49 protein-coding genes (1 of these 49 running past the window's edge) are annotated in these 57,671 nt (G+C 36.9%); 40 read left to right on the forward strand and 9 right to left on the reverse strand.

Features of this window, described 5'->3' with window-relative positions; genetic code table 11:
• Positions 1 to 100: 100 nt before the first annotated feature.
• From dnaA to FJR45_RS00020, 4 genes are all read left to right on the forward strand, one after another.
• Positions 101 to 1,408 (forward strand): chromosomal replication initiator protein DnaA, encoded by a 1,308-nt coding sequence (gene dnaA / locus FJR45_RS00005; protein WP_193150788.1) that lies wholly within the window; start codon positions 101 to 103, stop codon positions 1,406 to 1,408.
• 182 nt (positions 1,409 to 1,590) lie between these two features.
• Entirely contained in the window at positions 1,591 to 2,658 is a 1,068-nt protein-coding gene (dnaN, locus tag FJR45_RS00010; RefSeq protein ID WP_193150789.1) for a DNA polymerase III subunit beta, read from the forward strand.
• A gap of 101 nt (positions 2,659 to 2,759) precedes the next feature.
• Positions 2,760 to 5,078 carry a DNA topoisomerase (ATP-hydrolyzing) subunit B gene (gene gyrB / locus FJR45_RS00015; protein WP_193150790.1) on the forward strand — a complete coding sequence of 773 codons (2,319 nt, stop codon included), beginning with the start codon at positions 2,760 to 2,762 and terminating at the stop codon, positions 5,076 to 5,078.
• Entirely contained in the window at positions 5,079 to 6,473 is a 1,395-nt protein-coding gene (locus FJR45_RS00020; RefSeq protein WP_193150791.1) for a bifunctional diguanylate cyclase/phosphodiesterase, read from the forward strand.
• Between the two features lie 10 nt (positions 6,474 to 6,483).
• Here FJR45_RS00020 and FJR45_RS00025 read toward each other — a convergent pair whose 3' ends face one another.
• A complete protein-coding gene (locus tag FJR45_RS00025; RefSeq protein ID WP_193150792.1) occupies positions 6,484 to 7,722 on the reverse strand; it encodes a CCA tRNA nucleotidyltransferase in 1,239 nt (412 codons plus the stop codon).
• Between the two features lie 128 nt (positions 7,723 to 7,850).
• Here FJR45_RS00025 and typA point away from each other — a divergent pair, with 128 nt between their 5' ends.
• Positions 7,851 to 9,653 carry a translational GTPase TypA gene (gene typA / locus FJR45_RS00030; RefSeq protein WP_193150793.1) on the forward strand — a complete coding sequence of 601 codons (1,803 nt, stop codon included), beginning with the start codon at positions 7,851 to 7,853 and terminating at the stop codon, positions 9,651 to 9,653.
• Here typA and FJR45_RS00035 read toward each other — a convergent pair.
• Positions 9,638 to 10,606 carry a hydrolase gene (locus tag FJR45_RS00035; RefSeq protein WP_193150794.1) on the reverse strand — a complete coding sequence of 323 codons (969 nt, stop codon included), beginning with the start codon at positions 10,604 to 10,606 and terminating at the stop codon, positions 9,638 to 9,640. The genes typA and FJR45_RS00035 overlap by 16 nt on opposite strands.
• 75 nt (positions 10,607 to 10,681) lie before the next feature.
• Here FJR45_RS00035 and FJR45_RS00040 point away from each other — a divergent pair, with 75 nt between their 5' ends.
• From FJR45_RS00040 to FJR45_RS00085, 10 genes are all read left to right on the forward strand, one after another.
• Positions 10,682 to 11,704, forward strand: a complete 1,023-nt coding sequence (locus FJR45_RS00040) for a ribonucleotide-diphosphate reductase subunit beta (protein ID WP_193150795.1) — start codon at positions 10,682 to 10,684, stop codon at positions 11,702 to 11,704.
• Between the two features lie 47 nt (positions 11,705 to 11,751).
• Positions 11,752 to 15,117: a type II CRISPR RNA-guided endonuclease Cas9 gene (cas9, locus tag FJR45_RS00045; protein ID WP_193150796.1), complete on the forward strand. Its 3,366-nt coding sequence runs from the start codon at positions 11,752 to 11,754 to the stop codon at positions 15,115 to 15,117.
• The gene (gene cas1 / locus FJR45_RS00050) at positions 15,117 to 16,052 is read left to right on the forward strand and encodes a type II CRISPR-associated endonuclease Cas1 (RefSeq protein ID WP_193150797.1); all 936 of its coding nucleotides are present in this window, start codon (positions 15,117 to 15,119) and stop codon (positions 16,050 to 16,052) included. Before cas9 ends, cas1 begins: the two co-directional genes overlap by 1 nt.
• Positions 16,039 to 16,371: a CRISPR-associated endonuclease Cas2 gene (gene cas2 / locus FJR45_RS00055; protein ID WP_193150798.1), complete on the forward strand. Its 333-nt coding sequence runs from the start codon at positions 16,039 to 16,041 to the stop codon at positions 16,369 to 16,371. The genes cas1 and cas2 overlap by 14 nt, the downstream gene beginning before the upstream one ends.
• A gap of 423 nt (positions 16,372 to 16,794) precedes the next feature.
• Positions 16,795 to 17,520, forward strand: coding sequence for a carbon-nitrogen hydrolase family protein (locus FJR45_RS00060; protein ID WP_193150799.1), 726 nt, complete (start codon positions 16,795 to 16,797; stop codon positions 17,518 to 17,520).
• A gap of 1 nt (position 17,521) precedes the next feature.
• Positions 17,522 to 18,160, forward strand: coding sequence for a protein-L-isoaspartate(D-aspartate) O-methyltransferase (locus FJR45_RS00065; protein WP_193150800.1), 639 nt, complete (start codon positions 17,522 to 17,524; stop codon positions 18,158 to 18,160).
• Between the two features lie 53 nt (positions 18,161 to 18,213).
• Positions 18,214 to 19,047 carry an FAD-dependent thymidylate synthase gene (locus FJR45_RS00070; RefSeq protein ID WP_193150801.1) on the forward strand — a complete coding sequence of 278 codons (834 nt, stop codon included), beginning with the start codon at positions 18,214 to 18,216 and terminating at the stop codon, positions 19,045 to 19,047.
• An 8-nt stretch (positions 19,048 to 19,055) separates the two neighbouring features.
• Positions 19,056 to 19,274: a hypothetical protein gene (locus FJR45_RS00075; RefSeq protein ID WP_193150802.1), complete on the forward strand. Its 219-nt coding sequence runs from the start codon at positions 19,056 to 19,058 to the stop codon at positions 19,272 to 19,274.
• Positions 19,275 to 19,307: 33 nt separating this feature from the next.
• The gene (locus tag FJR45_RS00080) at positions 19,308 to 19,838 is read left to right on the forward strand and encodes a PhnA domain-containing protein (protein ID WP_193150803.1); all 531 of its coding nucleotides are present in this window, start codon (positions 19,308 to 19,310) and stop codon (positions 19,836 to 19,838) included.
• Positions 19,839 to 19,849: 11 nt separating this feature from the next.
• A complete protein-coding gene (locus FJR45_RS00085) occupies positions 19,850 to 20,917 on the forward strand; it encodes a deoxyguanosinetriphosphate triphosphohydrolase family protein (protein ID WP_193150804.1) in 1,068 nt (355 codons plus the stop codon).
• 8 nt (positions 20,918 to 20,925) lie between these two features.
• On the opposite strand, the gene FJR45_RS12565 is transcribed toward FJR45_RS00085, so the two are convergent.
• The 3 genes from FJR45_RS12565 to FJR45_RS00100 form a co-directional block, all read right to left on the reverse strand.
• Positions 20,926 to 22,059, reverse strand: a complete 1,134-nt coding sequence (locus FJR45_RS12565) for a methyl-accepting chemotaxis protein (protein WP_193150805.1) — start codon at positions 22,057 to 22,059, stop codon at positions 20,926 to 20,928.
• Positions 22,060 to 22,183: 124 nt separating this feature from the next.
• The gene (gene rpsU, locus FJR45_RS00095) at positions 22,184 to 22,396 is read right to left on the reverse strand and encodes a 30S ribosomal protein S21 (protein WP_151901446.1); all 213 of its coding nucleotides are present in this window, start codon (positions 22,394 to 22,396) and stop codon (positions 22,184 to 22,186) included.
• An 82-nt stretch (positions 22,397 to 22,478) separates the two neighbouring features.
• Positions 22,479 to 22,781 (reverse strand): ArsR/SmtB family transcription factor, encoded by a 303-nt coding sequence (locus FJR45_RS00100; protein ID WP_193150806.1) that lies wholly within the window; start codon positions 22,779 to 22,781, stop codon positions 22,479 to 22,481.
• 72 nt (positions 22,782 to 22,853) lie between these two features.
• On the opposite strand from FJR45_RS00100, the gene FJR45_RS00105 reads away from it, so the two are divergent.
• The 12 genes from FJR45_RS00105 (at position 22,854) to FJR45_RS00170 (ending at position 36,677) form a co-directional block, all read left to right on the forward strand.
• Positions 22,854 to 23,405, forward strand: coding sequence for a c-type cytochrome (locus FJR45_RS00105; RefSeq protein ID WP_193150807.1), 552 nt, complete (start codon positions 22,854 to 22,856; stop codon positions 23,403 to 23,405).
• A 4-nt stretch (positions 23,406 to 23,409) separates the two neighbouring features.
• Positions 23,410 to 24,540: an SO_0444 family Cu/Zn efflux transporter gene (locus FJR45_RS00110; RefSeq protein WP_226966438.1), complete on the forward strand. Its 1,131-nt coding sequence runs from the start codon at positions 23,410 to 23,412 to the stop codon at positions 24,538 to 24,540.
• A gap of 14 nt (positions 24,541 to 24,554) precedes the next feature.
• The gene (locus FJR45_RS00115) at positions 24,555 to 24,866 is read left to right on the forward strand and encodes a hypothetical protein (protein ID WP_193150808.1); all 312 of its coding nucleotides are present in this window, start codon (positions 24,555 to 24,557) and stop codon (positions 24,864 to 24,866) included.
• Positions 24,867 to 24,911: 45 nt separating this feature from the next.
• Positions 24,912 to 26,093 (forward strand): TolC family protein, encoded by a 1,182-nt coding sequence (locus FJR45_RS00120; protein WP_193150809.1) that lies wholly within the window; start codon positions 24,912 to 24,914, stop codon positions 26,091 to 26,093.
• On the forward strand, positions 26,086 to 27,144 hold the full coding sequence (locus FJR45_RS00125; protein WP_193150810.1) for an efflux RND transporter periplasmic adaptor subunit: 1,059 nt from the start codon (positions 26,086 to 26,088) through the stop codon (positions 27,142 to 27,144). The genes FJR45_RS00120 and FJR45_RS00125 overlap by 8 nt, the downstream gene beginning before the upstream one ends.
• Positions 27,145 to 27,152: 8 nt before the next feature.
• Positions 27,153 to 30,209: an efflux RND transporter permease subunit gene (locus FJR45_RS00130; protein ID WP_193150811.1), complete on the forward strand. Its 3,057-nt coding sequence runs from the start codon at positions 27,153 to 27,155 to the stop codon at positions 30,207 to 30,209.
• A 104-nt stretch (positions 30,210 to 30,313) separates the two neighbouring features.
• Positions 30,314 to 30,841: a hypothetical protein gene (locus tag FJR45_RS00135; protein ID WP_193150812.1), complete on the forward strand. Its 528-nt coding sequence runs from the start codon at positions 30,314 to 30,316 to the stop codon at positions 30,839 to 30,841.
• A gap of 62 nt (positions 30,842 to 30,903) precedes the next feature.
• A complete protein-coding gene (locus tag FJR45_RS00140) occupies positions 30,904 to 31,719 on the forward strand; it encodes a porin family protein (RefSeq protein WP_193150813.1) in 816 nt (271 codons plus the stop codon).
• 10 nt (positions 31,720 to 31,729) lie between these two features.
• Positions 31,730 to 32,368, forward strand: a complete 639-nt coding sequence (locus tag FJR45_RS00145) for a response regulator transcription factor (RefSeq protein ID WP_193150814.1) — start codon at positions 31,730 to 31,732, stop codon at positions 32,366 to 32,368.
• Positions 32,355 to 33,401, forward strand: a complete 1,047-nt coding sequence (locus FJR45_RS00150) for a sensor histidine kinase (RefSeq protein ID WP_193150815.1) — start codon at positions 32,355 to 32,357, stop codon at positions 33,399 to 33,401. Before FJR45_RS00145 ends, FJR45_RS00150 begins: the two co-directional genes overlap by 14 nt.
• A 7-nt stretch (positions 33,402 to 33,408) precedes the next feature.
• Positions 33,409 to 36,207: a DNA primase gene (gene dnaG, locus FJR45_RS00165; protein WP_430739309.1), complete on the forward strand. Its 2,799-nt coding sequence runs from the start codon at positions 33,409 to 33,411 to the stop codon at positions 36,205 to 36,207.
• A 50-nt stretch (positions 36,208 to 36,257) separates the two neighbouring features.
• Entirely contained in the window at positions 36,258 to 36,677 is a 420-nt protein-coding gene (locus FJR45_RS00170; RefSeq protein WP_193150816.1) for a hypothetical protein, read from the forward strand.
• Here the strand turns inward: FJR45_RS00170 and FJR45_RS00175 are convergent.
• Complete coding sequence (locus tag FJR45_RS00175; protein WP_193150817.1) at positions 36,674 to 36,892, reverse strand: hypothetical protein; 219 nt, start codon at positions 36,890 to 36,892, stop codon at positions 36,674 to 36,676. The genes FJR45_RS00170 and FJR45_RS00175 overlap by 4 nt on opposite strands.
• A 119-nt stretch (positions 36,893 to 37,011) precedes the next feature.
• On the opposite strand from FJR45_RS00175, the gene FJR45_RS00180 reads away from it, so the two are divergent.
• The 9 genes from FJR45_RS00180 (at position 37,012) to FJR45_RS00220 (ending at position 48,089) form a co-directional block, all read left to right on the forward strand.
• Entirely contained in the window at positions 37,012 to 38,538 is a 1,527-nt protein-coding gene (locus FJR45_RS00180) for a flagellar hook-length control protein FliK (protein WP_193150818.1), read from the forward strand.
• 10 nt (positions 38,539 to 38,548) lie between these two features.
• Positions 38,549 to 39,205 carry a FlgD immunoglobulin-like domain containing protein gene (locus tag FJR45_RS00185; RefSeq protein ID WP_193150819.1) on the forward strand — a complete coding sequence of 219 codons (657 nt, stop codon included), beginning with the start codon at positions 38,549 to 38,551 and terminating at the stop codon, positions 39,203 to 39,205.
• Positions 39,206 to 39,219: 14 nt separating this feature from the next.
• A complete protein-coding gene (locus FJR45_RS00190; RefSeq protein ID WP_193150820.1) occupies positions 39,220 to 40,491 on the forward strand; it encodes a flagellar hook protein FlgE in 1,272 nt (423 codons plus the stop codon).
• Between the two features lie 202 nt (positions 40,492 to 40,693).
• A complete protein-coding gene (locus FJR45_RS00195; protein ID WP_193150821.1) occupies positions 40,694 to 42,433 on the forward strand; it encodes a flagellar hook-basal body complex protein in 1,740 nt (579 codons plus the stop codon).
• A 106-nt stretch (positions 42,434 to 42,539) separates the two neighbouring features.
• Complete coding sequence (gene purT / locus FJR45_RS00200) at positions 42,540 to 43,703, forward strand: formate-dependent phosphoribosylglycinamide formyltransferase (protein ID WP_193150822.1); 1,164 nt, start codon at positions 42,540 to 42,542, stop codon at positions 43,701 to 43,703.
• Positions 43,704 to 44,627, forward strand: coding sequence for a D-2-hydroxyacid dehydrogenase (locus tag FJR45_RS00205; protein ID WP_193150823.1), 924 nt, complete (start codon positions 43,704 to 43,706; stop codon positions 44,625 to 44,627). It abuts the gene before it with no gap.
• Positions 44,624 to 46,147 carry an FAD-binding protein gene (locus tag FJR45_RS00210; RefSeq protein WP_193150824.1) on the forward strand — a complete coding sequence of 508 codons (1,524 nt, stop codon included), beginning with the start codon at positions 44,624 to 44,626 and terminating at the stop codon, positions 46,145 to 46,147. The genes FJR45_RS00205 and FJR45_RS00210 overlap by 4 nt, the downstream gene beginning before the upstream one ends.
• A gap of 82 nt (positions 46,148 to 46,229) precedes the next feature.
• Positions 46,230 to 46,919, forward strand: a complete 690-nt coding sequence (locus FJR45_RS00215; RefSeq protein ID WP_193150825.1) for a succinate dehydrogenase/fumarate reductase iron-sulfur subunit — start codon at positions 46,230 to 46,232, stop codon at positions 46,917 to 46,919.
• Positions 46,920 to 46,970: 51 nt separating this feature from the next.
• Positions 46,971 to 48,089: a response regulator gene (locus tag FJR45_RS00220; RefSeq protein ID WP_193150826.1), complete on the forward strand. Its 1,119-nt coding sequence runs from the start codon at positions 46,971 to 46,973 to the stop codon at positions 48,087 to 48,089.
• Positions 48,090 to 48,097: 8 nt separating this feature from the next.
• On the opposite strand, the gene FJR45_RS00225 is transcribed toward FJR45_RS00220, so the two are convergent.
• From FJR45_RS00225 to FJR45_RS00235, 3 genes are read right to left on the reverse strand one after another with little or no spacing between them, the layout of a single operon-like run.
• Entirely contained in the window at positions 48,098 to 49,138 is a 1,041-nt protein-coding gene (locus tag FJR45_RS00225) for an HD domain-containing phosphohydrolase (RefSeq protein ID WP_193150827.1), read from the reverse strand.
• Positions 49,128 to 52,952, reverse strand: coding sequence for an FIST N-terminal domain-containing protein (locus FJR45_RS00230; RefSeq protein ID WP_193150828.1), 3,825 nt, complete (start codon positions 52,950 to 52,952; stop codon positions 49,128 to 49,130). Before FJR45_RS00230 ends, FJR45_RS00225 begins: the two co-directional genes overlap by 11 nt.
• Before the next feature lie 44 nt (positions 52,953 to 52,996).
• Positions 52,997 to 54,712, reverse strand: coding sequence for a nitrite/sulfite reductase (locus FJR45_RS00235; RefSeq protein ID WP_193150829.1), 1,716 nt, complete (start codon positions 54,710 to 54,712; stop codon positions 52,997 to 52,999).
• A 314-nt stretch (positions 54,713 to 55,026) separates the two neighbouring features.
• Between FJR45_RS00235 and FJR45_RS00240 the strand changes: the two genes are divergently transcribed.
• The 4 genes in view from FJR45_RS00240 to FJR45_RS00255 are tightly spaced (at most 21 nt apart) and all read left to right on the forward strand, a layout consistent with a single transcriptional unit that may run on beyond the window.
• Positions 55,027 to 55,524: a YajQ family cyclic di-GMP-binding protein gene (locus FJR45_RS00240; RefSeq protein WP_193150830.1), complete on the forward strand. Its 498-nt coding sequence runs from the start codon at positions 55,027 to 55,029 to the stop codon at positions 55,522 to 55,524.
• A gap of 13 nt (positions 55,525 to 55,537) precedes the next feature.
• Positions 55,538 to 56,176, forward strand: coding sequence for a DNA-binding protein (locus FJR45_RS00245; protein ID WP_193150831.1), 639 nt, complete (start codon positions 55,538 to 55,540; stop codon positions 56,174 to 56,176).
• A 21-nt stretch (positions 56,177 to 56,197) separates the two neighbouring features.
• The gene (locus FJR45_RS00250; protein WP_193150832.1) at positions 56,198 to 57,511 is read left to right on the forward strand and encodes an NAD-binding protein; all 1,314 of its coding nucleotides are present in this window, start codon (positions 56,198 to 56,200) and stop codon (positions 57,509 to 57,511) included.
• A protein-coding gene (locus FJR45_RS00255; RefSeq protein ID WP_193150833.1) for a TrkH family potassium uptake protein crosses the window boundary here: on the forward strand, positions 57,501 to 57,671 show its 5' end (the start). It continues 1,272 nt past the right edge of the window; only the first 171 of its 1,443 coding nucleotides appear in the window; the start codon lies at positions 57,501 to 57,503; the stop codon falls past the right edge of the window. The genes FJR45_RS00250 and FJR45_RS00255 overlap by 11 nt, the downstream gene beginning before the upstream one ends.

Raw genomic sequence — 57,671 nt, forward strand, 5'->3', positions numbered from 1 at the left:
ATATTCACATAAGAGAATTTGAGCTATTCACATCTGTTTAACCCTGTTTTATGGATAAAAAAAGTATTATTCACATATAAAAAAAGAAACAAGGTTTTATGTGAATATAGGTCAAGAAGTATTACAGGCACTCAAAGATGAAATAAGCGAACTCGAATATAACAGATATATAAGACATCTCTCTTACGATATAAAAAAATCTACTGCTGATTTGGCTATATTTTACGCACCTAATGCGTTGGTTGTCAACTGGATTAAAAATAAATACAGAGAAAAGATAGCCCACCTTTTTGAAGTAAAAAACGGTTCCAAAGTAAATGTAGAAATAACACTTAAAAACAGTATAGAAAAAAGAAAGACAAAAAAAGCCGTAGAAGTAAAACAAAGCAGCTCTTTGCTAAATCCTTCACACTCTTTTGACAACTTTATGGTCGGAGGATCCAACCAGTTTGCTTATGCTGCTGTAAAAAGTGTCAGTGAAAATGCAGGAAAAGTTTATAATCCTTTGTTTATTTACGGTGGGGTAGGACTAGGTAAAACTCACCTAATGCAGGCAGCCGGCAATGTTTTTCAAAATGAAGGCAAAGTTGTCATATATACAACAGTTGAACAGTTTTTAAATGATTTTATCCGACATGTACGGAACAAAACAATGGAGCGTTTTCAGGAAAAATACCGTAAATGTGATGTACTGCTTATAGATGATATACAGTTTTTAAGTAACAAAGAGGGAATCCAGGAGGAGTTTTTTCACACTTTTGAAGCATTAAAAGGTGCCGGAAAGCAGATTATTCTCACAGCTGACAAACATCCCAAAAAAATCGGAGGTCTTGAAGCCCGTCTGCAAAGCCGGTTTGAATGGGGGCTTGTGGCTGACATACAACCACCGGAATTAGAAACAAAAATAGCCATCATCAAGAAAAAATGTGAAATCAACAAAGTAAAACTCTCCGAAGACATAGTCAACTACATAGCAACCGTCATCGACAGCAATGTAAGAGAAATTGAGGGAATACTTTCCAAACTCCATGCCTATTCACAGCTGATGCATGTTGATATTGATCTGGATTTTACAAAAAATGTACTCAAAGACCAGATGAACGAGAACAGAGCAAACCTTACAATGGAAACCATTACCGAAGTTGTAGCCAAAGATCTCAACATAAAACCGAGTGAAATCCGTTCAAAAGGCAGAAGCAAAAATATTGTGTATGCACGTAGAATTGCCATATATATCTGTCGGGAACTCACACAAAACACAATGCCTCAACTTGCCCAGTATTTTGGCATGAAAGACCATACCGCCATCAGTCATACCATCAAGAAAATCAACAATCTGCTTAAAGATGATGAAGATTTTAAAGTAAAAATTGATGAACTTACAAACAAAATAACATCTATCTCCTGATTTTATTTTAAAAGCATTAAAAAAAAAGATATAATTGTAAAAGTGAATAGATGTGAAAGAAGCCTTAAGCTGTATTCACATCTCAAAAAGTAAGCCTGTGGGTGTTTGAGTTGATTTGTCACATATTCACTCCATACTACTACTACTTACTAAAATTATATAAATATATAGGGATTTAAAAAATGAAAATTACCGTCTCAAAATCTATATTGGAAAATATACTCATTCATGCTGCACCTTTTTTGGAAAAAAAAGATACATCACAGATAACTTCACATGTCTATATGAATGTTTCCGGCTCAAAATTAACACTGAAGGCAACTGATTATGAAATAGGTTTTTTAGTATCAACTGATAATCTAAAAATTGAAGATGAAGGCAGTATTACCGCTAACGGTAAAAAATTTCTCGATATTGTCAGAATATTGAAAGATGATGATATTAATTTGGAAGTAAAAAATGACACTCTTCTTATATCACAGGGACACTCTAATTTCAAACTGCCTACTTTTTCGTATAATGAGTTTCCGGAATTTCCTTCTTATGAAGGAAAACCAAGAATTTCCATCGAATCACACACTCTCATTGAATCTTTAAAAAAAATAACGCCTGCTATAGATACCAACAATCCGAAATTTGAACTTAACGGTGCTTTAATAGATATAAAAAAAGATTCTATAAACTTTGCAGCCACAGATACACGAAGATTGGCAGTTGTTACTCTTAACAACCAAAGTGAGAACGAATTGTCCATCATAATTCCTAAAAAAGCAATTGTTGAAATACAAAAACTCTTTTTTGACAATATCGAACTCTATTATGACGAAACAAATCTTATCATCCATTCAGAACAATATACTTTTTTTACAAAACTCATTAACGGAAAATTCCCTGAATATTCAAGAATCATTCCCAAAGAAACAAACTACAATTTGGTTTTGCCTAAAGCCATTATGATTAATTCTATCAAACAGATTACAACCATATCTACAGATGTAAAACTCACTTTTTTCAATGATACCATCAGTTTTGAAAGTTTGAGCGAAGACAACATCGAAGCAAAAACAGAAATTAGTTACAACACAGGCTTTGATGAACCTTTTTCAATAGCAATCAATTCAAAATATCTACTTGATTTTTTAAATTCTATAAACTCTTCAGAATTTACAATCGGACTCAATGAAGGAAACTTGCCTTTCGTCTTAAAAGATGAAAACTTCATAACAGTGGTCATGCCTATAGTTATCTAAACTGTAGGTTCTTCCTCTCTCCCCATAGCTATAAAACTTATCATAAGATTATTTTAGATAAAATGTCTTCAATTATGCCAAAAATGGCAATGGAGTATTAAATGCAACAAGAATATGGCGCTAGTAATATTAAAGTTCTTAAAGGCTTGGAAGCTGTTCGTAAACGTCCCGGTATGTATATCGGAGATACCGGACATCGCGGTCTGCATCACTTGGTCTATGAAGTTATTGATAACTCTATTGATGAAGCGATGGCAGGGTATTGTGACACTATAACAGTAACACTCACAAAAAACGGTACATGTAAAGTCAGTGACAACGGTCGTGGAATTCCGACAGAGATGCACCCTACCGAAAATATGAGTGCCGCTACTGTTGTTTTAACAGTACTGCATGCCGGTGGTAAATTTGACAAAGATACCTACAAAGTTTCCGGAGGACTGCACGGAGTCGGTGTTTCTGTTGTAAATGCACTCTCTTCTGATTTGCATATGACAATCTACCGTGACGGGAAAATTCATGAACAGGATTTTAAAATGGGGATTCCCCAAGGACCTCTTGAAGTTACCGGAACAACCCGCAAAACCGGTACAACTATTGAATTTGCAGCAGATCCAAGCATCTTTACAGAAACAATAACCTTCGAATACGAATATCTGGCAAAAAGATTTAAAGAACTTGCCTATCTCAATCCTTTTATCACTATAAAATTCAATGATGAAAGAAACGGTACAAAAGAAGTCTATCATTTTGAAGGCGGTATAGCCCAGTATGTAACTGATATGAATAAAAAAGAAATTGTTGCCAATGTCTACAGTTTCAGCGGAAAAGCCGAAGATATAGAGTTTGACATTGCCCTGATGTATAATGACTCCTATGAAGAAAAACTTGCCTCATTCGTCAATAATATTCGCACGCCAAACGGGGGAACACATGAAGCAGGTTTTCGTGCAGGACTTACGCGTGTTATATCAAACTATAATGCCAAAAACGGTGCCGCAAAAGAAAAAGATGTCAAAATTTCCGGAGATGATGTAAAAGAAGGACTGATTACAATTGTTTCTGTCCGTGTTCCGGAACCTCAGTTTGAAGGACAGACAAAAGGAAAACTCGGAAATACCTATGTACGTCCGCTTATTCAAAAAGCAACAGGTGAAGCTCTCAACAAATATTTTGAAGAAAATCCTATAGAGGCCAAAGCAATTGTCAGCAAAGCTCTAATGGCGGCACGCGGTCGTGAAGCGGCTAAAAAAGCAAGAGAATTAACACGTAGAAAAGATTCTATGAGTGTTGGCACGCTTCCGGGAAAGTTGGCTGATTGTCAAAGCAAAGATGCGAGTATCTGTGAACTCTACCTGGTGGAAGGAGATTCTGCAGGCGGTTCTGCAAAAATGGGACGTGACCGTGTTTTTCAGGCAATTTTACCACTTAAAGGTAAGATTTTAAATGTTGAAAAAGCACGGCTTGAAAAGATTTTAAAATCAGATGAAATTACAAACATGATAACAGCTATGGGTTGTGGAATCGGGGAAGAGTACAAAGAAGAAAAACTCCGTTACCATAAAATTATCATCATGACGGATGCTGATGTTGACGGTTCTCATATTCAAACACTTCTGCTAACTTTCTTTTTCAGATATTTTCGTGATATTATTGATAAAGGCTATTTGTACCTTGCGCAACCACCACTCTATCGTTACAAAAAAGGCAAAAAAGAGATCTATTTCAAAGATGATGCCGCTATGAATGAATATCTTATCAGCAACGGTATAGAATCTTTGGAAGTAGACGGAGTAGGAAATAATGATTTAATAGCCTATTTTAAAATGGTTGATCATTATGCTTCTTCGCTTGAAGCCCTCAATCGTCGTTATGCACTTGTAAAACTTATCCGTCATTTTATTGAAAATCCTGACCTAATTGCTTTGCCTGCAAAAGAGATGTTTGTTGAAATAGAGAAATTTTTAAGTTCAATAAATAACAATATTTTAACCTATACCATCAATGAAGAAACAAATGAAATTCATCTTTTTGTTCAGACAGAAACGGGAATGGAAGAGTTACTGATAAATGATGATCTCTTTTCTGCTCCGCATTTTAATGAAGCAAGTTTTGTTTACAAAAAAATAACAGAATGGGATATTCATTTTGACAAAGATATCATAGAAGTACTTGAAGAGATTAAAGACTATGCAAGAAAGGGTGCCTATATCCAACGCTACAAAGGTCTGGGTGAAATGAATCCTGATCAGTTATGGGAAACAACAATGACACCTGAAAACCGTGTGCTTTTACAAATTTCCATAGAAGATGCAGCCGTTGCATCAGATGCATTTACATTGTTTATGGGTGACGAAGTTGAACCTCGTCGTAACTATATCGAAACACATGCAAAAGATGTGAAGCATTTAGACGTATAAATGTTATTGTCCCAAACAAAAGAGAGGGAATACCGTTTTAAGCTTGCACTTAGAATGGCTTTACCTATCTTTGCTCTTATACTTGCTTTCATTTTTCATACACTTATCAGCAATTATACTACACTTGAAATATCATTTTATATAGAAGCTGTTTTACTTTTACTTGTCAGTATCTACTTTATTTTTTTTCTTATATACAAAGGATTTGATGTAAAAATAACAGACAGTGTTACAAAAACATTCAGCAGGGAATATTTATACCAGTTTTTGCAAAAAGAGATAAAACAGAAAAAAGAATATACTCTGATTCTTATAAGTATAGATAATTTAAACGATATAAATTCTCTTTACGGATTAAAAAACGGAGATAAAGTTTTAAAGTATGTTGTTGATTGGATAACAGAGTATTTAAAAAAAGAGGGGATTGAAAATTTTCCTATTGGTCACATTAAAGGCGGTGATTTTATCATAGGACTTGATGGGGCAAAAGACAAATACAGCACTTTGCTGGAACTTATATGTCTAAAATCGAATGATTTGAATGTGGATGATATAGAAATAAAAATATCAGGAGCTATTACAGATACGAGTTATTCAAAAGATTTAAATTACCTCATAGAAAACCTTTTTGATCTTCAAAACAAAAACAAAAATATGAAATACAAAGAAGAAGAGAGTATTAATCCAAATGAATTGGAATTATTGGTCATTGATGCTATTGAAAATAAAAATCTTCTTATTATGTCACAGGCAGTTTATGACAATAAAAACAATGTAGTCTTTAGAGAATGTTATATAAAACTCAAAGGACAAAACAGAAAAATAATTCATCCTAAAACATACTTGAAAGTTATTAACAAACTGGGACTCGGTGTGAGTTTTGATTTGATGGTTTTAGAAGAAATTTTAAAGAACTGCCAATACAGAGAAAATATTTATGCAATCAATGTTTTACCTACATCACTGAGAAATGACAAGTTTCTTTCAAAAACAAAAGAACTTTTAAAAGAATGTTCTGACAAAAAAATAATGTTTGTTTTAAGTGAAATGCAGTATTATTCTTATATAAGCAGATATAATAGTATAATAAAATCATTAAAAGCTTTGGGTGTCCTTATAGCCATAGACAGATTAGGTTCACTGCATACAAGTTTTTTATATTTAAGAGAATTAAATATTGATGTAGTCCGATTTGACACCTATTATTCAAATAAAGAAAAATTAGTTCACAATCGGAATATAATTGATGGTTTTATTGTTATGGCTCATGAAAAAGGTGTAAAAACCTGGATAAAAAACATAGAAGACAAAGAGGTTTACACTGTTGCCAAAGAGATGAAAATTGATTATCTCGAAGGAAAATATCTCTCAGAAATTGAAACTGTTCTAAACTAAAATAAATATTTTAGGAAAGTAGATTTTTTTTGAGCCAGATGAGAGCATCAGATTTAGTGTTAAAAATATTTTGGATTTGTGCCTGATATACTGATTGGAGTATTTTTGAAAACTCTTTTGATGGCTGTAGACCGAGTTCAATTAAATCTTTTCCCCTGATTAAAGGAGAGATTGGTTTATGAAGTACATTGAGTTTTTTTGCTTTTTTGAGTAAGTACTCTGTATCTTTTTTTTTCTTCTGCGTTACATGTAAGTAGTGTGCATAAAATGCAATATCTGTTTTTTGGGCAAGTTTGTATATATCATAATCATTAAAATTGTCTAAATCAAAATCAATTGTATGAAGCTGTAAAACTTTTTCAATTAATTTTTTTTCATTTGTGACTCTCTGTAAAAATGTCTGTGTCTGTATGGTCGAAAACTTTGATGTTATAACAGCCAAAGCAAGTATAACAAACTCTTTATCATTTGTTATTGGCAGCTGTTTTAACATGTCCAAAGAGTTGAAAACTTCTTTATACTCTTGTGTATTTAGAAATGCAAGTTCTTTAAAAAATGAAAATGCTCCTAAGTTTTTAAGAAGATTAAATCCAAGAGACGGTTTGTCTGATTTTAGAAGAAGCTTTTGTAATTCTTGAAAAACTCTTTCTTTTGGAAGCTCTTCAAGAAGTTTTTCTTTTATCATCTCTTTACATGTAAACATAAGAGTTTTATCAAGCTTCATATGGAAGCGGGATGCAAAGACAACGGCACGAAGAACCCGCAAAGGATCCTCTTTAAATTTTTGTTTATCCACAGAACGTAATATTTTTTTATCTAAATCTTCTCTGCCGTGATAAGGATCCAACATTTTTTTACTGACAACATCATAGCCTATGGCATTGATGGTAAAATCTCTTCTGAGTGCAGCTGTTTTAAAATCCAGATTTTTATCAATTTTGATTGTAAAACCCTGATGTCCCGAAGCAATTTTGTTATCTTCTCTTGGCAGAGAAAAATCCAAATCCAAATTTTTATAGTCCATCTTGCATACACCAAAACTCTTTCCTACACTGTTCACATTTCCAAATTCCTGCAAAATTTCTTCCACTTTATCAAGAGAACTGACGCCGTAGAGTTCGATATCAATATCATTTGAAGGAATTCCCAAAAGCGCATCGCGAATATAACCGCCTACAATGACAGGGAGTATATTGTGTCTGTATAATTTGTGAAAAATAGTATCGAGACTCTTTGGATAGGTAATCATACTCTAAGTATATCACTAATTTTACAAGGATATAATAATTATTTGGGTATAATTCGCGAAAAATAGCTGAAAGTAGTCTGAAATGCAGAATTTTCTTCAGCAAATTTTCCAAATAAAGGAAACCCCTAATGCAAAAAATTAGAAATATTGCCGTTATCGCTCACGTTGACCACGGTAAAACTACACTGGTTGATGGGCTCTTGGAGCAATCCGGTACATTCGGTTCTCACGAACAACATGATGAAAGAGCGATGGATAGTAATGACATCGAAAAAGAGCGTGGTATTACGATTCTTTCAAAAAATACAGCTATTCGTTATAAAGATTATAAAATCAATATTATAGATACTCCGGGCCACGCCGATTTTGGTGGGGAAGTTGAACGTGTTCTTAAAATGGTTGATGGTGTTTTGGTGCTTGTTGATGCCTATGAAGGTGTTATGCCTCAAACAAAATTTGTTGTGAAAAAAATGTTGGCACTCGGTAAAATGCCAATTGTTGTTATCAATAAAATTGACAAACCTTCTGCTGATCCTGAGCGTGTTGTAGATGAGATGTTTGACCTTTTTGCAGATATGGGTGCAACAGACGAACAGCAGGATTTTCCTATTATTTATGCAGCGGCTCGTGACGGGATGGCAAAAATGGATATGGATGATCCTGATGGAGATTTTGAGTGTATTTTTGAAACAATCATCAATAAAATTCCTGAACCTGAAGGGGATGCACAAAATCCTCTCCAGGCACAGGTATTTACACTTGATTATGACAACTATGTCGGTAAAATCGGTATCAGTCGTATCTTTAACGGTACTGTTCACAAAGGTGACAATGTTATGCTTGCAAAAGCTGACGGGGAAATGGTCAAAGGAAAGATATCCAAACTTATCGGTTTTCACGGACTCAACCGTATGGAAATAGATGAAGCTGAAGCCGGAGATATTGTTGCATTTGCAGGAATGGAAACTGTTGATGTGGGAGACACTATAGCAGACCCTGTCAATCCTGTTGCACTTGACCCTATGCATGTGGAAGAGCCAACACTTACGGTTGTATTTGCAGTAAATGATTCTCCTTTGGCAGGTAAAGAGGGGAAACACGTAACATCAAACAAGCTTCGTGAAAGACTTGAATTTGAGATGAATACCAATGTTGCTATGCGTCTTGAGGTTGTTGGTGAAGGTAAATTTAAAGTTTCCGGTCGCGGTGAGTTACAAATCACGGTACTTGCCGAAAATATGCGCCGTGAAGATTTTGAATTTTCGATTTCACGCCCGGAAGTTATCACTAAAGAGATTAACGGTGTAAAATGTGAACCGTATGAGCATTTGGTTATTGATGTTCCTGAAGATTTAAGCGGTACGGTAATTGAGCGCTTAGGAAAAAGAAAAGCGGAAATGAAATCAATGCTTCCGATGGGACAGGGTTTTCAGAGAATCGAATTTGAAATTCCGGCACGTGCCTTAATCGGTTTCCGTGGACAGTTTTTGACAGATACAAAAGGTGAGGGTGTGATGAATCACTCTTTCTTGGAATTCCGTCCGTTCTCAGGTGAAGTGGAGTCACGTTCATACGGTGCCCTTGTTTCTATGACATCGGGTTCTACGCTGGCTTTCTCACTTTTTGGTATTCAAGACCGTGGTGTTCTTTTTATCGGTGTGCAGACTGAAGTGTATGAGGGTATGATTATCGGTGAGCATTCTCGTTCAAATGACCTGGTGGTTAATCCTATTAAAGGAAAAGCACAGTCAAATGTCCGTTCAAGCGGTGCTGATGAAGCGATTAAACTTGTACCGCCACGCGATATGTCACTGGAACGTGCATTAGAGTGGATAGAAGATGATGAACTTCTTGAAGTAACACCTAAAAATATTCGTATTCGTAAGAAATTTTTAACAGAGAGTGAAAGAAAACGTCACGCTCGTAAATAAAAAAACTTTACAACTCTTTTTTCCATCCAGTACTCCGGATGGAAAATACTTCCTGATACAAACCCCACATGACCTCCAAATTCACTGACTTCCAGTTCAACAGCAGATGATATTTCATTGTATTTTGGCAATATATCAGGAGGCATAAAAGGGTCATCTTTTGCATGAATAATGAGTGTTGGCGTTGATATGAGTTTTAAAAATTGTCTGCTGCTGGATTTTGTATAATACTCCTGTGCAGAGGAAAAGCCGTGAACAGGTGCTGTGTAGGCATTGTCAAATTCCCAAAAATTTTTTAATTTTTTTATCTCATTTCGCTGCAAAGAAATAATCTGTTTCATATTAAAAGATTCATATTTTTTTTCCAAATCTCTTTTTAAATCTTTTAATAAAATTTTTTGATAAAATTTTGCAAAGCCTTTATTTATGTGTGTAGCACATTTGTCTAAAAGCATCGGTGCAGATACAGCAACAGCGGCAGTAAGTTTACATGTAGAGCCTTTTTCTCCTAAAAGTTTCAGGAGCATATTTGCACCGAGTGAAAATCCGACCGCAAATATCTTTGCCCGGGGATATCTTTTTGAAACAGCCTGTATAAATTCAAAAGCATCTTGCGTATCGCCACTGTGATATGATCTTGGTTTGAGATTTTGTTTACCCGAACAGCCTCTAAAATGCATAACCACACTGTTGAATCCCGCTTCTTTGAGTTCTTTTACTGTTCCTTGAATATAGGGAGATTTATAAGAACCTGCCAATCCGTGAAAGAGTATGACAACAGGAGTCGTTTTTGTATGATTATCAATCTTTTTCCAGTAACATTCGAGAAAATCTCCGTCACTGAGAGTGAATGTTTCTATCTCAAAATTTTTGACAAGAACCTTTCGAAAGAGGCTGGCATAGAGTGTTTGCAGGTGTCTGTTTTTTAATAAAAAAGATGGTTTGAAATTCATTCCCATATCTTATCAAAAATTTATCTACAGATGGATATAATCATACACTCAAATAATCACTTACAAGGGAATTCCATGAACAGAAAACAGATATATAACCCTGACTCAACTGAAAATGTTAATGACAGAAAAGTCTTTGGCGGAAATCCGACAGGTATTTTTGAACTCAACAACATTAAATACCAATGGGCATATAATCTGTGGGAGATGATGCTCAACAACACATGGTTTCCAAAAGAAGTTGATATGACACGGGATGTCAATGATTACAAACAACTCACTGATGCGGAAAAAACAGCCTATGACAAAGCACTTTCTCAGCTTATTTTTATGGATTCTCTACAGACAAACAATTTAATAGACAATGTAAATCCTTATGTGACTGCCCCTGAGATAAATCTTATTTTGGTGCGTCAGTCTTTTGAAGAGGCTCTGCATTCACAAAGTTATGCGGTGATGGTTGACAGCATCTCTACAAATTCGGAAGAGATATATGATCTGTGGCGCAGAGATATGATGCTCAAACACAAAAATGATACGATTGCCGCAGTCTATCAGGAACTGGCAAAAAATCCGACAGATACAAATTTTGTCAAAGCATGTTTTGCAAATCAGATACTTGAAGGCATCTATTTTTACAGTGGTTTTACCTACATCTATACACTGGCACGTTCGGGAAAAATGCTAGGTTCGGCACAGATGATTCGTTTTATTCAGCGGGATGAAGTGACACACCTGGTGCTTTTTCAAAACCTTATTAACACACTCAGAAAAGAGCGATCGGACCTTTTTACCGATGCCCTCAGAGCAGATGTTATAGAGATGTTTAAAGAAGCTGTCAAGCTTGAGACCGAGTGGGGCAAATATATCACGCAGGGACAGATTTTAGGTTTGACAGACGGGATTGTTGAGCAGTATATTCAGTATCTTGCCGATGACAGATTAAACTCTGTCGGTTTTGACAAGCTGTACAATGTCTCCAACCCTATCAAATGGGTAGATGACTTTGCAAAATTCAATGACCAGAAAACAAACTTCTTTGAAGGCACTGTAACAAATTACTCAAAAGGCAGCCTTTCGTTTGATGATGACTTCTAGTTAAATTATGATAAAATATGTCCATTCGCTTTAAATGGACATAAAAAATGAAACAAATACTCTCTCTTGATTTAGGAATTACATCTGTTGGTTACTCAGTTATACAAGAACATGAAACAGACAAATATTCTCTTGTAGATTATGGGGTTAGCATGTTTGATAAACCAACTGATAAAGATGGCAATTCAAAAAAACTTCTGCATTCTCAAGCACTGAGTGCAAAAAAACTCCATAAACTTAGAAAACAACGAAAACAAAAGTTAGCTTCTCTTTTTGAAAAATATAATCTTGGAAACAGACAAGAATTATTAGAACAAGAAAAAAATAATATTTATAAAAACAAATGGGAACTCCATGGAAAAACAGTATTTGAAAAAAAGTTGAGTATTGGTGAAATTTTTACTATTTTATATCATATAGCAAAACATCGAGGGTATAAGTCACTTGACAGCGGGGATTTACTTGAAGAGTTATGTGACTCTTTAGGCATAGAAACAGAGGCTAACAAATCAAAAAAAGATGATGAGCGAGGGCAAATAAAACAGGCACTAAAAAATATTGAAGCACTGCGTGAGAAACATTCACAAAAAACAGTAGCGCAAATTATTTATGAGTTAGAAAACAAAAAAGAGAATCCTATATTTCGCAATCACGACAATTATAATTATATGATACGCCGTGAGTATATAAATGATGAAATAAGAAAAATTATTAAAGTTCAGGATGCTTTTGGTGCGTTTGACAATAATTTGGATAGTGATGCTTTTGTAAATGATGTTGTAGCTGTAATAGATGACCAAAAAGAATCAACAAATGACCTGTCGTTGTTTGGAAAATGTGAATACTATTCAGAATATTATGTAGCGCATCAGTATTCTTTACTAAGTGATATTTTTAAGATGTATCAAGCTGTTGCAAACATTACATTTAACAAAGAAAAGATAAAAATTACCAAAGAACAGATTGCTCTTGTTGCCCAAGATTTTTTAGATAAAGTGAAAAATGCAAAGAGTGTCAAAGATATTAAATACAAAGATATTCGTAAGATTTTAAAATTAGATGATAATGTAAAAATTTTTAATAAAGATGATAGCTATCTAAGTAGAGGAAAAACACAGGAAAACAGTATAGTAAAATTTCATTTTGTAGATACTCTCTCTAAAATAGATAAAAGTTTTGTGAAAGATATTTTTTCCAGCGATGAAAGTTATGCGCTGATGCGTGAGATATTTGATGTGCTGCATTATGAAAAATCTCCTAAGTTAATTTATGAGCAACTAAAAAATAAAATTAGCAATGAACAGGTAATTATTGATTTGATTCGTAATAAAAAAGGAAATTCTTTAAATATTTCTTCTTTTGCTATGTTGCAACTGCTTCCTTATTTTGAAGAGGGGTTGACATTAGATGAGATTAAGCAAAAGCTTGGACTCCAAAGGCAAGAAGATTATGCTGAGTATAAAAAAGGAATAAAATATCTTCATATCACAAGTTATGAAAAAGATGATGATTTAGAAATAAATAATCATCCTGTCAAATATGCTGTTAGTGCAGCTTTACGTGTTGTCAAATATCTTCATGCAAAATATGGAGCTTTCGATGAGATAAAAGTAGAAAGCACAAGAGAATTGAGCTTGAATGAAAAGGCTAAAAAAGAGATAGAAAAAGCCAACAGAGCATTTGAAAAAGAGATACAACAGATAGTAGAAAATACCGAGTATCAAAAGATAGCGCAAAGCTACGGAAAAAATCTTCATAAATATGCCCGTAAAATATTGATGTGGGAAGAGCAAGAGCGATTCGATATTTACAGTGGTAAAAGTATAGGAATAACAGATATTTTTTCTAACAATGTAGATATTGACCATATAGTTCCAAGAAGTTTGGGTGGGCTTAGTGTCAAACATAATTTTGTATTAATACATCGTGATGAAAATCTTCAAAAATCCAATCAACTGCCAATGAATTATGTAGCAGATAAAGAAACATATAAAAACAGAGTAGAGCATCTTTTTCATGAACATAAAATTAATTGGAAAAAAAGAAAGAATCTTTTAGCCAACAATCTTGATGAGATATATAAAGATACATTTGAATCGAAATCTCTACGGGCAACAAGCTATATTGAAGCTTTGACGGCACAAGTTTTGAAGCGTTATTATCCCTTTCAAGATGTAAAAAAATTAAAAGATGGCTCTGCTGTAAGACATTTACAAGGGAGAGCAACTTCAAATATTCGCAAAGTATTGGGTGTAAAGACAAAAAATAGAGAGACAAACATACATCATGCAATAGATGCTATTTTAATTGGAGTAACAAATCATTCTTGGTTACAAAAACTCTCAAATACTTTCAGAGAAAATTTTGGACGTATTAATGATGAAGCACGTAAAAACATCAAAAAAGCACTGCCCTATATGGATGGTTTAGAGATAAAAGATTTGGTGAAGGAGATAGAATCGCAATATAACAGTTTTGGAGAGGATTCTATCTTTTACAAGGATATTTGGGGAAAAGTAAAAACAGTTAATTTTTGGGTTTCAAAAAAACCAATGAGTTCAAAAGTACATAAAGATACTATTTATGCAAAAAAAGATGATGGTATTTATACCGTCAGAGAAAATATTATTGCAAAATTTATAGGGCTTAAAGTCACACCAATGACATCACCAGAAGAGTTTATTAAAAAATTTCATAAAGATATATTACAAAAGATGTATAGTTTTAAAACAAACCCTCATGATATTATTTGTAAGATTGTAGAACAAAGAGCTGAAGAAATTAAAGAGTTGCTTTGGAATTTTGAATTTTTGGATGTTAAAAATAAAGAGCAGATGAGTGAAGCAAAAACAAAACTTGAGTTACTTATACATAAAGCTTTAGTGGACAATAATGGAAATATTATTCGTAAAGTAAAGTTTTATCAGACAAATCTCCCCGGTTTTAATATCCGTGGCGGACTTGCAACAAAAGAAAAAACTTTTATAGGTTTTAGAGCCTATAAAAATGGTGAAAAGTTAGAATATGATCGTATTGATGTAGCAAATTTTGCAAAGATACAAAAAAATAATGACGGAAGTTTTAAGGCGTATAAAAATGATGTTGTTTTCTTTGTTTACAAGAATGGAAGCTTTAGAGGTGGTCAAATAGTCAGTTATATTAAAAAGTCTTCAGGTAGTAAATTATGTGCATTTTTAAATCCAAGATTTCCAACTGCAAGTGAATATCAACCATCTTCATTTTGTAAAATTGAAAAAGGGAAACATTCAGGAGCAAAACAACAGAGTATTGGTTCTGCTATAGGAATTATAAAACTACATCTTGATATATTGGGAAATATAAAATCATATCAGATTTTAGGTAATGCTGAGAGTCAAATTTTGAACGAGATAAAGAGTATAGTGAGTCAATAATGGGTTTTAAAGTTTTACATCTCACACGACCATGTAAGATAAAAATTCAAAATGCTAATATGCATCTCTATTTTTATGATGACGCAAATGAAGTAAAAGTTACACTGCGTGATATAGATTTTCTTCTTTTCGATAATACACAGTTCTCTATAACTGGGGCAACCTTACAACTTTTAGCACAGTCAAATATTGCGACACTGTTTATAGACGAAGTGTATCATCCTTGTGCTATTCTTACACCATATCATCAACACTCAACGATGAGCGAAATAGCACATGCTCAAGTGTCGTTAGATGTTACATTTAAAAGTAAATCTTGGCAAAATATCATTATATCAAAAGTGAAAAATCAAGCAGAAGTTCTTGCTTTTATGTCTTTAGACACTGCTAATGAATTGCGAGAGTTTGCAAAAAAAGTGACTTTGTATGATGCAAATCAAGATGAAGCACAGGCTGCAAGACTCTATTGGAAATCACTTTTTAATATGCAAACTTTTAGACGTGAACAAGGCAGTGAAGATATTGTCAATGTGATGCTTAATTATGTTTATGCAATAGTACGTGCTTGTATTGCAAGAGATGTAAGTGTGAGTGGTATGCTACCGGTTTTTGGCATTTGGCATAAAAATAAGTATAATGCCTTTGCCTTAGTGGATGATTTGATGGAACCCTTTCGTCCTGTATGTGATTTATATGTTAAATTGTTACTCAATAAAAAATATCATGCTGCCAATAATCTTAGCACAAATATTAAACGAGATTTGATTGCTATTTTAAACAAAGAGTATTTAATTATAAATGATGGTGTTTCGACTGTGATAACAGCCATTGGCCTGTTTGTACGAGAGTATAAGAAATCTATGATGATGCAAAGTGCAGAAACACTTATTTTTCCAAGAATCAATACAGAGAAATTTTACAATGAGTTCTTTTAGAGTTATGTGGCTAATGATAATGTTTGATCTTCCGACAAAAAGTAAAAAAGATAAAAAACGGTACCATTGGTTTCACAAGGAATTGGAAAAAGAGGGATATATGATGTTGCAATATTCTGTATACGGAAAGATTTTTGCTTCTTCTGACTCTGCAAAGTATGGAAAAAAACGTATAAAAGATTTTATAGATAGAAATATAAAGCATGGAAACATACGCATACTGATGTTTACAGATAAACAGTTCTCAAGTATGGAGATAATTATTGGTGAGGAAAGTATTGAAGAAAAGAATGAGCCAAAGCAATTGCTACTCTTTTAAAATGGAGCATAGCCGAAGCTATGCTCTAAAGTCAGCTACCATTTGGTAGCCTTAGTTTAATACCCCTATTAAACTTGTGTGTCATACAACAGAAATATTGTATCTAAAATTATCAAAAAACGCAAAAAATGTGTAAAAAATGCAACTTTTTGTAAATATTTATCGGTTTTAATACCCCTACAAACTTGCGTGTGATACAATTTCATCAAATTTTTCTTTTAAGTCTGCATCGTTTTAATACCCCTACAAACTTGCGTGTGATACAATTAAGCGTTCTTTATAATCCATCTGATTCAGGTTTTAATACCCCTACAAACTTGCGTGTGATACAAATATGTTATAATTGCTTTTATGATAAAACCACAACAAAAAGTTATAAAATTTTTAGATGTTAAGTATATTGCTAAAAAGAAGAATTGATTAATGTTAGACTACACCCTTTGTTCTCTCTTGTTTGAAACGACACAGAGTTATGAAAATAATTTACAGACACTTTTGGCACTCATTACACAAACAGAAAAAAATACCATTATAGTTGCACCTGAAGTGTGTTTGACTTCTTATGATTATGAGCGTATGGATGCAATGCTTGCCTTTGCGCCACGAGCCACTGAGGCACTGAAAAAAGTTTCTCATAACAAAATTATTGTTTTGACAATGTTGGAAGAAAAAGAGGGGAAAGTCTATAACTTTGCCAAAGTTTTTTATAACGGAGAAGTGGTCTTTCAAAGAGCAAAAGCCAAACTTTTTAAATTTGGCGATGAAGACAAATACATGCATGCAGGCAGTGAAAAAGATTTTAAAATAGTGGAAGTTGCCGGCATTAAGTTAGCCGTGTTTGTTTGTTTTGAACTGCGTTTTAAAGAGCTGTGGTGCAAGAGCGAAGGTGCAGATGTGATTGCTGTGCCTTCTTGGTGGGGTGCTTTGCGACGCGAACATTTCAAAATCCTCACGCAGTCACTTGCTCTTATAAATCAGTGTTATGTTGTGGCAAGTGACAGTGCAAACGAAGAGTGCACGGCAATGAGTGGTATTATCACCCCGCAGGGTGAAGCGTTTAGAAACATAAGCAAGCCTTGTTTGAAAATGCAATACAAGAAAAAAGAGATAAGAGTGATGAGAAGATATATGGATGTGGGGATAGAATAATTTGGACAGAATAACAGCGACAAAAACAGCCCGTTTGGCACAAGAGTGCAGTGCACAGTTTCCTTTAAGTGAAGAAGTAAAAAAAGCGATTGCGGCTACAAACAGAGAAGCCTTTGTTCCAACTGGTTTTAAGCATAATGCCTATAAACTCGATGCTTTGCCTATAGGGGCCAATCAGTATATCAGCTCTCCTTTGACGGTTGCAAAGATGACGGAGTATCTCTTTCCCCGAGGAGCAGACAGAGTTTTAGAAGTTGGCTGTGGCAGTGGATACCAGGCTGCTGTACTTTCACATCTTTTTCGCGGTGTATTTACCATAGAACGCATAGAATCTTTGATACTTGAAGCAAAAAAAAGGTTTCGTGAGCTTGGTATAAACAATGTCCATGCCCGTACAGATGACGGACAAAACGGCTGGATTCAATATGCGCCTTATGACAGAATTCTTTTTTCTGCAACAGCGAAAGAGATTCCAAAAAAACTCTTTGAACAGTTGGCTGAGGGGGGAATTCTTGTTGCCCCTTTGCAAAAAGGGAACAAACAGGTTATTACCCGTTTTATAAAAAACGGGGAGCATATTGAAGAAGAAGAGCTTGAAGAGTGTGATTTTGTTCCTATACTTGACGGGGTACTCAAGTAGCTTTTTAAAGCTTTTTATAGTAGAATAGTAGTAATTTAATTGAGGGCATAATCATGGAAGAGATGTATGGCATAAAGTATACGAAGCCAGAAGTTGTTTTGCTGCAAGATACCGGTATTGGTGTAGCAGAAACAGCTGCGCGTACATGTTATGACAGTTTTGGCAACAGTGAAAATGAGATTGTTCAAGAGATTGAAAAGGTACTTCCTGATACGAAAATGTGTGAATCTTTGAACAATATAGAAGAGTCACAGCTGCTTGATGATTTGGCATGGACCTATTTTCACCACTCTATTTTGGAACATGCCAATTTGAGTTATCTTATCCGTGGGACAAGCCGAGGGGTTTTACAAGAACATGCAAGACACCGTATACAGGCAATCAGTGTAAGAAGTACACGCTATACTATGAGTTCTTTGATTAATGCTTTTGTTGCTGCAAAACACTCAGGAGAGAGAGAATTTTTTATAGAAAAGGTTTTGGGTTTTGATATGTTTGTCACTGCCGATGAAGCCTATAACAGACTTGAAATCAGCGCAATGTATGAGAAACTTGATTTTCAGTCAAAAAAAGTAGATAATTTTTACGAACTTGCTGTTGCAAAAAGTTCTCTTCCTCTTTTGAAAGAATTTCAAGGCAAGCCTCAAAAACTTTATGATGCTTTGCAGACCGGAAAAAAGAAGAGAAATGTAGGTGATGCTTTTAAACACATCATTACAGATAATGTCAAAGTTGACATGGTAGTGACATTTAATCTCAGAAGTTTGAAAAACTATCTTACATTGCGCGACAGCGGTGCTGCCTATTTTCAAATACGCTGGCTGGCTCAGGAGATGATGAAAGTCACTCCAAAAAAATATCTTGATTTGATTATCAAGAAAAAATAGGATTTTTTATGATTAAGATTTCAATACTTACAATACTTTTTTTGACAGGATGTTCCAACATTACTATAACAGCGGCCATGTGTGACAAAATTCAAAGTGATCCCACTGCCACAATTCCCCAAGAGTGCCGAGACTATAGTGAAAAAGAGGCAGATAAGGCATTTAATAAAGTCGTGAACGAGAAAAAAGTTTCTGACTCAGATTTAGAATTTCATAAAGAAAAGTAGTATAATTCCAAAAAATTAATGAAGGAATAAAATATGCCAAGAAGTGAAGTATGTGAATTATGTGCCAGCAGTGAAGATGTGACTCTTTTAGAACTGCCTGTAAGTGATGGCAGTGAAGAACAAAGTGTGTATGTTTGCCGTACATGTAAAGAGCAGATAGAAAATGATGAGCTTGATGAAACTCATTTTAACTGTCTCAATGATGCTATGTGGAGTGAAGTGCCGGCTGTAAAAATACTTTCGTATATATTATGGAACAGGCTTGGTCGCGGGGATATGACAGATATGATGTATCTTGAAGAAGAAGAGAAAAAACTTGCAGATGCAGCTATCAATGCAGAAGCAAACAAAGTAGTTTTTCGAGATGCAAACGGCGTTGAACTCAAGGCGGGTGATTCCATCGTTATATTAAAAGATTTAGATGTCAAGGGTGCCGGATTTACTGCAAAACGCGGAACAACTGTGACAAGAATTGCATTGCCGCATGATATGGATGACCATGTTGAAGGTCGCGTCAACGGAACAAAGATTTATCTGAAAACCGAATTTATTAAAAAAGCATAAAAGAAAAAATATTGAAACCATACGAGCGATTTTATAAAATAGAAAAAGATTTTCGCAATCCTTATGCCCGTGATCGGGACAGAATTATTCACTCCGGGTCATTTAGAAAACTTGAGTACAAAACACAGGTTTTTCTAAACCATGAGGGTGATTTTTTTCGTACACGTTTAACACACTCTATAGAAGTATCTCAGATTGCACGCTCGATAGCATCACAGCTTGAACTGAATGAATCACTGGCCGAAGCAATTGCTCTTGCGCATGATCTCGGGCATACACCTTTTGGACATGTAGGCGGAGATACTCTGGATGAATGCTTGAAAGCTGACGGATTTTCCAACGGATTTGAGCACAATTTCCAATCATTTCGGGTTGTGACCAAACTTGAAAAACGGTATAAAAATTTTGACGGACTCAATCTTACTTTTGCAACACTTGAAGGAATTTTGAAGCACTCTTATCCCTACAAAAAACCCTTTCTCCCAGAAATAATAGACAAACAGTTTGATTTAAACAAGCATCCTACTTACGAGGCTATGGTTGTAGACCGTGCCGATGAAATTGCGTATATGAGCCATGACATAGATGACGGGGTGAACTCCGGACTGCTTACTTTTGAGGATCTCAAAGAGAGCGAACTTGCCTGTGAAATTCTTGAAAAGGTTGCGTTGGAAGGTGTAGGAGAAGAGAATGATGAAATGTTCCGCTACAGATTCAGTTCACATCTCATAAACCATCTGGTCTATTCCCTCCTTGAATACTCAAAGCAAAAAGTTGCGCATTGTGAAGAAACGCCTATAGGTTTTGAAAAAGAGCTTGAAACAAAAATAAAAAAACTCAAAAAGCTTCTATTTGTCAAGATGTATCAGCATAAAAATATAGTTCGAAAAATGTATGCCGGAAAACAGGCTGTCAAAGGACTCTATAAAGGTCTGATGGAAGAAGAAAAAATGCTTCCGCAGTTTTATTACAAGCAGTTGGATGTGCGAAGCAAACACAGGGTTATTGCAGATTATATTGCAAGCATGAGCGACAGGTATGCACTCAATTTTCATAATGAAATGTATGGAAATATTTAAAGTATCTCTTATATATGAGATACTTTTGTTACAAGCTCATGGACAGATTTTTCAATCGTTTCGGCTTTTTCTTTCATAGTTTGGATTGCTGATTTTGTAATACTCATTGTTTGCTGCTGTTCTTGTGTCAGGTTTTTTGATTCATAGGCTTCATTTTTTATAATTTTAGAATTTTCTGTATCATCCAGGCTTTTTTGATGGGTATCTGCTACTTCATCTCTGGCTTGGGCTAAGCCTTCTTGCAGTTGTTTTGATATGTCGACAAGTTCCAATGTATATTGTGCATTTTTTTCTACATTATTACTTGAATCCAAAATGCTTTGTACAATGACATTGACACTTGCATTTATTTCTGTGAGTGATTTTTGAGTACTTTCTGCAAGTTTTCTTACTTCATCGGCGACAACAGCAAATCCACGCCCATGTTCACCCGCTCGGGCTGCTTCGATAGCGGCATTGAGAGCCAAAAGATTTGTTTTATCTGATATGTCCGAAATAATCGTGAGTATATTTTTAATATCTTCTGCATTTTCTGTGAGTGATTTCAGATTTTCATTCACAAGCATTTCTCCTTCATGTGTTTGGATAATTTGGTTTTCAAGTGTAGACATTTGTATAACAGATTCGTTTATTTTTACAGCTACCTTGTCCAAACTTTCTAAAACTTCTTGAGAAAATTCTAAATTACTGTCTGATTCCACTGTAATGATATCAAGCCTATCTAAAACTTTTTTACCAAGATTCTCAGAGTCGAGAAAATCTTTTTCAACTAGAGAAATGTTTGTCTTTAAATAGTTGAGTTCTTTATCGAGTTCCTGTGATGAAGAGGCTAAATGTTTTGTTTCATAGACTTTTGCAGTAAATATGTTTATAAGTTCAATCATCTCTTTATACTCTTTTGAGTATTTTAATTGCATAGTGATAGGTTCGTCAACTTTAAAATTAGAGAGGGAATGAATAATTTTTTTAGCAACATCAACACCGTTTATTTTTTCGTCTAAATCATGTATCAAAATAACAAAAGCAATAACTACCTGTATAATTTGAGAAAGAATATTATCGGTAAAAACAAAAGTATTTACAAGAAGCAGAACAATACCAACCCAGTGGACAAGTCTCATGCGAAGGAAAAGTGATGTCATAGCAGTACCTTAATGTAGGATAATACAATTATTATAGCATTGAAAATCAGTTTTTCTTATAAATTAGGGGGGGATTTTTATGAATTAAAAGTTGAAATGTAACGTTCTCCCGAAGGAGAAGCGTTTACAGGCGTGATTCGTAACGTCTCATCATATAAAGACGTTTAAGCATTTTCTTACGAGAAGCAATTTTGAACTTTTTACGTTTTTCAGTCTCTGTTTCATGGAAACGGCGAGCACGAGCTTCTGTAACGATTAAGTTACGGTCAACTTGTTTTTTGAAACGTCTGTAAGCAGCATCAAAGTTGTCATCTGGACGTAGTACAATACCAGGCATATCACATCACCCACTTTCTGTTTAAATTTGAAAGGGAATTATAGCATAATAAATTTTTCTTTCAAAGTCGATATTGTTTTTTCTATCGTGTGGCACATGAAATAATTTTTGGTAAATTTGCTATGTCTTCCTGTATTGTGTCTAAAAAGCAGTACAGAATTTTATTTTTACCAAGAGAATAAATAATCCACTTGCCGCTTTGTTTTGTTTGTACAAGTTGGGCTTCACGCATCTGTTTTAAATGGCGTGAAACCAATGGCTGTGAGAGCTCTAATGTGTCACAGATTTCACATACACAGAGCTCTTTTTCTCTGTAAAGCAATGCTATGATTTTTACTCTGTTACTGTCTGATAATATTTTTGCAAGCTGAACTAATTTTTCCATCTAATCTCTTTCGAAGTTTTATTATATAACAATATCGTTATATGAATTATATCATAAAAAGGAATATTGGTTATGAAAAAATTATTATTAGTTTTAATTTTAGGATTTGTCTCTTTTGGAGCAGATTCTGGAGAAGATATTTACAAAGCAAAATGTGCCTCATGTCACGCTATGAAAGGGATGATGGATCAGACACAGATGCAGGCAATGCGTCAAAAAATGCAAAATGCCACACAGGAAGAAAAAATGGCAATGCGTGAAAAAATGATGCTCAAAATGCAAAAAAGCAAAATGAAAGCACCGCCGATGCCGATGGTATCAAAACGTTTGAAAATGATGCTTAAAACCCGTGAAGATTTTATTGCTTTTGTAGCAGATTATATACAAAACCCTTCAATAAAGAAAGGTTTCTGTATGCCGATGGCATATAAACGCTTTGGCACAATGCCTCCGATAGGAAAAACGCTAAGCAAAGAAGAGAGAACGGTTGTTGCTTCCTGGCTGTATGACAATTTTAAAGAGTCATGGGGAAAATCCATGGGCGGTAAAATGTGTGAGATGAAAAACAAAAATATGAAATGCGGCGCAGGAAAATGCGGTGCCGTAAAAATCCAAACACACTAGGTTTATGATGGAAACTATTATGCTTTTTTTCTCTGCTTTGGTTGATTTAAGCAACGCCATGGCCCCTTATATTTTGTTTGGACTTGTTTTTGCCGGATTTTTGCATGAGCTTGTTCCTGAGAGTATTGTAAAAAACCATCTTGGAAAAGATTCTGTTATGTCGGTGATCAAAGCGACAGTTTTCGGTATTCCTCTTCCTGTATGTTCTTGCGGGGTGATTCCTTTGGCAACGGGTATCAAAAAAAGCGGTGCAAGTAACGGTGCCACACTCTCTTTTTTGATCTCTACACCGATTACAGGGGTTGATTCCATACTTGCGACTTATGGAATGTTTGGCTGGGTTTTTACCATATACAGGGTAGTAACTTCGATGATTATTTCGGTCATTGCCGGAATTTTATCCAATTTTTACCCTGAAGAGGAGAGCAAAAAAGAGCAAAAATCTGCAGCGGTATTTAGTATGAAGGCTCCGACAAACCAGCCTTCTGTAATGACTTTTTCAGCAGTAAAAACATCTGATGATGCAAGCTGTTGCAGCACGCAGACAAGCAGTGGCGAGAAAAAAAACAATATTGTCAAAAATGCCTTCACATATGCTTTTGGAACACTTTTAAAAGACATTGCGTCGCCATTGCTCATAGGTCTGCTTCTGGGTGCTTTAATAACTGTGGCGGTTCCTGACAATCTGAGTGAAATACTGATAAAATACAACTGGCTTTCGTACATCATAGTGATAGCCATCGCCGTGCCTATGTATGTATGTGCAACCGCTTCTTTGCCAATTGCCGCAGGTTTGATGTTGGCCGGTGTGAGTCCCGGGGCGGCCTTTGTTTTTTTAAGCGCGGGTCCTGCGACAAATACGGTCACTATAGGTGTTGTAAAAAAGATGTTAGGAACAAGAACTCTTTATATTTATCTCGGGACCATCATAGCCGGTTCCCTTCTTTTCGGACTGGGACTTGACTATCTTTTTCGTGATGTCAATGTCAAAGAACTTGTGCATATGGATGAAGATGCCGGTTTGGCAGCATGGATCGCAAGTCTTGTTCTTTGGGGATTTGTGCTGTATTATGTAATAAAACCATATTTTTTCAAGGATAAAGAGTGTAATGACGGCAGTTGTTGCAGTGCTTAGGGTATAATAGGATTATGAAAAAGAGACTGCTTACATTTGTTTTATTGTTGTCAATGAGTTTTAACATACTCCATGCGTATGTAATAGAGGTTCTTGACACAGACCCGTGTCAGGTGAGTGAGTATGTCCATGAATTTAGCAACAACAGTGAGACAGCGGACAACTGTATTTGTCAGTTGCACCACTGTTTTCACATCGCTTTTATTCTTCCTGAAATTAATATCCCTTTTATGCGTGAAAATTTTTCTCAAAAACCCTATTCACATATCAAAATATATGAGTTTAATTCTTATGATAATTTTTTAAAACCTCCTATCTGCGCATAGTTTCCAACCTATATTTATAAATTAATAACGAACAAAAGGATAACTATGTTTAAAAAAAGCATACTTGCAATACTTGGATTGTGTGCAGTTGTATCTGCACAGAATTTTGATACATTTTTACATGAGGCTTTGCAGGCATCACCCTATCTCAAAGCAAATGCTTTGGAGATTGAGCGTGCTGATGTGCAGTCAAGTCTGATACAGAGATATAAAAACCCGAAACTCTCACTTGAGGCGTCAAAATTTACTCCCGACCTGGGAAAAAGTGAAGCAGGTTACAGGGTTGCACTGATGCAGCCTGTACGTCTGTGGGGTGTTGGCGATGACAAAACAGATTTGGCAGCAGCAACACAGGAAGAGGCAAAAGGACTCGTAACGCTTCAGCATGCAGAATTTGTGAAAGTTCTCTCTCTGCTTTATATTGATTATATGACACAATCAGCATTGCTGGAATTAGCACGAGAGGAGTTTTTAATCTCAAAAAATATTGCCAATATTTCAAGAGAGAGATATGAAGCGGGAACCATCGCAAAAGTAAAATATCTTCGTGCAAAAGTGGATTTGACAGGCAGTAAAAATCTGCTAAATGAGAAAAAAGCTATGCGGCTTGCAAGCTATTATAAACTTTTGGCATTTGCTGGTTTGCAAAATGAGAAAGAACTCGATGAAAATTATGTTTTTAAGCTTTCAGACAAAATGCAGACAGAACTGCAAAATAATTCGGCAGAGTTGCATTATCTTCAAACACAGCAAAACAGGGCAAAAGCAAAAGCAAAATTAAATGCAAATAAAATAGAGTGGATGAATCTGTATGCAGCCTATGAGGCTGAACCGGACCAAAGCATTGCCAGAGTCGGCATGAATATTCCTCTTGCTCTTTTTAATACAAAAAAAGAAGAAAGAAAAATTGCTTCACTGCAGGCTAAACAGAGTGAATTTTTACTGCAAAACCAAAAAACAGCGTTCTCTTTTACTCTTGAGCGTCTAACAAAAGAGTTGGCAATTTTAGGCGCTGTCGTAAATTCTACACAAGATCTTTACAATGCGCAAAAAGAGCTGTTAAAAATGTATGAAGATGGGTACAAAATAGCAAACATCAACCTTTTGGAGTTGCAAAATATCAAAAACCAGATGATACAGACAAAAGAAAAAAAGATAATGCTTGAAAATAAAATAAACAAAAATATAGTTATATATAACTATGAAGTAGGAGAATACAATGAATAAAATATTACTGTCACTGTTATTTGGGTTTGGATCACTTGTCCTGGCAGTTGAAGTTCCGCTGGCACAGACACAAATGCACAGTTTTAAGAAATCGGTAGCACTCAATGCCAAGATAATACAGCTTTCAAATGCGCAGCAGTCTATTACTTCGTTAGTGGGCGGACATTTGGAAAAGTACTTTGTAAAACCCGCACAGGATGTAAAAAAAGGCGATAAAATTGCTCTTATCAGGTCTATTGATGTGTCAAAAATGAGTGCGGATTATATTGCACTGAAAAAACAGTACAAGGCGGTACAAAAAAATTATGAGGCGGTTGAGAAACTTTATAAAAAAGGGATGACATCCATGCAGAATCTCAATGCACAGGCCATTAAGAGAAGCAAAATTGCGGCAAATCTTACAGCTTTGCAATCGCAGCTCAAAACATTGAATATAGATGTCAAAAATCTAAAAAAAGCAACTGCTGATTTTATTTTGTATGCGCATAGCTGCGGACGTGTTTCGGCTCTTTTAAAACCATTGCACTCTTCTGTGTCCTCAAATGAACCGATTGTTTCCATAGTTAAGAATCAGGCATATTATGTCAAGTCTTATTTGCCTCTTGAATATGCAACCAAGGCACGCATTGGAGATAAAATAGTCGTGAATTATGCAGATAAAGAGATTATTACGCATGCTACACAAATTATGCCCAAGGTAGATGAAACAACGCAAAGAGTTGTGGTTCTCTCAAGTGTGGATCAAAAAGTGGATGATCTGTTTATTGATGTATATGTAAAAGCAACCATATATTTCAGTGATGCAAAAAGTTATGTTGCTGTGAAAAAATCAGCACTCTCTTTTTTTAACAACGAATGGGTGGTATTTGTTCCAAACAAAGAAGCAAAAGAGGAGTCTTTGGCATATCTGCCGCGGGTCGTTGTAATAGTTGCACAGGATGATGAATATGTCGGTATAAAGGGCTTGGAGCTTGGAGAAGAATATGTAAGCGGTGAGAGTTACTATGTAAAATCGGCGCTGCTCAAATCATCTCTTGGCGACGGGGATTAGGGGTTGGCATGTTAGATAAACTTATAGAGCTTTCGCTCAAATACAAAATTTTAGTGCTTGTTTTTTTCCTTGGAATTATCGCTTTTGGTTACAAGGCATACCGGGATATTCCCATTGATGCCTTTCCTGATATTACGCCGAAGCAGGTTGTTATTTATACGGAAAGTCCGGGAAATTCTGCCGAAGATATAGAAAAGCTCATCACCTATCCCATAGAGTCAGTTGTCTCGGGGATGGCAGGGGTGAAGCTTATTATGTCAAACTCCATTTTTGGACTCTCCTATGTTTCAGTCTTTTTTGAAGACGATATGGACATCTATTTTTTACGCCAACTCGTTTCTGAACGCCTTGGCAATGTAGATATTCCAAAAGGATGGGGGAAGCCTGTTTTGGGACCAAATACAACAGGTTTGGGGCAGGTTTTTTGGTATCAGGTAGAAGATACAACAGGAAAGTACTCCCTGCAGGAACTCAAAGAGATGCAAAAGTATATTGTGACTCCTCTTTTTAAAAGTGTCAGCGGTGTTGAAGAGGTCATCGGCTGGGGCGGTTATGAGAAACAGTATAATGTTGTCATAGATACAAAAAAACTTCAGGATTTCGGTATTACCTATGATGATATTGTCAAAGCCCTGCAAAAGTCAAATCAGGCGGCAGGCGGACAGTATCTGGAGTTTAACCGCGAGCAGTATCTTATTCGCGGAGCAGGGCTGTACAAAACGCTTGACGACATCAGAAACAGTGTGATTAAACCGAGTCAGGGACAGGCTGTTACCATAGGTGATGTTGCCAGTGTTGTACCGGGTGTGAGTCCACGGTTTGGCGCAGTAACGATTGACGGAAAAGAAGCTGTTATGGGCATGGTGCTCCAACGGACAGCCACCAATGCGGCAAAAGTGGTGCAACGCTTAAAAGAAAAGATCAAGACAGTCAACAGTGCTTTGCCGGAAGGTGTGAAAATTACCACTTTATATGACAGAACAGATATAACGCATAAAGCGGTAAATACGATGACCTCAGCACTTTTAAGCGGTGTAGTTTTGGTTGCCATAGTACTGTTTTTATTTTTATTTGAACTGCGCAGTGCTTTTATTGTTATACTCTCTTTGCCCTTATCTTTATTGACTGCATTTTTGTTGATGGATTATTATAATCTCTCAGCAAATCTTATGAGTCTGAGTGGTCTGGCAATTGCTGTGGGAATGATAGTTGACGGGACCATTGTAATTGTAGAGAACAGTTTTAGAAAACTGCACGACAATCCTTATGAGCCAAAGTTGCAAATAGTCAGCGAAGCAGCAAAAGAGGTGGCAACTCCGGTGACTTTTGCAGTACTTATTATTGCAGCGGTTTTTATTCCTCTGCTCTCACTTGACGGTTTAGCCGGAAAACTCTATACGCCGATGGCACTCAATATTGTGTTTGTTATGCTCGGTTCACTGCTTGTAGCACTTATACTGGTTCCGGTACTTATCTTGATGTTTTTAAAACCGACGAACTCTCCTGAAAATATTGTTATGAGAGGTATCAAAAAAGTCTATACGCCTGTACTTCTGTTTGCGTTGGAAAATGCAAAAAAGATTTTGGCAATTGTCAGTATTGTGTTTATTGTTCTTGTCTATATGCTTTCTCAGCAGGGACGGGAATTTTTGCCAACACTCAATGAAGAGTCGATTATGTACAGGGTTATAGCAATTCCCGGCACGGCACTTACACAGTCTATAGAGGTTTCTGAGGATATAGAAAAGTATATACGAAAACATTATGCCAAAGATGTAAAGTCAGTGCTTACAATGATAGGCCGAAGCGAAAAAGGAGAAACGGCACAGGCAAATTATATGGAAGTGCTTTTGACGCTCAAACCCAACATTGAAGATTTGCCTGCTTTGACGAAAAAGATGAGTGAAGATTTAGGGCATCATTTCAATTTTGTGCAGTTTATTCCTACACAGCCGATTGCAATGCGTATAGAAGAGTTGCTTGAGGGTGTAAAAGCAGAACTTGCTATAAAAATTTACGGAGAGAATCAAAAAGAACTCGATAGAATTGCCAAAGATATTCAAAATTCCATTAAAGATGTGGACGGGCTTGAGCGGATGGAAGTGGAATCCCAACTCGGACAGGCACAGATTAAGATTACACCGGATTATCTTTCTCTTGCGAGGTATGGTATCAGTGTGGAAGATGTGATGCAGGTTATTCGCAACGGTATAGGAGAAGAAGGTATCACTCAAAAGATTGAAGGCATTAAAAGGTTTTCAATTGTTGCCAAAATAAAGGGTGCAAAAGAAGATATTGTCTCCATTGAAAATGTAACACTCCGCTCAAGAAACGGAAATATAGTACGATTGAAAGATGTGTGCGATATAAAAATAGTACAGGGTGCTTCTTTTATCAAAAGGGAGAATCTGAGTCGTTATATGGTTGTGTCAATGGATGTGGAAGGGCGTGATACAGCCTCTTTTGTAGCAGAAGCGGACAAACTCATAAAAGAGAAAGTGAAAATGCCTGCAGGATATTATATAGGCTGGGCAGGAGACTTTAAAAATATGCAAGAAGCAACGAAAAAGCTCATTATTATTATTCCGATAACACTTCTTTTGGTTATTTTACTGCTTTATATGGCATTTAATTCTTTGAAAAAGTCGATGATTATTCTTCTAAATGTTCCTTTTGGCTTTATCGGTGGTATTATTGCTCTGCTTATCGGCGGTATATATCTCTCGGTTTCGGCTATAGTCGGCTTTTTGGCTATTTTTGCCATTGCGATACTCAACGGTATTGTGTTGGTGAGTTTCATAGATGAACTGCGGGCTAAATATCCTGATGTAGATTTGAAGATACTTTTAAAAGATGCGACACTGTTGCGCCTGCGCCCTGTTCTTATGACAGCTTTTACAACATTGTTTGGAATTTTACCGCTTCTTTATGCGACAGGTGTGGGGAGTGAAATACAGTATCCTTTGGCAGTCGTTATAACCGGAGGGATTATAAGCTCGACACTGTTGACTCTGCTGATTCTTCCTTCAACATATTTACTTTTTTATAAGAAAGAGAAAAATTAGTGAAGTGCTAACACTTCGCTAACTTTGTTGTGTGATAATACCAACATCAAAACAAGGGAATCAAAAAATTTCCGGGTTTGAAAATTAAACACAAAGGATTTCAGATGAAATTAGTTAAGATTACATTATCAGTTGCTTTGCTTGGTCTTTTAAGCATAGCGTCGGCAGAGGATGTTGTCATTACAGACACAACGGTGAGCACTGCTCCAACAGAAGAGACTGTTTCAACGGATACTACGGTAGATATTGATGCACAGATAGAGGCAATTCAAAGCGCTCCTGAACAAGAGAGAGTAGAACTTATGAATGAGTTCAAACAAAGACTGATGCAGATGAACCAGGAAGAGAGAATGGCTGCAATACAAGAGATGCAGAGTAAAATGCAGGCAGAAGCGGGTACTATGAATGAATCTGGTACAAGAACTGCTGAAATGTCCAGAAATATGATGCAGACAAGAGATCAGGAACATGTACAGGAGATGCAGTTGCAGACAAATGAAAATATGAACCAGGTACAAAATATGATACAGCAGCAGGCTGGCAGTCAGTATATGCAAACTGTTGGAACGAGCGAAGTAACAGGTACGACTAGTATTCCAAGTATGAATGCCGGAATGATGCGACGCAGATAAAAAATCACATAGTCAATCATCTCTAGAGCTTAATGAGGTGATTGATTTATAAGGAGATATCTATGAAAAAAATGTTTATTTTAATGATGCTGGGCATGTTCTCTACCAGCCTTTTTGCCTACTCTGATTCAGATATGGACGGTGTAGATGACAGTAGAGATAAATGTCCCAATACCCCTTTGACCGATTTGGTTGATATAAACGGGTGTACTAAAAAAAGTCTTGTCTCCTCCCATCATTTTGATATTATAATCGGTGCAAACTATGCCGGATCCAATTATGCCTCTTTAAATCAGACAGACACCTATTCAAGTTCCCTTCAAGTTGACTATTATTATAAAAGTTTTTCACTTCAAGCATCTACATCCTATTATGCTACCAGAGGAGATGGATATAGTGAGAGTGGTTTAAATGATTCATTTTTAGGGGCATCGTACCAGCTTAAGCCACTGAAATCTCTCTCTTTGCGTGTAGGGATAGGTATTCTTTTACCTACATATAACACAGCGTTAAATAACAATAACACTGACTATACAGCTTCACTTAATGCAAGTTATGCTTTAGGTAAAGTAAATCTCTTTGGTGGTTATATTTACACGATGATTAATGATGATGATATAGCAGGAACAGTTGCCTATCAAAACACAAATGCATTGAGTGGCGGTTTAGGATATTATGTAACAAACAAACTCTACCTAAGTGGGGCATATAATACTTCAGACAGTATTTATGCAGATGTTCAAAAGATTAGAACAGTTTCGGCGTATGGATATTACAGTATCAATATGCACTGGTTTACTACCTTCTCTTATGCGTACGGACTCAGTGATAGTGCAAGTGATCATGCGACTTCTGTAAAACTAGGGTATTATTTTTAGGTTACATGTAATGAAAAAACATATACTCTTACTTGAAGATGACAAAGCTCTTGCACAAACTCTACAAGAGCTTTTGCAAAGTGCAAATTATAAGGTAGATATGGTACATAATGGGAATGATGCCATTGACGCTTCGTATGAAAACAAGTATGATTTATATGTTTTTGATATTAATGTCCCCGATATGAATGGCTTGGAACTTTTGGAGAGTCTGCGAAATGCTGATGATGAAACACCGGCAATTTTTATTAGTGCTTTAATAGACTTGAATTCTATATCCAAGGCGTTTTCCATTGGTGCAGATGATTACTTGAAAAAGCCTTTTTTCCCAGAAGAGTTACTGATTCGTGTCAATGCAAAATTATCTCAGACTAATAAAGATATAGTGTATAAAAATTTGAGATATATACCAGAAAAAAAAGAACTTTACAAAGATGGCAAAATAGTCTCTTTGGGAGAAGTTCAAGAGTGCCTGTGTGATCTGTTTATGCATAATATCGGCAAGGTTTTGGACAAAACTGTTTTAATGGACTGTCTTGTCAGCCCGTCAGATGCAGCTTTACGGGTTGCACTCAATAAATTTAAACATACCACAGGCTTGGATATAAAAAATATTCGTGGTATAGGATATATGCTTGAAAAAAGTTGAAAAAGAATCTTTATTAAAGAGTTTTTTACTCTTTTTTTTATCTCAAACACTTCTTGTTAGTGCTCTTTTTTTTCTCAACTATCAAAAAGAACTGCAAAGCCTTGATGAGACTGTTTTTTCAAAAATGAGACTTTGTAGTTTTTCTCTGCAGTGCAAAGAGTTTCAATACGATTTTGTCCCCAAAAAAGAGTATGAACTCTACAAACTTTATAAAAATGAAAACGAACTGAGTGCCTACTTTTCTATTCCTAATTCTACAAAAAATGCTCTAAAAATTTATCTTCCAAAAGAGAAGTATATACAGGGGACACGCACTCTGCAAAAAGAACTTTTATGGAATTTTTTTATCGTTGTGTTTGTTATTGCAATATTGTCTTTTTTCTTTGCTCTGTATGCACTCTCTCCTCTGCGAAAGGCATTACATGTAACAGAGGAGTTTATAAAAGATATTTTGCATGATTTCAATACACCTCTATCTATTTTACGCCTCAATGTTTCTATGCTCAAGAGTGAAACGGGAGAAAATACTAAAATTGATAGAATAGAAAATGCTGTGCAGAATATTTTGAATCTGCAGGCAAATTTGCGAGCCTATTTGCATTCACATGTAAGGCAAAAAGAGCAGTTTGTATTAAAAGAGTTTTTGAAAGAACGCATAAATCTTATAGAGAGTAATTATAAAGATATTCGCTTTTACATAGAAGTTCCGCAGGTTATGTTACATGTAAACAAAGATTCTTTTACGAGAATTATAGATAATCTGATCTCAAATGCTGCGAAGTATAATAAAAAAGAGGGAAAGGTGTTTATCCGATTTAGTGATGATATTTTAAGTATTGAAGATACAGGCAAAGGCATACAAAATCCTAAGCGTGTCTTTGAGAGATTTTATAAAGAGCAGGAGAGAGGTATAGGCATAGGACTGCATATCGTCAAAAAACTGTGTGAAGAATTAGATATTACTGTTCATGTGCAAAGTGAAGTTGGAAAGGGGACAGTTTTCACACTTAATCTTAAAAATATCATAGTATAATTTCTTTATGATTTCCCAAGACTCCATAGAAGCCCTCAAAGCCAGACTTGATATTGTTGATGTTGTCGGTAGCTATATAGAACTGAAAAAGGCAGGAGGTAATTTTAAAGCACCTTGCCCTTTTCATGAGGAAAAATCTCCCTCTTTTGTAGTGAGTCCGCAAAAACAGATCTTTCACTGTTTTGGATGTTTGCCACCCTATCAAAAAATTATTACACCCAATGGTTATAAAGAGATCAAAGATATAAGTGTCGGAGATAAAGTTTTTGCTGCTAATGGAGTAGAAACTGAGGTTATTGAGACAGTTCACCATACAAGTGAGTTTGATATTCTTTCGTTTGTAACTTCACTGAGCGTAAAGCCATCATGTTTCACGCAAAATCATGATATGTTAGTTGTAAAAAAAGAAGATGCTATTGCAAAACTTCCCTATTTGCGAATTGAAAAAAAGAGACCGTTAAAGTTTTACGGTCGCATAAAGAAAACGCAACGAGAGTATGATTTGGCAATTAAAAGAGAATTTGCAAATAATATAAAAATTGGAGATTATTTTTTATATCCAATAAGCAGAGAATTGCGCCAAGATAAGTTTATGGATGTGTCAAATTTATGGGATAAAAAGCAGTTTGGACCCAATGTAGAGAAAATTGAGACTATTGAAATATCTGAAGATTTTATGTGGTTGGCAGGCTTTTATGTAGCAGAAGGAAGTACTTATAGAGGGGGGATTAAATTTTCTCTTTCGATAAAAGAACAGAAGTATGCTGATAATATTGTAAGAATAATTCAAAATATTTTTAATAAAGAGGCTAAACTTTTTTTCAGACAGAGCAGAAAAAATTCTTTGGAAGTTACGATATCAAGCACAAATTTGGAGCATATATTTCAGGCTCTATTTGGAAAAGGTGCCGAGAATAAACACTACCCATATTGGTTTAATTATCTTAAAACATCTCTAAGAGAAGCACTTTTAAAAGGGTTAATGGATGGTGATGGTTGTTACAGTAGAAGAACATATGATACCATCAGTGAGAGTTTAGCTGACCAGATTTTAGATTTGGGATTAAGTCTTAAACTTATTCCAACTTGTCGTATAACTGAATCGAAGCAAGATAAAAATGGTGTAAATCATAGAAAAAGTTATACACTCTATTTTAAACAAAGAGAATCTATAGAGGGATTTTTTGAGTATATTGATGGTATAGAGTATTTTTTTACAAAAGTTAGAGCAATTGAAAATATTGGGCATGAAGAAATAGTTTATGATATAACAGTCAAAGATAAGACTCATACATTTTTGGCAAATCATTTCGCAGTAGGAAACTGTGGAGCCGGCGGGGATGCGGTGAAGTTTGTGATGGAGTATGAAAAGCTGAACTATCCCGAAGCTTTGGAGAAACTGGCGGATTCTTACAACTTTACACTTACTTATACCGATAACAAACATAACAAACCACGTTCACAGGTTATGGACAAGCTCAATGAGTGGTACCAGTCACTTTTGACGAAAAACAAAACAGCCTTTTCCTATCTTCAAGAGCGGGGCATTTATGAAAACAGTATAGAAAAATTTGGTATCGGCTATGCACCTGATTCGAATGCAACGCTGAACTTTATCCGCTCACAGCAGTTTAGTATCAAAGAGGCAGTGGATATGGGTGTTGTCGGTTACAATCAAGAACGCAACCAGACCTATGCCCGTTTTATAGAACGAATAACCTTTCCGATTTTCTCTGCTAATGGCAGTATTGTCGGTTTTGGAGGCAGAACCATAACAGGACATCAGGCAAAATATGTCAACTCTCCCGAGACTGCTTTTTTTAACAAATCCCGTCTTTTGTATGCCTATCATCTGGCAAAACAGAGCCTGCATAAAAAGCAGGAAATCATCATAACAGAAGGTTATCTTGATGTTATAATGCTGCACCAGGCAGGATTTGACAATGCTGTGGCAACGCTGGGAACAGCTTTGACACATGATCATCTGCCCTTGCTGAGAAAAGGTTCTCCTCGTGTTGTCATGGCATATGACGGTGACAAGGCAGGGCGTGCAGCAGCACTCAAGGCTTCAAAACTTTTAAGTGCTTCGGGATTTAACGGTGGTGTTGTGGTATTTGATGGAGGAGTTGACCCTGCCGATATGGTCAAAGAGGGACGGGTTGAAGAGTTGAGCAGTATGTTTCGCAAAGCAAAACCTTTTATAGAGTTTGTACTAGATGAAATCCTTTCGCTTTATAATCTCAAAGACCCAAAAGAAAGAGAAGCATGTAGAGAAGATTGTGTTGGATATTTGAAAACTTTGTCTCCAAGTTTGCAAGAAGCATATAAACCAATTTTGGCAGCAAAATTAGGTGGTTTTGTTATTAAACCTTCTCTAATTAAAGTTTCTAATACAAATAGTATGGATACTAATAATATTAGAAAAGACTCTCACAGAGATATGTGGGAACTCTCTTTGATTAAAACTATTTTGGAAAAACCTGAGTATATTGAACAGGTTCTGGATGTTATTGATCCGAGTTTTTTGCAGTTTCACTCCTTTGAATTTTCGCTGGTACTGCAGGGAAAACAAGATACTCCCGAGATAATGGCTATTCGGGTAGATGAGACTATCACTCCGCTTCAAGATGAAGAGGCTTTAAATGCGGAACTGATTACCTTTTTGACAAGATACTATGAAAGAGAGTTGAAAAAGGTCAATATTGCTTCAAATATCAGTTTTGAAGAGAAAGCCTTTTATATCCGAAAATTCCGGGGAAAAATTGCAAAACTCAAAAGAGGGGAACTGGTCACACCGAATGATTGAGTGGGATTAAAGATTTTTTGTTATACTAAAGAAAACAGAAGGAACCCAAGATGGCAGGCGTACATTTCTCATTTGACAATTTTAAGAATTTACTGGATTTAAACATTGGTATATCGAATAGACTGGATGAAAACCGTGCTGAGAGTTTTACTCTGTTCTATTGCGATTTTTCAGGGATTGAACAGAGTGTGGTGGATGCTTCTTTAACGGAAATCCTGCGCTCATCAGATTCGATAGCAAATGACGGCGCGGATTACTTTTTTGTCCTTCCCTACACTGACAAATACGGAGCTGAAATTGTCAAAAAGATGTTTGATGAGTTTTTTGCAAAGTATCTGGACTCTTTTTTACTGAGCTACCCTGTAGACGGGGAAACAACAAAGGATATTCTTGAAAACATGCAAAACAGTGTCAGTAGGTTTTTCAAAAAAGAGTTGCACTGTTTAGATAGAATTACAAGAGACTATTAGAAACCTTTTTTTGTAAATTTATAATATTTGGAGTTTTTGTAAAAAGAGATTGCTTCGGATATTTTTTGCTCTTTGTATATTTTTTTATCGCACACCCATCTGCATTTTATTTTTGGGTTGTGCATCGCTTCAATATTTGACTTGGAAACTTTTGTGGCATATATGGTCTCTGCAACCACCAATACCGGAAAAAGTATAAAAAATATAATTTTCATATTTCTAATATCGACACTTCTTTAAAAATATTAAGGGCACCTCCAAATAAATATCTGACTTCATGGAACACTAAATGCTTTATTCTTTAAAATTCTTTTGAGAAGCCGAGGAGCAACGTGTGATTTCAGTAGATATAAAAAAAGAGACTTCTTCCTTATCTCCTTTAAATACAGCACTTCCGGAACAAGAAGAACCAACGATCTCTTTTGCATCCTTACTCAAAGGAGAGAAAGAATCAAACAGTAAAATTATGCAAAAAGGTTCATTGATTCTTGCATTAAAGGATGAAAAAGTTTCTGTTGGATCTGTCATAGACGCAGAAAGTTCAGAACTTGCTTCGCAAATAACAGCCAAAATGTCACAAGAGGATGTTAAAGTTTTGATAAAAGAGGCAAAAGAGTTTCTAAAAAACAAAATTGTGCAGAGTGAAGGGTACAAGAAAGCCGAGATTGATGCCTTGCCAAAAACACTGGGCGGTCTTGTAGAGCTTGCAAAAAAAACAGGGATTGAACTTTCAAAAATCACCTTGGAAGAGGTAAAAGATTTTGCACAGACAAAAGTAAAAACAATAACACAACAGAAATCCTCTCCTTTACAGATAAAGCAAGAAGCTGTACAAAAGCCAGAAGAAACTTCTTTTTCCCGGATAAAACAAGAAGCAGCACAAAAACCAGCACAAACTTCTTTGTCACAGATAAAACAAGAGCCAAAAGAAGAGGCAGGCATTTTAAATGAAGAGATACCGGTTCGCACCAAAGTAAAAAAAACAAAAGCAGATGTTGCAAAAGCTCAAGAGACAGAGGTGGCAGACGAAAGTTTGGAACTTGTAAAAAAAGAGATTGTTAAAAACAGGCAAGAGGTTAAACAAGAACAGAAACAGACCCCATTGTTTAAAGCGCAGAGCAGTGTTGCTGAAATTACGACGCAGCAAATTGTAGATACAAAAGTAAATACACTGACAATTGACAAAACTCCAAAACAAAAAGTTGATGACACATTGAAGCTTCTTCTGCGGGGAGAAAAAATCACAAAGAATGAATCAGGTCTTACGGCAGATTTTTCAGTGGCAACAGCAAAGGTTATGGTAGCACCGCATACTTCAAAAGAGACAGAAAAATCATTAGCGTCTCTTTTGCAAAACGACAAGAGCGAAGATGGCGCTGTACAGGCAAAGACAGATGGATTGAATATTGCAAAGGCAGACAGTTTTGAGGTAAAACTCAATGAAGCGAAACAGATGGTCAAATATCTGTCTCATGATGTAAAATCTGCAATTGAAGATTATAAGTCGCCGTTTACGCGTATCAAAGTTCAGTTAAATCCACAAAGACTGGGTGAGGTTGATCTGACGATAGTACAACGCGGAAAAAATCTTCATATAAATATCAGTTCAAACAATACTGCCATCAATACTCTGGCTATGAATGTACAGGACTTAAAAGTGCAATTACAAAATAATGGAATACAAAATGCTTTTTTAAATTTTAACAGTAATGCTCAAAGCGAAAACTCTCAAGCCGGACAGCAGGAACAGCAAAGACAAAACCAGCAAAAGGCTGATGACGAGTACAACTATTTTGAAACTCTGCAGAGCAATGAAGAAGTTTTAAGCTCATTGGAAATTGTAGTTCCATACTACGCATAAAGGATATATTATGACAATAGATACAACAGCAAATAATTCGGCACTCTCAGCAGCTACATCGTCTGACAATCCAAAAGGAACACTCGGGAAGGATGATTTTATGAAGCTGCTTTTGGTACAGCTTCAATACCAGGATCCCACGGAACCGACGGATACGGAAACCATATTGACACAGACTTCCCAGTTGGCCAGTCTTGAGTCGGCAGATAATACAAATGCAGCTTTGGAGAAGCTAACAGCTTCTTTGGGAAGTTCGCAACAGTTTTCGACTATTGCAGCGATAGGAAAAACTGCTGACCTTGGCAGTGATGCAATTGCTCATGACAAGGGAACAGAGACTACTTTTGAAGTTTATTTTCCAAATGCAGTCGAACAGGGTACGGTTTCTATTACAGATGCAGACGGAAATACTGTACAGACTTTGGATGTCGGAACAAACCCTTCAGGTGTGTATCAGTTTACATGGGATGGTACAGACACTGCGGGCAATCAGGCTGAGAGTGCCATTTATCATGTGAATGCACAGTATGTAGATGCAAATGGTGATACACAGCAAACACGCTTGGGAGCTTATCCTATAGAGTCTGTGCGATTTGACAATGGAAATACACTTGTAAAAGTCGGTTCAAATTATGTGCCGTTAGAGAGCATAAAAGAAGTTTACTAAAAGAAGGATTTGTTATGATGACGCAAGCATTTTATACGGGAATATCCGGCTTAAAAACATCTTCTGGTGGTATTGATGTTGTTTCAGATAATCTTGCAAATATTTCTACTGTCGGATTTCGTGCATATAATGCTGAATATTCAACACTTTTTGAAGACAGTTTAGCCAGCGCATCAAATAATCTTGCTCTGAACAACAGTATAGGTACTGGTGTGCAGATGCAGTCAACTTCTCTCTCCCTGGCACAGGGAACTTTGTCACTTTCTGACAGAAGTACAGATTTGGCTATTTTGGGTGATGGCTGGTTTGGAATTGAACAAGGCGGGGCACCACTCTATACCCGAGCGGGAGACTTTACTTTTGATGCAAACAGTGACCTTGTCACTACTGATGGGTACTATGTTCTTGGAACAATGGGAAATAATATCAGTGAAGATAACATACTTACACAAACACTTAATGAAGTTCCCTTAGGTGGTGTAAATGAGCAAGAAAAACTGCGTTTTCCAAAAACCCTCACATATCCTCCTGAACCAACAACACAAGTGAAATTCTTAGGAAATGTAGGTGTGGGTGCAGAAGGTTCAGAAGTGGTTACAATGGGAGCAAGTGTTATTGATCCTCAAAATAATCGTAATGAGTTACGTTTAGAATTTACAAAATCAGCAGTGCAAACCCCACCGGGAACACAATGGGACGTTACAGCAACAACGAAATCACTTGACGGGCAAATAACTTATGATACACAAACCGGAACAGTTGCATTTGATGAAACAGGTGCCCTCGTCTCATCCACATTAACAACTATAGACAATAATGGTACACCTGTCACCATTGATCTTGGTACAGCATATGATGGGGTTGTTTCAATCGACATACCTGTAGTACCTGGCTCTTCTGTGGCTGACGGAACAATAGGGGGAGAACTTGACGGATATGCAATCAATAAAAACGGTGAAGTAATCGCAACGTTTACAAATGGAAGACAGAGTAGTGTCGGACGTATAGCTGTATATCATTTTGTCAATGATCAGGGACTGGAGAGGATAACTGGTACCCGATTTGGAGTAAGTTCCAACAGTGGTGAACCAATCTTTTTTCAAGATGCCAATGGGCAAAATATAATTGGAACAGATATTATAAATTTCAGATTAGAAGGCTCCAACGTTGCAATGAGCGGGGGACTTACAGAACTTATAATTTTGCAGCGGGCATATGATGCAAATTCGAAATCTATTACTACAGCAGATCAAATGATGCAAAAAGCGCTCAATATGGATGCCTAAGTTTGCTTTGGAATGGCAATATAAAACTGGAACACTTTATGCTAGATTTTCTTATTGAAATAATTAAAAAAACATAATTGTTTTTGAGCTTCGTGCTGAGCGAAACCAAGTGTTAGCGTAGTTGTCAGGAGTACTCCTGATAATGTCATAAATAAGTGGACGGGGTTCCCTTAAATTTATGAAATAAATCAAAGGATAAGATATGTTAAAATCACTTTTCTCCGGGGTATCCGGACTGCAGTCTCATCAGGTTGCGATGGATGTAGAATCAAATAATATCGCCAATGTCAATACAGTAGGCTTTAAATACTCCCGTGCAAACTTTTCAGATCTTTTGGCACAGACAAAAGCCATAGCAACGGCACCTCAGGGACAGCTTGGCGGAAAAAATCCTGTTCAGGTGGGGCTTGGTTCAACGGTCAGTTCAATGACACGTATTTTTTCACAGGGTTCTATCCAAAACTCTGATAAAAATACAGATGTTGCAATTCAGGGAGATGGTTTTTTCATTATATCACCTGATGCCGGGAACACATATAAATATACACGTGCTGGAGATTTTAAGTTTGATGCAGGTGGAAATTTTGTTGACAATAACGGCTTTATAGCACAGGGATGGCTGCGTGATCCGGTTACCGGAAAAGTAGATTCCACTGCACCGATTGAAAATATCAATATTCCACCAGGATTGACAACACCGGCAAGTCCAACCTCAGAAGTTGTTTTAAAAGCAAATCTCAATTCAGGACCTTTGGTTGAGAGTTACTCCCGTGCTTATCAAATTGATGATGCCGGAGTTGTGAGTGATTACAATGGAAATACAACTGGTGTAAATTCCGGGGATGTCGGTTCTATGTTTAACAGTAACGGAGAGGCTTTTTCTTTACAAAACGGGCAGGGTATAACAATTGATTACGGTGATGGAACTGTACAGACATACGAATACCAGTCAGACGGTACAGGGGACTTTCAGTCATTAAAAGACCTGAGGGACAAAATAAAAGCAGATGTGAATCTTGTGTCACCTAACGCAACAGTTGTTGTAGATGATCAGGGGAAAATAAAAATTGACAACTCAGCTGCCGGTGGTGCTGCTTTGAATATTACAGTAGAACCACTCCTGGCTGGTGGAGTAACTGAAAATACACGCTTTTTGACGACAATGAGTGCCTTGGAAGGGAGTCTGCCAAATGTTACAGGAGCCGTTGCTTTTTCTCAGGACTTTAATGCCGCTACGCATTCAAGTTCTATAGATATATTTGATTCACTGGGTACCAAGCATACCCTTCGAACCGAATTTAGAAAGGTTTCTGCAAGCAAATGGAATATGACAATCACAGTACCTGAACCTTCAACGATAAGTACATCAGCTCCTACAAATCAGGTAAATGGTTCGATAACATTTAATACAGACGGCTCTCTCAGTACCTATGATCCGACAAGCGTTTCTTTTACCGGAAACAATGGTTCTGCTCCAAATCAGACCGTGAAGCTCTCTTTCGGTACTCCTAATAATTTTGACGGGATGACATCATTTGACAGTAAAAGTGCTACATCCGGAATTTCCCAAGACGGTTTTACAGGAGGCGATTTGATTGGAATCAGAATTGATCAAAGCGGTACTCTGATTGGTTCATTTTCAAACGGTCGTTCTTTCGGTCTGGCACAAATTGCTATGGCGAAATTTACAAACAATGAAGGATTGGCTACAGAAGGTGGCAATGTTTATAATCAGACAGCCAACTCCGGTGATCCTATCATAGGAACGGCTGCGACTGCCGGGCGTGGATTTATTCAAAGTTCTGCATTGGAAGCATCAAATGTTGATCTTTCACGAGCACTTACACAGCTTATTATCATTCAGCGTGGTTTTCAGGCAAACGGAAAGACAATTACCACGTCTGATCAGCTTCTGCAAACGCTTATAGGACTGAAACAATAAGCAGTTTAAAAATTCAGTGAGAGCCTGGGTTCCAAAATAATGGAAGTTTTAACCTGGGCTAAAAATAGTGTATAATTCATTTAATAAAATTGAAGGAATTATAGATATGCAATTCTCAGCCCCACTCAAATCAAACTCAAAAAAAATCATGTTACTCGGTTCCGGTGAACTTGGCAAAGAAGTCATCATAGAAGCACAGCGTCTGGGACTTGAAACCATAGCCGTTGACAGATATGAAAATGCGCCTGCCCATCAGGTGGCACACCGTTCTCATGTTGTCAATATGCTTGATAAAGATGCCCTTTTGGAAATTATTTATCGTGAAAAACCCGATTATATTTTGCCGGAAATTGAAGCTATCAATATTGATGCGCTTTTTGCAGCAGAAGACAGAGGCTATAACGTCATTCCAAATGCCAATGCCGTCAGTAAAACGATGAACAGAAAAAATATTCGTACTTTTGCGGCAGAGGTTTTAGGGCTTAAAACCGGACCGTATAAGTTCGTAACTACACAGGAAGGTATGCTTGAAGCGGCACGTGAACTTGGATTTCCCTGTGTGATAAAACCGGTGATGAGCTCAAGCGGACATGGACAGAGTATAGCAAAAAGTGAAGCAGATATTCCTGCCTCATGGGAAGAAGCAAAAGAAGCGCGAGGTGACGCGAGTGAATTAATCGTTGAAGCTTTTGTTGATTTTGATTATGAGATTACAATGCTGACGGCTCGTAACGGCAAAGAGACTGTTTTTTGTGAGCCTATCGGGCATGAGCAGCGCGATGGAGATTATGTTTTTTCCTGGCAGCCGATGCAGATGAGCGAGACTGCCAAAGAGAAAGCGCAAAAAATGGCAAAAGAGATTACAGATGGTCTTGGCGGGCAGGGGCTTTTTGGTGTTGAACTTTTCATCAAAGGCGATGAGGTTTATTTCTCCGAAGTTTCTCCGCGTCCGCATGATACAGGGATGGTAACACTTATAACACAAAGCCAGAGTGAATTTGCCCTGCATCTGCGTGCTGTGTTGGGACTGCCGCTCGGATTTACTTTTTACGGTGAAGGCGCATCTGCGGCATTCAAAAGTGAAAAAGAGAGCTTTGCACCTGTTGTTGATGTGGATGAGAGCCTTTTTAGTGACAACTCTTATGTCAGAGTGTTTGGAAAGCCAGAAGCCCATAAAGGGCGCCGCTTGGCTGTAGCGCTTGTTTTTGACAAAGTAGACGCGGCACTTGAAAAAGCGCGTGAACTTATTACAAAAATAAGAGACATCTAAATGCAAAGCCGTACAATAGTTTTACTTGACACATTAACCTTTGGCGATACAGATCTGTCCTGTTTTGACAAGTTGGGAAGCGTAACAGCATACAAAACAACATCACCGCAGGAGACACTTGAACGTATTACGGATGCAGAAGTTATAGTAACAAACAAAGTTGTGATAACAAAAGAGCATATGCAGCATGCAAAAAACCTCAAACTGATTTGTGTTGCGGCAACAGGGATGAACAATGTTGACCTTGAGGCTGCAAAAGAGTTTGGCATTGCAGTAAAAAATGTGGCCGGATACTCTACCGACTCTGTTATCCAGCACACATTTTCCATGCTTTTTTATCTCATAGGCCATTCACGCTACTATGATGAAGTTGTCAAAAGCGGTGCCTACTCCAAGAGTGCTCTGTTTACCGATGTAAGCCATCCGTTTTTTGAGATAAAAGGAAAAAAATGGGGCATCATCGGTCTGGGTGAAATAGGCAGAGGTGTTGCTGATATTGCCAAATGTTTCGGTGCGGATGTCTGTTACTACTCGACAAGCGGGGTAAACCGCAGTGAAGATTTTCAAAGAACAAATCTTGACGAGCTTTTAAAAACCTGCGATATTATCACTGTGCACGCACCACTTAATGATAAAACAAAAAACCTTTTAGACTATGAAAAACTCCTTACATGTAAAGAGGGCGCAGTGGTACTGAACCTCGGACGTGGCGGAATCATTAACGAGTCCGCAGTTGCCAGACTTGTGGATGAAAAAAACATTTTCTTCGGACTCGATGTCTTTGAAAAAGAACCCCTGTCACAGGAAAATCCGCTTTTACATGTAAAGAACAAAGAGAGGCTCTATATGACACCACACATTGCCTGGACATCGGTTGAAGCCAGAGAAAAGCTCATACAGAGTGTATGTGAGAATATACAATGATTACAGATGTATTGATTATTGGAGCAGGTGGCGCAGGACTTACAGCGGCTCTTGCTGCCAAGGATGCCGGTGCAAGTGTACGTGTGCTTACAAAAGAGTACCCGACAAGAAGCCAGACCTGTATGGCGCAGGGCGGCATGAACGCAGCTTTGGGGAATGTGAGTCCGGACTCTGTAGAAGAGCATATTCAAAACACGCTGAAATCTGCACACGGACAAGCAAACGAAGAAGCTGTGCGTTACATGTGCAGCGAAGCGCCCAATGCAATAGAGTGGCTTGATGAAATCGGTGTCTGTTTTTCCCGTACACCCGATGGAAAAATTGCACAAAGAAAGCTTGGAGGGGCATCCGCTCCGAGAGCCTGTTATGCGCAGGATTATACAGGATTAAAAATACTCCATACGCTGTATGAGCGCTGTTTGAAAGAAGATATCGAAATACATAATGAACGTTATTTACTTGATTTACTTACAAAAGAAGACGGCAGCATCTGTGGAGCATTAATTTTAAACATCAGAAGCGGAGAATTGGAACACCATTTTGCAAAAAGTGTTGTTTTGGCATCAGGAGGCTACTCCCGCATATATGACAAATACTCTACAAACTCAACAGCTTCTACAGGAGACGGTATTGCGGCAGCTGCAAGAATCGGTGCAAAACTTCTGGGTATGGAGTTTGTGCAGTTTCATCCGACAGGATTGAAAAACTCTTCTATCCTTATCAGTGAGAGTGCCAGAGGAGAAGGCGGATATCTGCTTAATTCCAAGGGAGAGCGTTTTGTAAACGAGCTTGCACCAAGAGATGAAGTCAGTCGTGCCATCAACGAGCAAATCTTAGCAGGTGAAGAGGTCTTTTTGGATATTCGGCACTTGGGAGAAGCGTTTATAGACGAAAATCTGCCACAGGAGAGAAAGCTGGCACTTTTGTATGAAAAGGTAGACCCTGTCAAAGATTTGATTCCCATAAAAGCAGTCGCACACTATACCATGGGCGGTATAGAAGTTGATAACAAATCACAAACAAGTGTGAGCGGTTTGTTTGCCTGTGGTGAGTGTGCAAACCATAAAGTCCATGGTGCAAACCGTTTGGGTGGAAACTCTTTGCTTGAGATTATAGTCTTTGGTCGTGAAGCCGGTAAAAGTGCAGCACACTATACTTTTTGTGATGATAAAAGCAAAAATGAATTGAATTGTAAAAAAGAGACAAATTTTCTTGACAAGCTGAAAAGTTTTAGCAATGAAATAGATTTTTATGAAAAACGTTCCTATGTAGGAGAACTTTTTTATAAAAAAGTGGGCATTATAAGAAAAGAGAGTGAACTCTTAGAGGCGCAAAAAGAGATACAGCTGCTAAAAGAACAACTGCCTCTTATGGGTGTAAAAGATACCAGTAAAGTGTACAATACCAATCTTGTAGAGTTTATAGAATTTAGAAATATGCTTGATGTCTGTGAAGCAGTAGTGAGTGCTGCGTTAGAGAGAAAAGAGAGCTGTGGCGCTCATTTTGTGGCAGAGGGATAATAATTAAAAATTCTTAGACTTGAGTCTTTAAAGACACAAAGCCCGCACTAAAGTACGGGTTCCGAAAAAGAGGAGTAACCTGATGAAAATAAGTATAAAAAGAGATTTTGATTTTATAGAATATAATGTAGATATGCAAGATGCAACGCTCCTTGAAGTAATAGAGACCATTAAAACCGAACAAGACAGCTCTTTAGCCTACAGCAGCGGATGCAGAAGCAGTGTCTGCGGCAGCTGTTCGATGCGTGTGAATGAAAAAGAGGTGCTTGCCTGTGCCTATAAAGTGCAAGACGGGGATGTTGTTGAACCGCTCAAAAATGTAGAAGTCATACGGGATCTGGTTGTCAATATGGACAAAGCGCTTGCAACGAAAAAACGTGCAAAAACATGGCTGCAAACATATAACAAAGAGGCAAAACTCACGCATGAAGATGAAAAAACAAATGCTTTGCAGAGTGACTGTATTTTATGCGGTTCCTGTTATTCTGCCTGTCCGGTTTACGCTGTCAACGAAGCATTTTTAGGCCCTTTTGCACTCACGGGTGTTTGGAAATATGTGAGTGACAAACGCGAAGCTGCACCGGAAGAAAAAATCGAGACAATTCAGAAAAACGGTGTCTGGGACTGTACTCTGTGCAATGAGTGTACTTTGGTTTGTCCGCAAAATATCTCTTCAAAAGCAGATATAGAAAAACTCCGCATGCGTTCGAGTATGGCAGGATACAGTGACCCGAATTTTGCGCAAAACTTCGGTGGAGGCCTCTCATTTTAACAAAATATGCTAAAATGTGCAGCTTAAAATAAAACAGATGGATGTAAAAATATGTTTAGTTGTAAAAGTCAGAAGCAAAGATTAGAGAATAAAAACTTTAGGATTCTTATTGTTGAAGATTCTCGGGTTATTAACAACACCTTGACTTCAAGGTTACAGGAGAAGGGTTTTAATTGTCTGCAAAGTTATGATCTTGCAACGGCACGTGATATTTTGCAAAACAATGACATTACGCTTGTGATATTAGATTTGCATCTCCCTGACGGCGAAGGTGAAGATCTGATTGAAGAGATAAAAGAAGCAAACAAAGCAACAAAAATTGTAATTTTTACATCTGAGAATGATCTTTTACGAAGAGATGAACTTTTTCGGCTTGGTATTTTAGACTATTTGCTCAAAGGTAAAAATGCCAATTTAACGGTAAAAGAAATTTTAAATATTATACAAAGCATACAAATCAATCCTGGTTATACACTACTGATAGTAGACGATTCCCGTGTAATAAGAAAAATGATGCAGAAAATTTTGTCTTCGTGTGGATATACTATCATTGAAGCAAAAAACGGCGCTGAAGCTATTGAAAAAGTAAAAGAAACAAATGTTGACTTGATGCTGCTTGATATGCAAATGCCTGATATGAGTGGTTTGGACGCTTTAAAGCAGATAAAGCAGGATGAAAAAAATTTCCATCTTCCTGTATTTATGATTTCGAGTACTTTAGATATAGAAGTAATGCGTGATGCCTATAAAGCAGGTGTGCTTGATTATTTTAAAAAGCCTTTTTCTCCTGAAGAGTTGAAACTCAAAGTGGAACAGGTGATTCGACAAAAGCAGATTGAGACGGATTTACAGTGTACCTTAAGGGTAAGTGAAGTGTGCAGCACTCTTTTGAATGAGTTTTATGCGAGCGCAATATTTTATGCAGATCTCAAACTGAAACAGACAAATGAAAAGTTCCAAAATGAATTTGGCAAAGATATATCAAATATGACACAGGCTTTTGAAAGATTTGATATACGACTGATGGAAGATATTATAATGAGTATGAAAAATCGTAAAAATTATAGTACTGTCATTAAGGATAAGGAAAACCAAACATATCTTGTGAAACTGCTTCCTGTAGAACAGCATGAGTTTTTAATGATTTTTGAGAAGCTTACAAAAGTTTAATCTTCAGTTTAATCTTCTTGGAACTGCTCATAAATAGTTTTTACTTTTTCAATATTTTCTAAAAAAAGCTCAACAATTTTTGGGTCAAAATGTGCCTCTTTTTCCTCTTTCAATAAGCTTAAAGCCTTCTCAAAACTCCATGCCTCTTTATAGGGACGCTTGGATGTAAGTGCATCAAAAACATCAGCGACGGCCACTATACGACCATAAAGAGGAATCTCTTCTCCTTGCAGTCCTTTAGGGTATCCTTTACCATTGTATTTTTCATGATGGCTTGCCGCTATGACCTCTCCGGCTTGCAAAAATTCATTTTTCTTTCCGTGTAAAATGTTTGCGCCGATAAGAGAGTGCGCTTGCATTTTTTGAAATTCATCCGGTGTTAATTTTCCGGCTTTGAGCAAAATGGCATCATCAATGCCGATTTTTCCTATGTCATGCAGAGGTGCTGCATAGTATATGATGTTTTGTTCTTTTTCACTTAGTCCATATGCTTCGGCCAAAAGTTTTGAGTAGTGAGCGACACGAGAGATGTGACTTGCAGTTTCGGGGTCTTTGTATTCTGCCGCTTTAGAAAGGACTTCGAGTGCTTCATACTCACTCTGTTGCAATGCAGCGGTTGCTTCTTTAACTTTTATTGAGAGTTTTTCATTAAAATCTTTGGTGAGGTTCAAAGAAGTCTTAATAGCAAGAATATTATGTAGACGCAGTTTAAAAACTACAGGAGAAATTGGTTTGACTAAAAAGTCCGTAACACCGATTTGCAGTGCTTTATGCATCATCTCATTATCATTATTTGCGGTAATCATAATGCTTACCAAATCAGGATGTTCTTTCTTTGCTTCTTCTAAAAGTGTGATTCCGTTAATACCAGGCATATTAAAGTCAGTAATAAGTGCATCAACAGGATGGTTTTGTAAATATTCTAAAGCTTGTGTAGAATTACTGAAGCTGGAGACATTTTTATAGCCTTCGTTTTGTAAAATGTTTTCCAACAGCATCAGATTGACAATTTCATCATCAACGATAAGTATATTTAATTTATTTTGCATTTGCTAAAGTACCTTTAAGTGAAGTGACATAGTCATCTATGGTTTGAAAGATGTCATTATAACGAACTTCAATATTGTTTTTTATATTTTTTTCTATCTCCTGCATGAAAGTACTGATTTCATCTAAAGAGAGCGTTCCTGCACTTCCCTTGATTTTATGGGCTGTGTCGAGTATGCGTTGTGTGTCATTCTCTTTTATAGCCTCTTTGAGCTCAGTGAGTGAAGTTTCTACATTTTGTGTAAATGCTCTAAGGAGTTTTATAATGACTGCCTCATCAAGTTCTAAGCGCATTTTGTTTTTTTGCAGTAACTCTGCAAAATCAAAGGCTTTTTGTTGTTGGGATGGAGCATACTTGAGAATGATGTTGTCAAGTTCTACTGCTTTAATCGGTTTTGCTATATAATCATCCATGCCTACTGCCAGAAATCTCTCCTTGTCGCCTTTGAGCGCATTGGCAGTCAACGCGATAATAGGAATGTGCTGTGACAGTTTTTTTCGTATCATTTTTGTTGCATCCAAGCCATTCATTTTTGGCATATTGACATCCATAAATATCATATCATAGTGAGAAGTAGTGGCTTTTTGTACGGCTTCTTCTCCATCATGTGCAAACTCATACACAATGTTTTCATGTTTTTCAAGCAGTGATTCAATAAGCATGCGGTTGATATCATAATCTTCTGCAACAAGAATTTTCAGCGTTTGTGTCAAGAGTCGTTTTACCTCTTGGTGTTGCGATGTATGGTTTTGCATTTTAGAGAGGAGAAAATTATAGAGGTTTGAGCTGAAGGATTCATCAAATGTCAAGTCAACACAATCAAGATGCTCATTGTTACATGTATCGCTTATACAAACAATTTGCTCCCGTGGAAGAATGCTTCGTGCCTGCATCCCTTTTTCTGTATCAAGCGTCAAGATAATGCTGTTTGGCGAGAGTTTGGAAAGAAAATCCTCCTCTTTTTCGATATGTTTATAGTTTAAATGAAAAGATGCCAGCGTCTCGTCTATTTTTTGTATAATGAGGTGATTTGTATCTCCAATGATTAAGAGTTCATAATCCGTTAAAAGTTTGCTGAGTGTTGTGCTGTTTTGGCATTTTTCAAATTCAAGATCAAAGAAAAATGTTGTTCCTTTGCCTTCTTGGGATCGTACTTCTAATTTGCCACCAAAGAGTTTAACCAAATCGGCACTGATAGTCAGACCAAGTCCGGTACCACCGAATTTACGGGTTGTAGAGTCATCAGCCTGTGAAAACGGCTTAAAGATTGTCTGCAGTTTTTCTTTTGGTATGCCTATGCCGGTATCGCTGATGCTGAAGCGGATGGTTTGAAACTGCTCATTTGCTTTGATTACTTCTGTTTTAAAGAGTACCTCTCCGTTTTGTGGGGTAAATTTAATGGCATTTGAAAGAAGGTTTGTAATGACTTGTCTCAGTCGTGTCGGATCACTGAGTATGCATTCAAACATCTTTATATCAAAGTGATGCTGATATACCAGAGATTTTTGCTCCGCAAGTGATTTGAGAAGTTCATAGGTGGTAGAAAACTCTACATAAGGGTTTATCTCAATATATTCAAGTTCTATTTTATTGTTTGCAATTTTGGACGAATCAAGTATATCATTAATGATACTTAAAAGTGTCTGCGTAGAACTGTTGATGATATCTACATATTTTTTTTGCGTATCTGAGAGCTCGGTGCTTTGAAGAAGTTCTGCAAATCCAAGAATACCGTTCATAGGCGTTCGTATTTCATGACTCATATTTGCCAAAAACATTGCCTGCGCTATTTCTGCTTTTTGGGCTTTTTGTTTTGCCTGTTCGAGTTCGGTGATGTCATTGAATGTGTGAATCACATACGTTGTTTCATCGTCATAGACAACTTCACGGGATTTTACATTATATATGCGTTCTTGATGGTTTGCGTCCAACATCAAGGCTAAATGAAGCTTGTATGGCTCTTTGAGTATAGGGTCATACCACATTTTCGGTCTTTTTTCTTTTTTCAGATACCCCTCTTTTTCGATAAAAAGATCACAAATGCACTCATGCCAACTTACAAAACTCTCCAGATCCTCATATCCAAAAGTTCTATAAAAGGCCTGATTCATTTTGTCAATTTTGTTGTTTTTTGTAACTATGACTATGTTTTCTTCGTTATCCAGAAGCATATTGGTGAATTTAAGTTGGTTTTCATAGGCCTTTTTACTCGTAACAAGATCTGTAATATCTTCCCTGATTGCCATATACTCTGTTATGTTGTGCTCTTGATCAAAAATTGGAAATATATGTGATTTTACATAGTAAATAGAGCCGTCTTTTGCTCTGTTTGCAAGATTTCCATGCCAGACATTTCCTTTTTTTATGGTCTGCCACATCTCTTTAAAAATCTGTGCATCGGTAAGCGGATTTCGTATAATATTATGGTTTTTTCCAAGAAGTTCACTCTTTTTGTAGCCACTTATCTTTTCAAACTCTTCATTAACATAGGTGATTTTTCCTTGCAGGTCAGTTCTGGAAATAATAATGACGCTGTTAATGGCTTCCAGAAATTCATTGAGTTTGAATTTTGTTGTATCAAACTCTTTTTGCTGTTGCTGCAGGTTTTTGGAAACATAGTCTATAAGGTGCAAGGTCGCACTCTCTGTCAGTCTGCTTGGCTGTGTAAACTCTTTATGGATGATAGGTGTTTTTTTGAAATGTTTTGTTCCTTTTTCATTGAGAAAAAGAAGGGTATTTGTCATATTGAGCATCATTTGGTGTTGCGCATCAGTATAAAACTCCCCATAGGTAAAAAAACCGGCAGTAGGAGCTAACTGTGATATGCGAATAAATGTTTTTTCCAATTCAAATGATAAAAACTGTTTTCTTCCGGCACAAGAGTAGATGAAAGCCGCTTGAAATTCTTTATTTGTCAAATCACTTTTTTCTGCAGGGTCGTAATGATTCACAACTCTTGAGCTTCCTAAACCAAAGTGTACTTTATCTCCCTCTTGCAATTTTCCGGCATAGATTATACTGCCATCTTCAAGTACATTTATCATTGATCTGGCAATAAGAACACCATTTTCCTGCTTTAACAGAGGAAATTCTGAGGCTGATGCCGGCATATTTTGAATGACTTCTTGGCCTAAAACTTCACCATAGAGCATCTTGATGGGCTTGTTGTTTATTTCATAAACTCTGTTTCCTTCTGCTTTTGTAATGATAAACGGTGGACCAACGGCTCTCCAACCTAAATTATAATCATTGGTGACTTCAAGGGCATCTCCATGCAGGGCAACAGCAACGGTTCCTGTATTGTAAATTTTATTTTGATAAATGACAAAGGTATGTGAAAAAGTAAGCAGATCTCCTGCCATTCCTCCGGCAATGATAATATTTTTATTGTTATGTGCATTAAATCCACAGAGGTACTCTTCTCCTAGATGTGACAAGCCCTCAACAAAGGAAATAACACACTTTGTGTCATCTTTGAGAAGTTTTTTTGCAACCTTTTCACCAAGTTTGTAAGAATCTTTTTCGTCTATATAAACTGCATCAAGTGTTGTTTTTTCAAAAACAGAGATACTCAAAATTACATGTTTTTCCAACATCTGGCATTCAAGTATTTCACCTGCTGTGGAAGCACCTATCAGTTTGGCATTTGGAAGAATTGCACAGACATCATTTGCAATCGTTTCAACCTCTTCTGTATCTTCTATCGAGGTAAACATTTGGATTAAAATTGTATCACTGAAAAGATGCACATCGTTGACATGTAAATACTCGAGGAACTCTTTCTTGGAGGTATATTTATAGTTAAGCTGTTTCATAAGGTTTTTTCATAAATTTTTATTTATTTTAGCAAACAAATACTTTATCTGACATTTACCCTTTTCATAGGCGGTTTGTAGTGTGGGTCTTTGCCCTCTACCGTCCATAACTCTTTTGCCAAGGCACTCACTGTTTTTTTGAAATCATTCTCTACCAGTGCAAGGTCTGAAAAATTCTTAAAAAGCAGCTTTTCTTCTTCTTTACATGTAAGCGGAGTCTCCTGTTTTGGCAGAGTGAGTGCTGTTTTGTTTTTCAGGTTGCAAAGATGCCAGAGACTGAGAAAATCTTCGGAGTATTTGTTCAAAATATGGTGGGCATAGAGCTGAAAGTTTTTGTATTTGCTTTTTTCAAAAAGTTCTACAATGAGTGTCAGCGTCTCTTTTAAGTGCACAAACGGGACCATGGAAAAGAGCTGTCTTGCCACACTCTTTCCGCTGTCATGTTCTGCACCTATAAAAACTCTTGCTCCTCCGTCGGTATCTCCGAAGTTGTTGGTTTTTAGCCCTATAAGCCCGATGTCGGTGTGGCGGTGGCGCCCGCAGCCTTTTGCACAACCTGAAAAACCGACTTTTATTTTATGTTTGTAGATTTTTTCCAGCGGCAGGTATTTGGCACTTTCATCTTTAATGCTCCAGACCGCATAGGGACAAAGATTGCCGGCACAAGCAACTATCGTGGAGCTGAGTGCGGGTGAATCAAAAGGCGCTACTTTTTCATTCACACCAATGATGTAGATATTTTGGTCTATGCCCAAACGGATTTGGGCATTGTGTTTGTTGGCATAATCACTGATTTGGCGCATCTCTTCGGGTGAAAGACGTGCAAAATCTGTTTGATAACAAAAGGCGTATTTGTTGTTATTTAAAACTTCAAACTCTTCAAACTCTTTATGCAGGAGTTGTATTTCACCTGCAGTGTCGAACTGTTTGCCATATACATCCTCCATAAGTTCTTTGAGCCTGTCCAGTCCAAGCTCTTCTATCATGTAAAAAAGTCTGGTTTTAGAACGTGAAAATCGAGAGCCGTGTGTATAAAAAGTCTCTACAAAAGCCGTGAAAAAATCAAAAACCTCTTCGTAGCGTAAAAATATATCTGCATCTTGGGCAATCTCGGTGTTCTTGCCGCCCATATAAACATTAAAGCCGTAAGTCTCCTCTTTTTTGGCAAGCGCAAAGTAGAGATCGTTTGCAAAAAAGGAGTTGACATTTGCCTCGTTACCCGAGATACCGATACTCACACGGCGGGGTAGCATACCGACATATTTCGGGTTTTTGATGATGTAATCCTGCATCTGTTTTATCAGCGGATAGACTTCTATTTTTGCGTGTCTGTTGACACCGTCATAGACATCGGTTACGATATTTCTGATGTTGTCGCCAAAACTCTGCCAGGTAATAAGTCCGTTTTCATTTAAGAGTCTGAAAAGTTCATGGACATCGTCAGCTTCGACATCATGGAGCTGAAAGCCTGCTCGTGCCGTGATGACGAGGGTCAAATCATATTTGTTGACTATATCTGCTAAAAAGTTAAACTGTTTTGTGCTGATTCTGCCTCCGGCTACACGAATACGAATGGTGAATTCATCTTCCAAAAAATCGGTATTGAAAATCCCAAAATCCTGCAGATAGTACCGGTCACCTTCACCCAGACTCTCAAAATCAATGGTATCAAACTCTTTGACAAAATAGTCATAGGGTTTGAGTCTGGCTTTGTAGCGTTCACGTTTGTTGAGTTGTTTTTCCAAATTTTCTTCCTGCATAAGTACCTACATGTAAAATATGAAAGGATAGTAGCAATTTTTTCTTTACATGTAGATGATATAGGTCAATTTTGTGTTTTCAAGCCGCAAAGCCCGCACTGAAGTACGAGTTCCGAAGAGGAGGTTTATATTTCTTCGGAATCGGTACTTCAGTGCCGACTGTTGCAATAGTCTTGCCACTCTCAGCCGGCACTGAAATACCGGTTCCAACAATGGGATTTGCATTTTTAAAACTAAATTCTTTTCTGAAATATCGACTGTTATTGATAACAAACAAACTATGTTATAATTAAAACAAAAAAAGGACAATACCCATGGCAAAAGAACACTCATTTGATATAACGGCAAAAATAGATATGCAGAATTTGAAAAATGCTATTAACCTGGTAGACAGAGAAGTCTCCAATCGTTACGATTTCAAGGGAACACCGTATGAAGTGAATCTGAAAGAAAAAGACAAAGTGCTGGTACTTGTGGCTTCGAGTGATAACAAACTTGATGCACTCAAAGACATTGTCATAGCAAAACTGCTCAAACAGGGGCTTTCCTCAAAAGTGCTGGATGAACTTCGTGTGGAAGATGCCAGCGGAGGCACACGCAAGGCAACTTTTAAAATTGTAGATTATATAGAATCAAAAGAGGCAAAAAAAATTACAGCAGAGATAAAAAAGATGAAACTCAAAGTCAATGCACAGATAGAAGGGGATTCTATTCGTGTAAAAGGTGCGAAACTTGATGATCTGCAAAAGGTGATAAAGATGGTGCGTGAAGGCGAGTGGGAAGCGCCTTTGGTTTTTGAAAATATGCGTTAGCAGGGGAAAAAAGATGAAAAAGATGAGCATAAATGATGCGGCTGAGTATTTTGGTGTTTCAAAAGAGGCTATACACAACCGGGTCCGACGGGGTTCTTTGCAGAGTGTTGTAGAAAACGGTGTCAAAATGGTGCTGCTGGATGAGACACAGGCAAAAACAGGGCGAAAAACTGTGCAGCCAAGACGCCCTACACCCAACAACGACAGATATTACAAACTTCTTGAAGAACAAAATCAAAAACTCCAATCTCGTGTGGATACTCTGGAGAATGAAACACGGAGCCTCAGAGACCAAAAAGAGCAGATGCTCATAGCCGAGCGTGAAAAGATAGAAAGAATTTATAAAGAAAAAGATGAACAGCTTAAAAATATTCTCAGCACAATTTCATCACAGTTTATGCTCAATGCACCACAGGAAGCAGTAGCCGAGGATGAGATGCTTGAGGCAGAGATAGAATCCGAAGTCGTAGAAGAGAGCAAGGTTGTCTCTTTGAACAGGCATCTTAAAAAACGTGGTTTTTCAGCAAAAAAAATCAAAAAAATCAAAGCAAGATTTAAAAAGAGTGCAAAAAAAGATGAAAGAATTATTATTGTAGGGAAAAAATATTACATAGATACAAAAAAATATGACTATAGTGATATAATTGGCTAATCTTTTTTAAGGAATCACTCCATGAATATTATTATTGCGGGTGCCGGAAAGGTAGGTTTTAACCTTGCCAAAACTCTCAGTATCGGACACAACGTTACGGTCATTGATAAAAATTCACAGGCTTTGGACAGGATACAGGAGAGTCTGGACATTTTACCGCTTCAGGGGGATGTCGAGGATATACATACATATAAGCGTTTTATCGGTCAGGAAATCGACCTGTTTATAGCAGTGACAAATATTGACAATGTGAATCTTATTGCTGCAATGACAGTAGATGCCGCTTTACATGTAAAGAGAAAATTTGTACGGGTGCAAAAATATTTTTTTCAAGAGCAGATTATTCAAAAAAGACTTGCTGTTGAAAAAGTTATTTTCCCTTTAAAGCTTACCTCGGGGGCAGTTTCTTCACTTCTTTTGTACCCAAAAGCAAATAATGTAAAATTTTTTAAATACACACCCTACAAACTTATTTCTGTTATGGTTTCAAGCAAAACACTTCCGCAAAGCATCAGTTCTGAGCATTTTAAAATAGTCGGCATTGAACGCAAGAAGGATTTTTGTATTCCTGATGCAGATGTGGAGATTCTTCCCAATGATCTTGTCTATTTTTTTGGTGATGAAAATGAAATCAAACAGGTGTGTCAGAAACTGGATGTGGACAACACTCTGGACATTCAAAGATGTGTTGTTTTTGGCGGTGGTGAACTCGGGATTGCCATTTCACAGGAACTTCTAAAAGCAGACAAAGAGGTCAAACTGGTAGAAAAAGATTTAAAACTTTGTGAAATAGCGGATGAAGAGCTCAAAGGCAGAGCTTCTATCATTAACTATAAATACGGTTCGCATGATATTTTTGAAGATGAAGGACTGGAGAGTGCCGATATCTTTATAGCAGCGACCAATAATGATGAGTATAACATCATAAAATGTCTCGAAGCAAAAGAGAGCGGCATCAAAAAAGTGGTTGCGATTAACAATGAAATGGAATATTACAACCTGATGCACTCTTTGGGGATAGTCGTCGTACGAGGTCCAAAAATGAGTGCCTATAATGCAATCATGGAAGAGATCAGTTCTACAGGTGTTGTTATTCAAAAAAGTTACTGCGGGGCAAAGGCAGTGGTTTTTATGCGTAAAGTTTTTCCTGGTTCTAAGCTTATTGACAAAGTGATAAAACCTTTACATGTAAAAGAATCCAGCGTCTTTTATATAAGAGAAAATGTGATGCAGAGCCTCAGTGAAAAAGTGAGACTGCAGGAAAATGATTTGATTGTGGCCTTTTGTGCAGTAAAAACAAGCGCAAAAGTGAAAGAATGGATTTATGAACTATAAAAATGTGCTGAAGATTCTCTCTCTGATAGGCATTACTGTTTCTGCACTTTTTTTGTTTGATGTCTTGATAGGCATTATATACCAAGAAGCGTATGGAAAATTTTTGCTTTATGACGGAGTGTTTTTTTTGATCAATCTTGGCGTGTGGCTGTGGCTGAGA

The organism is Sulfurimonas sediminis (genome assembly GCF_014905115.1).
Classification (GTDB): Bacteria; Campylobacterota; Campylobacteria; order Campylobacterales; family Sulfurimonadaceae; genus Sulfurimonas; species Sulfurimonas sediminis.

Bases quoted from the DNA above. Each gene is read 5' to 3' on its own strand.
- FJR45_RS00215 (WP_193150825.1), top strand. From the start codon at position 46,230: ATGAAAATAAGTATAAAAAGAGATTTTGATTTTATAGAATATAATGTA.
- FJR45_RS00120 (WP_193150809.1), top strand. From the start codon at position 24,912: ATGTTTAAAAAAAGCATACTTGCAATACTTGGATTGTGTGCAGTTGTA.
- FJR45_RS00110 (WP_226966438.1), top strand. From the start codon at position 23,410: ATGATGGAAACTATTATGCTTTTTTTCTCTGCTTTGGTTGATTTAAGC.
- FJR45_RS00140 (WP_193150813.1), top strand. From the start codon at position 30,904: ATGAAAAAAATGTTTATTTTAATGATGCTGGGCATGTTCTCTACCAGC.
- FJR45_RS00040 (WP_193150795.1), top strand. From the start codon at position 10,682: ATGAACAGAAAACAGATATATAACCCTGACTCAACTGAAAATGTTAAT.
- FJR45_RS00240 (WP_193150830.1), top strand. From the start codon at position 55,027: ATGGCAAAAGAACACTCATTTGATATAACGGCAAAAATAGATATGCAG.
- FJR45_RS00080 (WP_193150803.1), top strand. From the start codon at position 19,308: ATGCCAAGAAGTGAAGTATGTGAATTATGTGCCAGCAGTGAAGATGTG.
- FJR45_RS00070 (WP_193150801.1), top strand. From the start codon at position 18,214: ATGGAAGAGATGTATGGCATAAAGTATACGAAGCCAGAAGTTGTTTTG.
- purT (WP_193150822.1), top strand. From the start codon at position 42,540: ATGCAATTCTCAGCCCCACTCAAATCAAACTCAAAAAAAATCATGTTA.
- FJR45_RS00250 (WP_193150832.1), top strand. From the start codon at position 56,198: ATGAATATTATTATTGCGGGTGCCGGAAAGGTAGGTTTTAACCTTGCC.
- FJR45_RS00205 (WP_193150823.1), top strand. From the start codon at position 43,704: ATGCAAAGCCGTACAATAGTTTTACTTGACACATTAACCTTTGGCGAT.
- FJR45_RS00075 (WP_193150802.1), top strand. From the start codon at position 19,056: ATGATTAAGATTTCAATACTTACAATACTTTTTTTGACAGGATGTTCC.
- FJR45_RS00060 (WP_193150799.1), top strand. From the start codon at position 16,795: ATGTTAGACTACACCCTTTGTTCTCTCTTGTTTGAAACGACACAGAGT.
- cas1 (WP_193150797.1), top strand. From the start codon at position 15,117: ATGGGTTTTAAAGTTTTACATCTCACACGACCATGTAAGATAAAAATT.
- FJR45_RS00125 (WP_193150810.1), top strand. From the start codon at position 26,086: ATGAATAAAATATTACTGTCACTGTTATTTGGGTTTGGATCACTTGTC.
- cas9 (WP_193150796.1), top strand. From the start codon at position 11,752: ATGAAACAAATACTCTCTCTTGATTTAGGAATTACATCTGTTGGTTAC.
- dnaG (WP_430739309.1), top strand. From the start codon at position 33,409: ATGATTTCCCAAGACTCCATAGAAGCCCTCAAAGCCAGACTTGATATT.
- cas2 (WP_193150798.1), top strand. From the start codon at position 16,039: ATGAGTTCTTTTAGAGTTATGTGGCTAATGATAATGTTTGATCTTCCG.
- dnaN (WP_193150789.1), top strand. From the start codon at position 1,591: ATGAAAATTACCGTCTCAAAATCTATATTGGAAAATATACTCATTCAT.
- rpsU (WP_151901446.1), bottom strand. From the start codon at position 22,396: ATGCCTGGTATTGTACTACGTCCAGATGACAACTTTGATGCTGCTTAC.
- FJR45_RS00185 (WP_193150819.1), top strand. From the start codon at position 38,549: ATGACAATAGATACAACAGCAAATAATTCGGCACTCTCAGCAGCTACA.
- gyrB (WP_193150790.1), top strand. From the start codon at position 2,760: ATGCAACAAGAATATGGCGCTAGTAATATTAAAGTTCTTAAAGGCTTG.
- FJR45_RS00235 (WP_193150829.1), bottom strand. From the start codon at position 54,712: ATGCAGGAAGAAAATTTGGAAAAACAACTCAACAAACGTGAACGCTAC.
- FJR45_RS00035 (WP_193150794.1), bottom strand. From the start codon at position 10,606: ATGAATTTCAAACCATCTTTTTTATTAAAAAACAGACACCTGCAAACA.
- FJR45_RS00135 (WP_193150812.1), top strand. From the start codon at position 30,314: ATGAAATTAGTTAAGATTACATTATCAGTTGCTTTGCTTGGTCTTTTA.
- FJR45_RS00220 (WP_193150826.1), top strand. From the start codon at position 46,971: ATGTTTAGTTGTAAAAGTCAGAAGCAAAGATTAGAGAATAAAAACTTT.
- FJR45_RS00210 (WP_193150824.1), top strand. From the start codon at position 44,624: ATGATTACAGATGTATTGATTATTGGAGCAGGTGGCGCAGGACTTACA.
- FJR45_RS12565 (WP_193150805.1), bottom strand. From the start codon at position 22,059: ATGACATCACTTTTCCTTCGCATGAGACTTGTCCACTGGGTTGGTATT.
- FJR45_RS00245 (WP_193150831.1), top strand. From the start codon at position 55,538: ATGAAAAAGATGAGCATAAATGATGCGGCTGAGTATTTTGGTGTTTCA.
- FJR45_RS00105 (WP_193150807.1), top strand. From the start codon at position 22,854: ATGAAAAAATTATTATTAGTTTTAATTTTAGGATTTGTCTCTTTTGGA.
- typA (WP_193150793.1), top strand. From the start codon at position 7,851: ATGCAAAAAATTAGAAATATTGCCGTTATCGCTCACGTTGACCACGGT.
- FJR45_RS00170 (WP_193150816.1), top strand. From the start codon at position 36,258: ATGGCAGGCGTACATTTCTCATTTGACAATTTTAAGAATTTACTGGAT.
- FJR45_RS00025 (WP_193150792.1), bottom strand. From the start codon at position 7,722: ATGATTACCTATCCAAAGAGTCTCGATACTATTTTTCACAAATTATAC.
- FJR45_RS00100 (WP_193150806.1), bottom strand. From the start codon at position 22,781: ATGGAAAAATTAGTTCAGCTTGCAAAAATATTATCAGACAGTAACAGA.
- FJR45_RS00190 (WP_193150820.1), top strand. From the start codon at position 39,220: ATGATGACGCAAGCATTTTATACGGGAATATCCGGCTTAAAAACATCT.
- FJR45_RS00130 (WP_193150811.1), top strand. From the start codon at position 27,153: ATGTTAGATAAACTTATAGAGCTTTCGCTCAAATACAAAATTTTAGTG.
- FJR45_RS00225 (WP_193150827.1), bottom strand. From the start codon at position 49,138: ATGCAAAATAAATTAAATATACTTATCGTTGATGATGAAATTGTCAAT.
- FJR45_RS00115 (WP_193150808.1), top strand. From the start codon at position 24,555: ATGAAAAAGAGACTGCTTACATTTGTTTTATTGTTGTCAATGAGTTTT.
- FJR45_RS00175 (WP_193150817.1), bottom strand. From the start codon at position 36,892: ATGAAAATTATATTTTTTATACTTTTTCCGGTATTGGTGGTTGCAGAG.
- FJR45_RS00020 (WP_193150791.1), top strand. From the start codon at position 5,079: ATGTTATTGTCCCAAACAAAAGAGAGGGAATACCGTTTTAAGCTTGCA.
- FJR45_RS00195 (WP_193150821.1), top strand. From the start codon at position 40,694: ATGTTAAAATCACTTTTCTCCGGGGTATCCGGACTGCAGTCTCATCAG.
- FJR45_RS00145 (WP_193150814.1), top strand. From the start codon at position 31,730: ATGAAAAAACATATACTCTTACTTGAAGATGACAAAGCTCTTGCACAA.
- FJR45_RS00230 (WP_193150828.1), bottom strand. From the start codon at position 52,952: ATGAAACAGCTTAACTATAAATATACCTCCAAGAAAGAGTTCCTCGAG.